The organism is Paenarthrobacter histidinolovorans, assembly GCF_014647595.1.
Taxonomy (GTDB): Bacteria; Actinomycetota; Actinomycetes; order Actinomycetales; family Micrococcaceae; genus Arthrobacter; species Arthrobacter histidinolovorans.
Window position 1 is genome coordinate 113535 of sequence record NZ_BMPM01000003.1, and the last position, 57671, is coordinate 171205.

Sequence of the window (57671 nt, forward strand, 5' to 3'; positions counted from 1 at the left end):
GGCCACGGCAACCACTGCAAGGAATGCCAGCAGCATGATCCAGACCACCTGCGGATCATTCCGCCGGGTCATTTTGAAGACTTCAGCGATCTGCTTCAGCTGACTCGGCTTCTTGGCCTTGGCTTCCTTGGGCTTGCGCTGGAACAGCCCACGCTTGGGTGCGTCGGCCGAGGGGGTCGAATTGCTGGAATCAGAGGAGTTCGCCATAGTGCCTTAATTCTACGTGATGTACGTCGAAGGACCGGACGCCGTTACGTGGGGCATCCGGTCCTTCAGAACTGCTTGCTGGTACTTCGTGCCGCTGGGGCCTAGCCGTGGGCGGCGAGGATGGTGGAGGCTTCCTGGCGGGTGGTGCCGGAGGACTCGATGTGGGCCAGGGCGGCGGGGATTTCCCAGCCTTTCTTCCGCATGGCGGTGGCCCACAAACGCCCGGCCCGGTACGAGGAACGCACCAACGGCCCGGACATGACACCGAGGAAACCGATCTCCTCGGCCTCGTGTTGGAGGTCCACGAATTCCTGCGGCTTGACCCAGCGGTCCACCGGCAGATGCCGTTCGGACGGGCGCAGGTACTGGGTGATCGTGATCAAGTCACACCCGGCAGCGTGCAGGTCCCGCAGGGCCTCGGAGATTTCCTCCCGGGTTTCGCCCATACCCAGGATCAGGTTGGACTTGGTCACCATGCCCAAGTCCCGGCCCTGGGTGATGACATCCAGGGAGCGTTCGTACCGGAACGCCGGACGGATGCGCTTGAAAATCCTGGGCACGGTCTCGACGTTGTGGGCGAAGACCTCGGGCTTGGAATCGCAGATCGCTGCGATGTGTTCGGGCTTGCCGGAGAAGTCCGGGATCAGCAGCTCCACCCCGGTGCCGGGGTTCAGTTCGTGGATTTTCCGGACCGTTTCGGCGTACAACCAGACACCCTCATCGGCCAGGTCATCACGGGCCACCCCGGTCACGGTGGCGTAGCGCAACTGCATCGCCTGGACCGAGCGGGCCACCTTGGTGGGTTCGAACATGTCCACCGGGGAGGGTTTGCCGGTATCGATCTGGCAGAAATCACAACGCCGGGTGCACTCGGACCCGCCGATCAGGAACGTTGCTTCCTTGTCTTCCCAGCACTCGAAAATGTTCGGGCAACCGGCCTCTTCACAGACCGTGTGCAGGCCCTCTTTCTTCACCAGGTTCTTAAGCTGGACAAACTCCGGGCCCATCTGGACCTTGGCCTTGATCCACTCAGGCTTACGTTCAACCGGGACCGCCGAGTTACGCTGCTCAACGCGCAGCAACTTACGGCCTTCAGGTGCCAAGGTCACTGGAGTGCTCCTTCGGGGGTGGAAACGAGTGCTTCTTCATGCTTGCGGAATTCTTCCACGAAGCGGTCGACGATATCGGCCGGATTGATGGTCCGCCCGGTTTCCTGCGTCATGGTGGTGACGCTGGCGTCAGTAATTCCACAGGCGATGATTTGGTCGTAAGGTGCCAGGTCATTGCTGCAGTTGATGGCTACGCCGTGCATGGTGACGCCTTCCAGGACCCGGATGCCGATTGCGGCAATCTTCCGGTCCGGACCCTTGTCATCGGCAAGGATCCATACGCCGGCACGGCCCTTGACGGTGACCGCCTTGATTCCGTAGTCGACCATGACGGCGATCATGATGGCCTCAAGGCGCTCGACATAGTCGCGGATGCCGGCACGGTTTCTAAGTTTGAGGATGGGATAAGCGATCAACTGGCCAGGACCGTGCCACGTCAGTTTGCCGCCCCGGTCCACCGGAACAACGGGAGTTCCATCGAAGGGCCGCTCGTGATCTTCCGTGAGCTTGCCGGCAGTGTAAACGGCGGCGTGCTCCAGAAGCAGGACGGTGCTGTTCTGCTCACCCGCAACAACTTTGTTGTGGATCTCGCGCTGCAGGTCCCAGCCCTGTACGTAGTCAACGAAATCCGGGGCAAGACCCAGTTGTGAAAACTCAAGAGTCATGCGTTCAAGCTTAGACCCAGCAGGAGATTGCCCATGGTTTTGTGGTGAAGCTCTCAGTCGCATCACGTGTTGTCATCGTGGATGCAACAACGGCAAAAGTGCCTTGCCTGTGGATAACTTCTGCAGAGAATCGCAAGGTCCGGTAGACCTGATCCATGGAAACTCTGGAATCCGCCAACGCCGTGGCACCCTTGCTTCCGGGCTACGAAATTTCCCGGCATCTGGGTCATGGCAGCAACTCCGACGTGTGGCTGGTCAACCGACTCAGGGACCGGGCCCAGCTGGCGGTCAAATGTCCGCGTGGAGAAGCGCAGGCAGAGATCCTTGGGGACGCAGCCCGCGAAGTCACGCTGCTTTCGCACCTCAAGCACCACCATCTCATCCGCGTCCACGAGGTCCTCAAAAGCAGAGATGGTTCCGGCGGGACGCTCGGGATCGTGATGGATTACGCCGCGGGAGGGTCGCTGGCGAACTTGGTGTCCGGGAGGCAGCGGTTGGGCGTCGGCGAAACAGTGACGGTGCTGACGCCTATCGCCCAGGCCTTGGACTATTTGCACAACAACGGCATCGTGCACGGCGACGTTTCGCCGGGAAACGTCCTGTTCACAGCTGTGGGGATGCCGCTCCTGGCGGATCTGGGTCTTGCAGAGCGGGTGGGGGACCGGCAGCAGAACCTTGATGCCGGAACCACCGGATTCAGGGACCCCTTCAGCCCCGCATCACCACAGGGGGACTCCGGGCACAAGCTGCGACCACAACGGGATGTGTACTCTTTGGCCGCCGTCGGCTGGTACTGCCTGACCGGCGTCGTACCTGAGCCGCCAGAGGTGAGGCCCCCTTTGTCGTTGCTGGTTCCCGGCGTGCCGAAGTCCATGGCTGCAGCCCTGGAGTCCGGATTGGATCCGGACCCGCAGATGCGGCCGACGGCAAAGGAGTTCGGCACGGCAATTTTCAGGAGTGCTGCACCTGAAACCCTTGACCTGTCCGGAGCGGTCCATCATTCCGTGATTCCTGAGCTGCTCACGCGGCGCGAGGTGCACGGTGGCCCGGCCCGCCGGGCAACCCGTGGCCACCCTTGGTTGCGCCGGCTCCTACCCTTGCCGCGGGTCGGGGGCCAACCAGGAACCGGGCAATCCAGGACCTCCAGGAGCGCACTGGCAGTCCGCTTGGCTTTGATCGGGCTGGGTGGCGGACTGATCGGCGTCGTGGCGTGGACCGTGTGGCCAGTGAGCGGGCTCGAGCCAAGCGGCCCGCCGGCGGAGCCGACGGTCAGCGGCCCCGCAGTCCCCGGTCCAACCATGGAACCCGTGAAAGCGGATGATCTCCCGGAGGGGCTCGCAGCAACGCTCACAGCGGAAGATCCCGCAATCGCAGCAGCTGCCCTCTCAGCCGTCCGTGACTTTGCCCTGCGGGAAGGACGGCTCGAACTGCTGGACCTGGTCAATGCCCAAGGCTCACCGGCGGCGGAGGCGGATCGGGGGCTTCGAGAACAGCTGCGGCAGTCCGGCACGATGTTCGCGGGTTTCACCACGGAGTTGTCGGGAGTGGCTGTTGGACCTTCCCTGGCGGCGGACCGCATCCAGGTGGATGTCACGGCCACCACCTCCGCCTATGAAGAACGGGCTGCATCCGGCGCCGTGGTCAGGACGCAATCCGCCGGCACATCCCAGGCCCTGCGCTTGACCTTGATCCGCGGCAACGGACGCTGGTGGCTTTCGGAGATCAACGGACCGGGCAACTGAGCTGGTCACGGCCGGCCGCCGGGGACCGGGGGTGCTTAGTGGTCCGCGTCCGTACGCAGCCACTCCATGGCCTCGGCCAGTGACGGGTGCTGCCAGTGGAAACCTGCTTCGGCCAGGCGACGGGGCTCCATGCGCTGGTTGGCGAGCACGAGTTCATCCGCCAGTTTCCCCAGAACAAGCCGCAGGGCAGGGCGGGGCACCCGGAGAAACGCCGGCCGGTGGTAAGCCTTTGCCAGGGCCTTGACGATCGTGTTGACGTCCGCACTTTCCGGGGCGCAAACATTGACCGGGCCCTCGAGCCCGGACTTGACGAGGAAAGCGATGGCAGCAGCCTCGTCCTTGAGGGTGATCCATGGCCAGTACTGGCGGCCGTTCCCAAAAGGACCACCGAGTCCAAGCTTCAACAAGGGGAGGAGAGGCCCCAGGGCTCCTCCCGAAGCGCTCAACACAACACCGGTCCGGGGCGTCACCACCCGGACGCCCGCCGGTGCCGTTCTGGCTGCGCCCTCCCACTCGACGCACAGAGGGCCAAGCACACCGCCGCCGGCTGGCGAATCCTCCAGGAGAACGCCGGCACTGTCCGCCCCGTAATAACCGGAAGCGGACTGGCTGATGAAGGAAGCGGGCGGCTTTTCCAGACGGCCCATAGCGGCGGTCAGTGTGCGGGTGGTTTGCAGCCGGGAGTCCCGGAGGACGTCAATCCGTTTTTTCGTCCAGGGCCGGTCCCCGATACCCGCGCCGGAGAGGTTGACCACGGCGTCCACGCCATCAAGGACTGCTTCGTCCAGCTCGCCCCTGGCGGGGTCCCACGTGAATTCACCGGGTGCAGAGGCCGGTCGCCGCACAAGCCGGATGACCTCATCGCCTTGGCTGGCCAAATGCGCGGCCACGGCCGTTCCAATCATTCCTGAAGCTCCGGACATCACGATTCGCATGACTCATCTCACCATAAGGCCAACGTCTGGCGGAAACGCCTGTCGCTGCCGCCGAGGGCAGGGGCCTCTTGACTATGATCGAACAATGACCTCCTCCAGCTACCTCCGTTTCCCGCATGTGCACGGCGATCTGGTCACTTTTGTGGCCGAAGACGACGTCTGGGTCGCCCCGCTCCAAGGGGGCCGCGCCTGGCGGGTCTCCTCCCAGCAGCTTCCGGCAAGGAACCCGAGGTTCACACCGGATGGAAAGCAGCTGGTGTGGACAGTCGTGGTGGGAACGTCCCCGGAAGTGGTGACGGCAAACGTCGACGGTGGCGGCTACCGGCAGCTGAGCTACTTCGGTCACAGCACCACCAAGGTCAAGGGCTTCACTCCCGCCGGCCATGTACTGGTTACCAGTGCCTACCAGCAGGCGGAAAGCCGCCACACGCACGCCTACTGCCTCCCGCTCGACGGTGGCGCCGCCGTCGAACTTCCCTTTGGTCCGGTAGAGGCTGTTGCTTTCGGGCCGGAGATCGGCGACGAGAAGCCGGTGGTGCTGGCGAGCGTTCTTTCCCGCGAACCCGCATGGTGGAAACGGTACCGCGGCGGCACCGCCGGCAAGCTGTGGATCGACGCCGACGGCAATGGTGAGTTCGAGCGGCTGATTCCGGAGATCGATGGCAACGTCACAGACCCCTTGTGGGTCCAGGGCAGGATCGCTTTCCTGTCGGACCATGAAGGTTACGGCAATCTCTATTCAGTTCTCCCGGACGGCTCCGGCTTGCTGCGGCACACGGACCACGAGGACTTCTATGTCCGGCACGCCAGCACGGATGGCCAGAGGGTGATCTTCGAGTCAGCCGGTGAACTGTGGATCCTTCCCTCGCTCGACGCCGGGGCGCAGCCGGGCAAGCTGCAGATATCGCTCGGCTCAGCTTCACCGGCACGCCGTCCCGCGCCCCTGAAGACTTCCGCACACTTGGGTGATGTCTTCCCGAATACCGCAGGCACCGCCAGCGCCGTGGAAGCGCACGGTACCGTCCACTGGCTTCGACACAAGGACGGTCCCTCACGCGTTGTGGAGGCCACCGCGGGTGTCCGCGCGCGCCTGCCCCGTCCCCTCACCGATGGCAGGATCGCCTACGTGGCGGACCACGGGGGAGTGGAAGCGCTGTACATCAAGCGTATTGCGGCACGTCTTACAGCGTCGGCGGAAGTACCCGTCGCAGCTGAGGCGCCTGTGCCGGTGAAGGAAGACGATTCCTTGCCGAAACCCGTTTCCGCCTCAAACGTCCTGGGCCAACCGAAGGTGGCCGGACAGGCGGCCGCCCCGGCAACAGCGCCCGTCACCAACGTCGACGCACCTTCCAACGCCGGGCCTTCGCCCGACACGGCCGCCGGCGCTTCTGCCCGCGAAGCTGCCCCTTCGCCGGAGGACGCGGCCCAGCTCCGTATCGATTTCCCGCAGCCCACGCGGACCAGCGCTTTGGAGGCAAGCCCGGATGGCCGCTGGATCGCGATCGGGACGTCTTTCGGCGATGTTTTCGTCGCCGACACTTCCACCGGGAACCTGGACAAGCTCGTCAGCGTAGGCGAAGGCAGCATCGAGCAGCTCGCCTGGTCCAGTGACTCACAATGGCTCGCCTGGTCCGAACCGGTCACGTCATTCGGCTCACGCAGCAAGTTGCGGATTGCCCGCCCAGGTGAGGCCGACCCTGGCATCATTGACGTCACGGATGGCCGTTTCTGCGACGAGTGGCCCCGGTTCACCCCGGACGGCAAGTTCCTCGCGTTCCTGTCCAACCGGAGTTTCGACCCCGTCTACGATGGTCACTCCTTCGATCTCTCCTTCCCGAGCCCCATCAAGCCGTACATGGTGGCGCTCGCAGCCGACACCCCGTCGCCCTTCGGGCCCTCTGTTGACACACTTGAGGATGCGCCGCTGGATGCCGGGAAGCCCGACGACGGCGACGTCCCCGCGGTGCGCGTGGATGCGGACGGGCTGGCCCACAGGGTCATCACCGTTCCGGTTCCCCAGGGCAACTACTCCCACCTCGCAGTTGGCGACGGCGCATTGTTGTGGCTGGACACTGAACTTTCGGGGGTTACCGGCGAGGGCAAAGGCACTCTCCAGGACAAGAAGACGCCTCCCTCCCTGGTGCGTTACGACCTCGCCAAGCGCAAGTCCACCACCATCGTGCCTGCGGTGGACAGCTACCGGCTGTCCGGTGACCTGCGCCGGGTGGTCTACATCCTGGACAAGAGCGTCACCTCCGTGCCCGCCGACAGCAAGGTGGAGGAGGATTCTGCGGACCACGTGAAAGTGGAACTCAACAGGATCCGCGTGATCCTCGACCCGGTGGCGGCCTGGGGTCAGGCGTTCGAGGAGGCCTGGCGATTGCAGCGCGACTTCTTCTGGACCGCGGACATGGCGGGCCAGGACTGGAACTCCGTTTACAAGCGATACCGTCCGATCGTCGACCGCCTTGGCTCGCATGATGACCTTGTTGACCTCCTGTGGGAACTCCACGGCGAGCTGGGAACGTCGCACGCCTACGTGCGTCCGGCAGCCGTCGCCGAACCGGGGCGGAACGGCCAGGGACGACTCGGAGCCGAGCTGCAGCTCAGCGCCAACGGCTGGGAAATTACCCGGATCCTGGCAGGGGAATCCTCTGATCCGCTGGCTACCTCGCCCTTGACGCGACCCGGTGTGGACGCGAAGGTGGGCGATATGCTCCTGGCCGTTGACGGCGTCGAGTTGTCAGCAGCCCTGACTCCGGCCATGCAGCTGGTGGGGGCAGCAGGACGGACAGTGGAGCTGACGCTTCTGAACGGTGAAGGACACGGCGCGTCCGCTGGAGAGCAGCGACGTGTGGCTGTGGTTCCCATCCGCGACGAGGAACGGCTCCGCTACCAGGACTGGGTGCGGGCGAACCGCAGGACGGTCCGTGAGGCTTCCAACGGCAAGTTCGGCTACCTCCACGTCCCCGACATGATGGCCAATGGTTGGGCGCAGCTCCACCGTGACCTCGATACCGAAACGGCACTTGATGGCTTGATTGTGGACGTGCGCCGCAACCGCGGTGGCCACACCTCGCAGTTGGTTGCCGAGCTGATCGGCCGTAAGGTGACCGGCTGGAGCATGCCGCGAGGCGAGAAGCCCCGGACCTACCCGGATCATGCACCGCGGGGACCGGTCATCATCCTGACCGACGAATTTGCCGGTTCAGATGGCGACATCATCACGCAGGTCTCAAAGCTCAGGGGCATCGGGCCTGTCATCGGGACGCGGACCTGGGGCGGAGTGGTGGGAATCGACAACCGTTTCTCGCTGGCCGACGGTACCGGCGTCACGCAGCCCCGGTATGCCACCTGGTTCAGCGGCGGAATCGGCTGGGATGTTGAGAACCGGGGCGTTGAGCCCGACATCGAAGTCCTCTTCCCGCCGCACGCTTACGCAGCCGGCACGGATCCCCAGCTCGAGTACGGCATCGGTGCGCTCAAGGAAATGATCCAGGAGCTGCCTACCGACCGGCCTCCGCTGCGCGAGGGGTACCGGAAGCTGCGGCCAGCGCCGTTGCCGTCACGTTCCCAGGTCCAAAAGTAGGGACCCCCAGGAAGCGCGAAGAGCCCCGTCACACCATGAGGTGTGACGGGGCTCTTCGCATCCGAGGCGGGCTTCGGGGGTCTCATCAGAGGCCGTGCCCGCCTGCTGGGGCTACTCGGAGAGTGTTGCATCCAAGGTGATCTCGATGCTGGCCAGCGCGCCGGAAACAGGGCAGCCGGTCTTAGCGTCCTCGGAGATCCGGCGGAAGTCCTCTTGGGAAAGACCGGGAACCTTGGCGGTCATGGTCAGGTGGCTGCCCGTGATGCCGGTGCCCGGAACGAAGGTGACGTCAGCCTTGGTGTTGACTTCCTCGGCAGTGAACCCTTCACCGGCAAGGGCGTGGCTGAACGCCATGGAGAAGCATGCGGAGTGTGCTGCAGCGATCAGTTCTTCAGGGCTGGTCTTGCCGCCGGCCTGCTCCGTGCGGGCTTTCCAGGTGACATCGAACGTACCCAGGCCGGAGCTGTCCAGCGTGGTGTTTCCAGCGCCCTCGATGAGGTTGCCGTTCCATACCGTGTGTGCGGTGCGTGTTGCTGCCATGTCCACTCCTTGGGGTCGTTGTGTTCCGGCACCCGGCCTTCGCCACGTGCCACCGCCTTCAATCCTAGGGATTCGGCCCAATGACTGCACGGCCATTCCGCTGTCGGTGGATTGTGACCCCCTAAACTGGCGCCATGGATACAAAAGAAACGCCTGCTCCAGGGCGCCGCAGCAGCCCAAGAATCGCGTCCATCATGGTCAATGCAGTTGACCCCGTCCGGCTGTCGGCCTTTTGGTCGGAACTGCTGGACATGCCGGTTGTGGCTGAACAGGAAGGTTTCATCTGGCTGGGTCCATCACAGCCCGGGCTTCCGCAACTGGCGTTCCAACAAGTCTCTGCACCCACTGAGGGGGTACGGCGCCTGCATCTGGACCTGCACGACGCCGATGCCGCGGCTTTGCGGCGAAAGGCTGAGTCCCTGGGTGCTGCTTTCGTTCAGGGCCACGACATTGCCGACTTCCATTGGGACGTTATGCGGGATCCAGAAGGCAACGAGTTTTGCATAGCCCAGGAGTAACGATGACTTAAACGGGCAGGGCCGGCCCGCCGTGCTGTGTGCATGGTGTGCCGGCCCCGTCATCAGTCAGGCCTGTGCGCTGCTGCCCCCTGGGCAGTGGCGCTGCGGTTTAGTGCCAGAGGGTTGCGATGGCGATGTTCACCAAAGCGAGCCCGCCGACGCCATGGGCAAGTCCGGTGGAGACGGCCTCGCCGTTCTTGACCTTGCGCGAACCGATCACCGCGAGGACGGCTACGGCAACGCCGATGGCAAACTTAACGCCGAGTTTGAAGTAGTTGGGATCGGCATCCGGGAGCAGAGGCAGCACGCCCATCATGGCGATGCCCGTGAGGAGCTGGAGGAACGCTCCGTCGCGCTGGCGCGGGTGGACGGTTGGTTCCCTGAGGGTGGCGATCCAGTAGCCCACGATCATGGCTGCGCCGACGATGTGCAAGAACACCAGAATGTTGAAGAGAATACTCATGGCCCTAGCTTATCCAGTCGGTTCTACGTCCTGTAGCAAAGCCACGCGCTGGCGTTAATGCTGAAGGGGCAGGTCTCCGGGTTTCCCGGCGACCTGCCCCTTCTGAATCTGCAGCTTCCTACAGGCGGTTCGCGTTACAGACCGAGGTCTGCTTCGAACGCGCCCTCTTCAAGGCGTGCCTTGAGTGTCTGCAGGAACCGGCCGGCGTCGGCGCCGTCCACCAGGCGGTGGTCGTACGTCAGCGACAGGTACATCATGGAGCGGATGGCGATGGAGTCGTCACCGTTTTCGTCAGCAACCACAACAGCGCGCTTGACAATGGCGCCGGTGCCGAGGATGCCGACCTGCGGCTGGTTGATGATCGGGGTGTCGAACAGGGCGCCGACGGAACCGATGTTGGTGATGCTGAACGTGCCGCCGGACAGCTCGTCCGGGCCGATCTTGCCGTCGCGGGTGCGGCCTGCGACGTCGGCGATCTTACCGGCAAGGCCGGCGAGGTTCAGGTTGCCGGCGTCGGAGATGACGGGAACCAGGAGGCCCTTGTCGGTGTCGACGGCGATCGCCAGGTGTTCGGCGTTGTGGTAGGTGATTTCCTGCTTTGATTCGTCGTACGCAGCGTTCAGCTTGGGGTGCTGCTTCAGGGCCTCGGCCACAGCCTTGGCGATGAACGGCAGGAAGGTCAGCTTGACACCGTTCTGGGCCTGGAACGAGTTCTTGGCCTTGAGGCGGAGCTTGGCGATCTTGGTCATGTCGACCTCGTGCACCTGCGTCAGCTGGGTTGAGACCTCAAGGGACTCGCGCATGCGGCGGGCGATGACCTGACGGATGCGGGGGGCCTTTTCCGTGGTGCCGCGCAGCGACGACGCAACGACAGGTGCAGCGGCCTTGGCTGCCGGGGCAGCGGCAGGAGCCGATGCCGCAGGAGCGGCGGCAGCCTGCTTGGCTTCAGCGGCGGCAAGAACATCCTGCTTGCGGATACGTCCACCAACGCCGGTGCCGGAGACCGATGCAATGTCTACGCCGTGCTGGTTGGCAAGCTTGCGCACCAGCGGCGTGACGTAGCCGGACTCGGAGGAACCGGCTGATTCAGCCGGAGCTGCGGCAGGAGCAGCAGGTGCTGCAGCCGGAGCGGGGGCTGCAGCCGGAGCGGCGGGTGCGGCGGGAGCGGCTGCAGGAGCAGCGGGAGCGGCTGCGGGAGCCGGTGCTGCTGCGGGGGCAGGCGCTGCCGGGGCTTCTGCCGGAGCGGCCGGAGCCGGAGCTGCGGAGGGTGCAGCTGCACCCGAGCCGATGATTGCCAGGACCGCACCGACTTCAGCTGTCTCGTCCTCGTTGACGCGGATCTCCTGGAGGGTACCGGCAACAGGGGAAGGGATCTCCGTGTCGACCTTGTCGGTGGAGACCTCAAGCAGGGGTTCGTCGACCTCAACGGTGTCGCCGACGGCCTTGAGCCAACGGGTGACTGTGCCCTCGGTGACGCTCTCACCCAAGGCGGGAAGTGTGACTTCGTGGCCTTCGCCGGACGAAGCGGCGGGTGCCTCTGCAGCCGGAGCTTCTTCCGCGGCGGGAGCCTCTGCGGCGGCCGGTGCGGCCTCCTCTGCGGGAGCGGCAGGTGCCTCCTGGGCCGGGGCGGCAGGTGCAGCCTCTGCAGCTGAGCCGGAGCCATCGCCGATGCGGACCAGAGGTGCGCCAACTTCAGCCGTCTCGTCTTCAGCGACGAGGATTTCTTCGATGACGCCTGAGATGGGAGAAGGGATTTCGGTGTCTACTTTGTCGGTTGAAACCTCGAGCAGCGGCTCGTCGATCTCCACCCGGTCACCAACCTGCTTGAGCCAGCGGGTGACGGTTCCTTCGGTGACACTCTCACCGAGGGCGGGCAAGTTAACGGATTCAGACATGTCGTCCCCGTTCTCCTTATTGATCTTTGTGCGGATGAATTCTGCTGGTCCGGGCCGGGTGCATCCGGCAGATTCCGCTGCATGCACCCGACCCGTTTGTCTTGGGTAAAGACTTAGCCGTGGAGCGGCTTGCCCGCGAGGGCGAGGTGGGCTTCGCCCAAAGCTTCGTTCTGGGTCGGGTGGGCGTGCACCAGCTGGGCCACGTCCTCCGGGTAGGCTTCCCAGTTCACGATCAGCTGGGCTTCACCGATCTGCTCACCCATACGTGAACCAATCATGTGGATACCAACTACGGGGCCATCCTTCTGGCGGACAAGCTTGACGATGCCGCCAGTGCCGAGGATGGAGCTCTTGCCGTTGCCGGCAAGGTTGTATTCCTGGGTCTGCACCTGGTCGTCGCCGAACTTCTCCTTGGCGGCCTTTTCGGTGTAACCGACTGTGGCGATTTCAGGTTCGCAGTACGTGACTTTGGGGATGTTGATGTCCTCGACGATGGCCGGGTTCAGGCCGGCGATCTCCTCGGCGACGAAAATGCCCTGCTGGTAGCCACGGTGTGCGAGCTGGACGCCCGGGACGATGTCGCCTACGGCGTAGATGTTGCCGACGCCGGTGTGGAGGCGCTCGTTGGTGATGACGAAGCCACGGTCGATGGTGATGCCGGCTTCTTCGTAGCCAAGGTTGGCGGTGACGGGACCGCGACCCACTGCAACGAGCAGAAGGTCCGCTTCGAAGGTCTGGCCATCAACCAAGGTGACCTTGACGCCGTCGTCGTTCTGCTCGACACCCTGGAAGAAGATGCCCGTGGTGAACTTGATGCCGCGCTTCTTGAAGGCACGCTCGAGGTTCTTCACGATCGAGGCGTCCTCGTTGGGGACCAAGGAGGGGAGGCCTTCGATGATGGTTACGTCCACGCCGAAGGACTTCCACACGGAAGCGAATTCGACCCCGATGACGCCGCCGCCAAGGACGATGGCGCTCTTGGGGATGTAGTCCATGGTGAGGGCCTGGTCCGAGGTGATGACCTTGCCGCCGATTTCAAGACCGGGGAGCGACCGCGAGTAGGAACCGGTGGCCAGGACAATGTTCTTGCCCGTGTAAGACGTGCCGTTTACTACAACAGTGTTGTTGCCTTGGAGCTTGCCTTCACCTTCGATGACGGTGATGCCCTTGGACTTGATGAGTCCCTGGAGGCCTTTGAACTTACCGGCGATGATGCCGTCCTTGTAGGCGTTCACGGCCGACATGTCGATGCTGTCGAGCGTGACGTTCACGCCGTACTTGGCGGAATCGCGTGCATGGTCGGCCAGTTCGGCCGAGTGCAGGAGTGCCTTGGTGGGGATACAGCCGTTGTGCAGGCAGGTTCCGCCGAGCTTTGCCTTTTCCACAAGGCCAACGGTGAACCCAAGCTGCACGGCCCGCAGGGCAGTGGCGTAGCCGCCGCTGCCGCCACCGAGTACCAGGATGTCGAATTCTTGCGCAGTTGCCTGATCGGCCACTAAAACGCTCCCTCGCGTGAATGATGACACGGGACTGCGTGCCATCTGGTCTTTGGAACTTGTTCTGCCGTGATTATGCCAGCACCTAAGTTCTCTTGCATTTGTGACTATCGAGTTCACCTTAGCGAACCACCTACCTATGCTCCACCCTCTGTGGGTGTTTGTGGAGCGCTTGTGTCGAGACTCACGTTCACTTGTGACACAGCGCTACACGCCGCATAATTCCGGGGTTGTGTGGCCTTGTCGGGGGTGTAGCCCGGGCCACGCAACCCCGGAGGGTGCAGGGAGTGTGCCGCTAGGCGGTGACCGCCAAAAGGTCCTCGGCGTAAGCAACCAGGGTGCGGACAGTGCATCCGGTTCCCTGCTTGGGTGTGTAGCCGTAGGGGCTGCCATTGTTGAAGGAGGGGCCGGCAATGTCCACGTGGGCCCACGGGATCTGCTCGCCGGAGTCATCCTTGCCTACGAATTCGCGCAGGAATACCGCGGCGGTCATCATGCCGCCGTTGCGCTCACCAATGTTGGCGATGTCTGCCACCTGGGAGTCCAGGCTTGGGCGGAGTTCTTCAGGCAGCGGCATGGGCCATACCAGTTCGCCTGCGCGGTCGGCGGCGGACTTGAGTGCAGCCGTGACGGAATCCGAACCCATCACACCAGCGGTGCGCAAGCCCAAGGCGATCAGCTGCGCGCCCGTCAGCGTAGCGACGTCAATGATCACGTCAGGCTTCTCCAGGCTGGCGGCGACGAGGCCGTCAGCCATCACCAGGCGGCCCTCGGCATCGGTGTTCAGGACTTCCACGGTCTTGCCGCCGTGGATGGTGAAGACATCGGCCGGCCGCGCTGCGGCGCCGGACGGCATGTTCTCGGCGATGCAGAGCCAGGCGGTTGCCTTAATCGGCAGACCGAGCGAAGCCAGCGCCAGGACAGTATTAAGGACGACGGCGGCGCCCGCCATGTCACTCTTCATGTCGCCCATGCCGAGGGCAGGTTTGATGGAAATGCCGCCGGTGTCGAAGGTGATGCCCTTGCCGACAAGGGCAACCTTCCTGCTGGCCTTTGCGGGGGCGTATTCGACCTTGACCAGGCGCGGCTGACGGGTGGAACCCTTGCCGACACCGAGAATGCCGCCGAAGCCCTCCTTCTCCAGGCGCTTCTCGTCCCAGACGGTCACCTTGACCGGAAGTCCTTTGGCGAGTTCCTTGGCGGACTCGGCAAACGACTCAGGGTAGAGGTGGCTGGGAGGCTGGTTGACGAGCGTGCGGGTGGCGTTGACGGCCCTTGCAAGAACAATGGCCCGATCGAGTGCGGGCTGGGCGGCCTTGGCGTCCACGTCGGAGAAGATCAGCGCCTTTGCCACCGGGGTCTTCAAGCCGTCGGTGGTGGAGCGGTGTTCAGTGTAGGAGTAGGCGCCCAGGGCGGCACCTTCGGCGACCGCTGCCACATCCGCGAGTGCCGGCGTCGGGAAGGCCAGCGTCACCGACGGCAGTCCGGCAAGCTGGCGAACAGCGGATCCTGCGGCCCGGCGCAATGCCTCTTCGCTGAGGTTGCCGCCGTTGGCCAGTTTGCCCACGCCTGCAAGGACCAGAATTCCGGCGCCCGTTTCGGGCAGTCCGGGAAGGCGGTGCACCTGGTCGGCGGCGCCGCTGATCCCCAGGAGCTTCAGCGAGCCTGCGACAGACTCCGCAGACTTGGCACTGAGGGGATTGGGAAGCAGCACCGGCCCGTCCGTGCCTTGCGCAACTCCGATCACGAGTGCGTCGCTGGGGGACTTTTTCAGGTCCTTGGCGATGATGCCCAGGATGATGTCAGTAGTCTTGACCACGAGGATGTGTCCTCACTTCTCTCTGCATTGCATGGCGGGGCCGCATGTTAGGCGGCCTGCCCCGATACGCGCCCGACGTCGACTTGCGACGGCGGCCTTGGTCTTCAGGCCCGGCGTCGCTGGAGGACGCCGGCCCGTTTCGATCGTAGTCTCTCGGTGACCGCTGACAGCAATTAAATGAGAGCTGCCGCACATCCGGGGCAGGAATGCCAGCTCCTCGTGCAGCGTTGTAACCATACAGACCATCCCGAACTACAGAACCGAACTTGCCCCGTGAAAGGAATACGCCGTGTTTGAACGGATATCCGGCACCCTCCTGGACCCCGAAGCGCTCTACGCGAGCAACATCGAGACCTTCCACAGCCCCGAACTGCGGGGGCTGAACATGGTCATGGGGTTCACGGGATTCGCCGATGCCGGTCATGTCGTCCGGCAAATCAATGCGGAACTGTTGGACGAGCTCGATGCCGAGGTCGTGGCCATGTTCGATGCCGACCAGCTCATCGACTACCGTTCGCGCCGACCCCACATCAGCTTCGTGGAGGACCACCTCCAGGACTATCAGGCACCCAAGCTTGGCTTGTACAAGCTGACGGACGGGCTTGGACAACCGTTCCTGCTTCTGGCCGGCTTCGAACCGGACCTGCAATGGGAACGGTTCGCCCGCGCCGTGGTGGGGATCGTGGAGAAACTGGACGTCAACCTGGTCACGTGGATCCACTCCATCCCCATGCCTGTGCCGCACACCCGGCCAGTGGGTGTAACGGTGCACGGCAACCGGCCAGAACTCATCGAAGGAATCTCCAGTTGGAAGCCAACCGTGGACGTGCCGGCAGCCATAGGCCACATCCTCGAGCTTCGGCTCACTGAGGCCGAACGCAGCGTTGCCGGCTATGTCATCCACGTGCCGCACTACTTGTCCGAGGCCGAGTACCCTCCCGCGGCCGTAGCGGGCTTGGAATACCTCGGGGCGGCAACGTCCCTGATGCTCCCCACCGACCGTCTGCGCGAAGCGGGACGGGAAGTCGGCCGGCAGATCGCTGAGCAGATTGAGGCTTCCGAAGAGGTGCAGGCTGTTGTCGCCAACCTGGAGACCCGTTACGACGAGAAATCCGAGGGAATAGTCCGGCGCTCGTTGCTTGCCGACGAGAACGACGAACTGCCCAACGCCGAGGACATCGGAGCGGCTGTGGAAGCGTACCTGGCCCGTAAAGACACGCCTCAATAAATCAGCTTTATCCGCTGACCGGCATAATTGAGGTGTGACTTCTCCCCGCGCCTGGCTTATTTGGACCATAGGCATCTTTGCCTACCTCGTGGCTGTAGCGCAGCGCACTTCATTCGGCGTGGCAGGTTTGGAAGCAACCGAACGGTTCCACGCCAGCGCCTCGGCCATTTCCTTCTTCACCGTCCTGCAGTTGTTGGTCTATGCGGGGCTGCAGATTCCGGTGGGCGTCCTTGTGGACCGGTTCGGGTCCCGGGTCATGGTGGCCGGCGGTGCTGTCCTGATGGCAGCCGGACAACTCCAGCTGGCCTTCGCTGAGAGCATCCCCGGCGGCGTCCTGGGCCGCGTTCTGGTAGGAGCGGGCGATGCCATGACGTTCATCTCAGTTATCCGGCTGGTTCCCTTATGGTTCGCGCCGGCCCGGGTTCCCCTGGTGACGCAACTGACTGGCATGTGCGGGCAGCTCGGTCAGCTGTTCAGCGTGGTTCCGTTCGCCTTGTTGCTGCATTCTGCGGGGTGGACGCCTGCGTTCCTGACACTGGCGGCGATGTCCGTGCTCGCTGTTGTGCTGGTCCTGTCCTTGTTGCGGGACGCCCCTCCAGGCCACCCCTCCAAGGGTTCGGCGCAAGGTCTGCGGGCCACGGGCGTTTCCCTGTCCAGCGCCTGGAAACAGCCCGGGACCCGGCTGGGTCTCTGGAGCCACTTCACCGTGCAGTTCAGCGGCAACCTCTTTGCGATGACCTGGGGCTACCCGTTCCTGCTCTCAGCCCAGGGACTGGACGCCGGAACCGTGTCCGCACTGATGGCATTGTTCGTAGCCACGGCCATTGTTGCCGGGCCGGGACTGGGCCGGTTTGTCTCCAGGCACCCCATGCGCAGATCGGCGATGGTCCTTTTGATCACCACCGCCACGGCCATGGCCTGGGCGGCCGTGCTCCTTCTTCCCGAGCGTGCTCCGCTCTGGCTCCTGGTCCTCTTGGTCGTGGTGCTTGCCATCGGTGGCCCCGGCTCCATGATCGGCTTTGACTTCGCCCGGACGTTCAATCCATCGCACCGGATCGGCACGGCAACGGGAATCGTCAACGTTGGCGGTTTCATCGCTGCCCTCATCGCGATCTACCTTATTGGCCTGGTGCTCGACCTCCTGAACGCCAGCGGCTTCTCCGGTGGTGATCTGTACGGCCTCGCGCCGTTCCGGATTGCCCTCAGCGTCCAGTTCCTGCTGCTCGCGGTCGGAACCCTGCTGATACTGGTGACCCGACGGAAAGTCCGGCGCCAGATGGCCGCCCAGGGCATCCACGTTCCACCGTTGGCAACCGCACTTGCAAGGCAGCGGCGCGAGCGCCTGGAGCGCCGGCGTGAAGCACGCTCCAGAGTGACCGGGGAGTAGGCGGGGGAGTAGAAGGCGCGGCGGAGGCCGCCTCAGTACTCCGGAGTCCTTTCCTTCGTCGTCTTTTCCACATAGCCGGGTTTGGGCATGTTCCTTGTCTCTGTTGATGCGCAGGCTTGAGGCATGACCACCAACAAAACTCTTAGCATCCATCAACCCGAAGACATCCTTGGCTACATACCCCACATGCTGGGCTATTGGCCCGAGGAAAGCCTCGTGGCCATCACCATGCAGGGAAAACTCCTGGGCGCAACGCTGCGGGTGGACCTGCCGGCTGTGTCTTCCAAGGCCGCCATTGACCGCTTCGCTGAGCATGTCCGCCACTATCTGATTGCCGATGAGGCTGCCAACGGTGTTGTCCTCGCGGTGTACACGGATGATGGTTGGAACGACGGCTCGGTGGTTAGCCGGACGACGCCCCTGTTGGATTCCCTGCGGGCCAGTCTTGACTGTGTCGATCTCGCAGTGCGTGACGCCTGGTTGGTGGGTGCCGACTATTGGCGGGGAGCCTATTGCGTTGATGAGGGCTGTTGCCCGCTTCCGGGGTTCCCGGTGGAAAGGATCAAAGAAAGCCGGCTCAGTGCGGAACTGGTGTACCAGGGCAGTGCCATTGGGCCGTCCCCGCGAAAAGGCTTTGAAGGGTTGGGATTCGCCCGATCAAGCCCGCACGAATCCCAGGTATCCGAAGCAGAGGTGCAATTCGGGCAAAGCATGCTTGGCAGGTGGCGCAGTGAGGCCTGCTTCGATGCTGTCCTGACGGTGTGGCGGCACGTCATGGCCAGGGCCCTGCGGAATGATCCCTTGGACCCAGTGGCAGATGCGACGCTCATTGGTTTGCTGAGGACCACGTTGAAAGTGCCTGCGTGGCGGGACGCGGTGGTGGTAATGGCCGCGGCCGGTACCGATGCTGCAAAGTCCGGTGCCGAAGGTTTCGAACTCTTCGACGAGGATGGGCTGGACACCCCACCCTTCGACCTTCGGGAACTCGGTGTACCTGACGTCCGGATTGCAAGTAAAAACACCTCGGGGGCAGCCCACACCGCAGGATCCGGTGAGACCGCCGACGTCTACACCTACGGCGATGTCCTTTTGGGCATGCGTCCGGAGGTACCGTGCTGGAGCGACCTCGACATGCTGCAGCAGGCCCTCGCCCGCCTGACTGTTGAGGGCGAGCAGGGAGAAGTGGCAGCCGCTGCGCTGACACTCCAAGGGTGGATTTTCTGGTGCAGGGGGAACGGTTCCCTGGCCCACGCCTGCCTGCGCAGCGCTGAGGATGCACAACCGGGCTACCGGTTGGCGGAGCTGCTCATGGGGATCCTGGGGGAGGGTGTTCTCTGCGGGTGGGCGCGCCGCCCAAGCACCGCCTGTTCAATGCCAAGGAATAGCTCCGCCTAGTTCCTTGGCATTGAACAGGCGTACGTTTCACAAAACCGTGAGACAATGGATGCCGAGACCCGGTTGGGTCCGCGTTTGAATGCCTGGATGGTCCCGGAAACGGGAACAATCCAGTGTCGCCGGTAGTTGTCATTAGAGACTCTGCAGGTGGTGATCGCATTTGAAATTGATCGCGGACTTGACAGGGTCATAGTGGTGTTGCCCGTATGGTGATTCCACAGACCGCCGCTAGAAAGGTTTTCTGTGACCCCGTCTTCCGTCGAGAAGGAACCCGCCGCCCAGGCCGAATTGTCCGCTGAGGAAAAGAAGGCGGCAACATCGGCAAAGCGCGCCGCGACACGTGCTGCCAACAAGGCTTCAGAGGGCGACTCTGAAAAGCCTGCCCCGAAGAAGCGTGGACCCAAGCCCGGCGCGAAGGCCGCTGCTGAAGCAGCGAACAGCTCCTCCGCCGCCGATGCCGACGAACCCAGCGCCGAGGACGAAGACTTTGACCCCGCAGCAGCGGAGGAAGTCGAAGTCGGAGACGACGACACCGAGGACGGCGCGACTGCCGCCAAGGACAAGGCTGCCCCATCCGGCTCAGGCTTCGTCTACTCGGATGCCGATGATGACGACGCACCTGTACAGCAGGTCATGTCAGCTGGTGCAACCGCAGACCCCGTCAAGGACTACCTGAAGCAAATCGGCAAGGTCGCCTTGCTGAACGCCGAGCAGGAAGTCGATCTGGCCCTCCGTATTGAGGCCGGCCTCTTCGCAGAGGAAAAGATCAACGCGGACGACGGATCCATGGATCCCAAGCTCAAGCGCGAGCTTGAGTTCGTCATCCACGATGGCAAGCGTGCAAAGAACCACCTGCTCGAGGCCAACCTTCGCCTCGTTGTATCGCTCGCCAAGCGTTACACCGGACGAGGCATGCTGTTCCTGGACCTGATCCAGGAAGGCAACCTGGGCCTTATCCGCGCAGTGGAGAAGTTCGACTACACCAAGGGCTTCAAGTTCTCCACCTACGCCACGTGGTGGATCCGCCAGGCAATTACCCGTGCCATGGCCGACCAGGCCCGTACCATCCGTATTCCGGTACACATGGTGGAAGTCATCAACAAGCTGGCCCGTGTCCAGCGCCAGATGCTTCAGGACCTGGGCCGCGAGCCCACGCCCGAGGAGCTGGCACTGGAACTGGACATGACACCCGAAAAGGTCGTCGAGGTCCAGAAGTACGGTCGCGAGCCCATTTCCCTCCACACCCCCCTGGGTGAGGACGGCGACTCCGAGTTCGGTGACCTGATCGAGGACTCCGAGGCAGTGGTTCCGGCTGACGCCGTGAGCTTCACGCTCCTCCAGGAGCAGTTGCATTCAGTCCTGGACACCTTGTCCGAGCGTGAGGCAGGCGTGGTAGCCATGCGCTTCGGCCTCACTGATGGCCAGCCGAAGACTTTAGACGAAATCGGCAAGGTCTACGGAGTGACGCGTGAGCGCATCCGCCAGATCGAATCCAAGACCATGTCCAAGCTGCGGCACCCGTCCCGCTCGCAGGTTCTGCGGGACTACCTGGACTAAACAGTTCCCAGCACGTGTGTCAGCACCAGAGCGGCCCAGTCGGTTATCCGGCCGGGCCGCTTTTTTGGTGACCACCGAGGACGTTTTCCAGTCCGGGTCACAAAACCACCAGTGCCCGGGTGAAGTAGTGGGCACACAGCAAAAAGGACCCCTCCCGGTGGGGAGGGGTCCTTTGGCTAGATGTGGTTCCGGATTCGTGCCGGTTGCCTTACCCAGTCGACGTGTACGTTAGTCGACAGGTACGGGTGCCTTCTCATTGAGGCGCTCGGTCTCATCATGCCAGTCGGAAGTCATGGGCCGGAGCGTGGCTTCAACTGCACGTGCGTGGTGGCCGCAGAAGAGCAGCTCACCACCGGAGGACTCGAGTACAACGCGGACATACGCCTGGGCTCCGCAACGATCGCACCGGTCAGCGGCGTTCAGTGTGCGGTCTGCAACTGCTGTTGTCATGTCGGCCTCCTTAGTAGTTCTGTACATCCATATAACCAGCATTCGATCCAGATCCATGGCAAGGATGGGTCACTTTCGCTGTCCGCGTATCACATGTGCATAACGCAACCATGCCGATCATCGGACGCCGGGAGTGGCAACCCATGCCTGAAGGCCGCGGCGGCTAGCCTAGTATGGGCAGTGTTTGCCTTGAGTTACCAGCGAAGTACGGCTGGGAAGCACCCTGAGTTATACCCCCGAAGGAGCACACCCCCACGTGGCACCGAGTTCTGAATACAATGCCCGGCATCTGTCTGTCCTGGAGGGCCTGGAAGCGGTCCGCAAGCGCCCGGGCATGTACATCGGCTCCACCGACTCCCGCGGTCTCATGCACTGCCTGTGGGAGATCATCGACAACGCCGTGGACGAAGCCCTTGCTGGCTTCGGACACGACATCAAGGTGATCCTGCACGCGGACAACTCAGTGGAGATCCACGATGACGGCCGGGGCATTCCTGTGGACGTCGAGCCCAAGACGGGCCTGTCCGGCGTCGAAGTCGTCTTCACCAAGCTGCACGCCGGCGGCAAATTCGGTGGTGGCTCCTACACTGCGTCCGGTGGCCTGCATGGCGTGGGTGCTTCCGTGGTCAATGCGCTGTCCAGCCGCCTCGATGTCCAGGTGGACCGTGGCAGCAAGACCTATCAGATGTCCTTCCGCCGGGGCGAGCCTGGCCGGTTCATCGATGCCGGGTCAAAGACGGGACCCGATTCCCCGTTCGAACCATTCGTTGAGAATTCAGTACTGGATGTCGTGGGCAAGGCGAAGCGCGGTGTCACTGGAACCCGTGTGCGCTACTGGGCGGACCGCCAGATTTTCACCCCCGACGCGAAGTTCTCGTACGACGATCTGGTGGCCCGCGCCCGCCAGACGTCATTCCTCGTCCCGGGTTTGCGCATCACGGTCCGCGACGAACGAAAGCTTGCGGGCACCCCGGGGGAGCACGGCGTTCACGAGGAAGTGTTCCACCACGACGGCGGCATCAGTGAGTTCGTTGAATTCCTGGCAGCCGACTCCGGTGTTACCGACGTCTGGCGGCTTCACGGTTCCGGGAAATTCAAGGAAACCGTTCCTGTACTGGATGAGAACGGGCACAGCAAGATCGCCGAAGTGGAACGTGACTGCGAAGTCGATATCGCGCTGCGTTGGGGGATCGGTTACGAAACCACCATGCGCAGTTATGTCAACATCATCGCAACGCCCAAGGGCGGCACGCACCAGGCGGGCTTTGAAGCTGCGCTCCTGAAGACCTTCCGCAAGGCCGTGGAAACGAATGCCCGCAAGCTCAAAGCGGGCAACGACAAGATCGAGAAGGACGACATCCTTGCCGGATTGACGGCCGTCCTGACCGTTCGTCTGGCTGAGCCGCAGTTTGAAGGGCAGACCAAGGAGATTCTTGGCACTTCGGCTGTTCGGGCAATTGTTGCCAAGGTGGTTGAAAAGGAAATCACCGCACGCCTGAACTCGGCCAACCGCAACGACAAAGCCCAGTCGGCCCTCCTGCTGGAGAAGATGGTCAGCGAGATGAAGTCGCGCATCTCGGCCCGCGTCCACAAGGAGACCCAGCGCCGCAAGAACGCGCTGGAGACTTCGTCGATGCCCACCAAACTTGCTGATTGCCGCACCGATGATGTGGCGCGGTCGGAATTATTCATTGTGGAAGGTGATTCAGCGCTCGGAACCGCGAAGCTTGCGCGGTCCTCGGATTTCCAGGCGCTCCTGCCTATTCGTGGCAAGATCCTGAACGTCCAGAAGGCATCGGTGGGGGACATGCTGTCCAACGCTGAGTGCGCTGCCCTGATCCAGGTGGTGGGCGCCGGTTCCGGCCGGAGCTTCGACCTTGACGCGGCGCGTTATGGCAAAGTCATCCTCATGACGGATGCCGACGTTGACGGTGCCCACATCCGCACGCTCCTGCTGACCCTCTTTTTCCGGTACATGCGGCCCATGGTGGAGGCCGGCCGGGTGTTCGCCGCAGTCCCGCCGTTGCACCGCGTGGAAGTCATCAATCCGGGCCAGAAGGCCAACGAGATGATCTACACCTACTCCGAAGCCGAGCTCCACGTACTCCTTGCAAAGCTGGTCAAGGAAGGCAAACGGTATAAAGAGCCGATCCAGCGTTACAAGGGCCTGGGTGAAATGGACGCCCAGCAATTGGCAGAGACCACCATGGACCCGCGGCACAGGACCCTGCGGAAAGTCGGTATCGACAGTGCCCAGCGGGCGGAAGAAGTCTTCGACCTGCTGATGGGCTCCGATGTGGCACCACGCAAGGAATTCATCATCGCCGGAGCAGCCACCTTGGATCGGGAGCGCATCGACGCTTAGCTCCGCCAGGGCTCAGCGCGGCTCCCGGGCTGACGTCGCATGGCTGGCGACAGCTGCGGGCGCGGCGAACGCTGCCGCTCCCACCACCACTGCAAGCGCACCCAGTCCCCAAGGCAGCCCTGCGGCAACGGCAATACCACCCACCTGCAAGGGACCGCCGGCGTCGCCGAGTTCCCGGCCGAGCTCGGCCGAGCCCATGGTCCGGCCGAGCCTGTCATTGGGTGTGGAATCGGCAAGATGGGCGAATGCGAGCGGTGTGGCTACGCCAATCCCCGTTCCAATGAGGACCGCCGCAGCGTAGATCCAGAGTGCCCCGGGCAAAGCGGCTGCGATCAGGATCCCCACGGCGATGGACGCCAACCCGGCGACCATCCCCGGCCTGTCAGCGAGTACGCCGCGATCCCGCAGGACACCAATGCGTGGCTGGATTGCCGAAGACGCAAGGGCCAGGACTGTAACGACGGCGACACTCCCGGTAGTGCCGAGCCCTTCCCGGGCCGCCAGAGCCGGAAGGAAACCTACTGCCGCCCCGAGCGCCCCCGTGGCGGCAGCAAGCACCAGCGTGGGACCCAGGAACGATTTCTCCGTGCTCTGCCGCCACACGTCCACTACGGTGTACCGGGTCCTGGGCAGTGGATCCAAGCGCGGCATCGAGACGAGGACCCATGCGGCCACCACAAGGGCCACGCCGGACAGTACGGAGAACAGGAGCCCAAAGCCACCTGCCAGGATGGCAACGGCGCCCAGCAGCGGCCCCAGTGCGTAGCCGAGCCCCTTCCAGGAGCCGTAACGTCCGAAATAGCGGCCGGAGTTGTTGCCAGCGAGTCGCGCGACACTTGCAGAGGAAGCAGGTGAAAAGGCCGATGCTGCCATGCCTTGACCGAGCCTGGCCGCGGCGAGCATGGCGGGTTGTTCAGCCCAAAGACCTGCCAAGGAGGCGGCGGCAAAGGCCAGAAGCCCACCCACGATGACAGGTTTGGGCCCGATGCGGTCGCTCAGTGCGCCGACGACAGGTTTGAGGAAAACTTCGGCAATGTCGTACAAGGCGAGCAAGATACCCAGCCCGAGAAGGCTCAGGCCGATGTCCTGGCTTTCGGCGCCAAGCCCGGCAGCAACAGCGTGCGCCCCGAAGGCAGTAGTGAAGCCTGCCGCATAAAGGGGCCACCGTTGGTAGGGGGATGCGGGTGCGGGGCCGTTTTCTGCGGGCGGATTCACGCCCCAAATCTAACAAGGCCCGGAGGCTACCCAGGGCCGTGTGAAGCTGGCCGCGCGGGAAGGGCGGGCAGACCCCGAGGCGCTAGCCGAGCAGACCGGGCACGATCAACAATGCTGTAGGAACGGCCAGCAGCATCGCCGACGCAGCAAGGACCAGCACCCTTAGTCCCTTGGTGAGTGGCGGCTGCGGCGAGAGCAGGCGGCTGACGCGTGACGCCGTCGTACGCGGTGAATCGGCACCTCCGGTGGCGCTGACGCCGCTGCCTTCGACGACGGCGCCGCCACCCTTCAGTGCTGCGGCACTGACGGCAGGCTGCGAGCTGCCGCTGGCAACGATGGCGATTGCCTTGATGAGTGTGCCTTTGCTTTCGGTCCGAAGGGCGACATCGTCGGCCAGCATCTCGATCAGGGAGTTCACGGCGGTCTGGGCAAGGCGGGTTGTCGGAAACCATGGGAGGGCCTGGCGCCAGGCGGCGAAGGCCCACAGCAGGAGATCGTGGCGCTGGGAAAGATGGGCGTTCTCGTGGATAAGGACAGCCCGCAGCTCTGCGGGATCGAGGGCCGCCATGAGGCCATCGGACAGGACCGTGACCGAACGGGCGCCCCCGGGCAGGCAGTAGGCGACAGGGGACTCATGATTGATCACCACAGTCCCGGGACCGTCGTCTGACGGCGACGCCAGCAGAGCGAGAAGCTCACGGTGGCGGCGACGCTGGCGCTCAATTTTGTAATACGTCAGCAGAAGGGTGAAAACGAGGTGCGCGGTCAGGAGTGCGGCGGCGGAGAGGGCAAACAGGTGCCAGAAACCCAAGGCTGTGGTGGGCTCATTGTTGAACACCATTCCGGCCAGGCTCCTGAGGCCCGCAATAAGGTTGTCGCCTATGGGTTCCAGCCCGTAGACCAGCATGGCGCCGATCATCGACAACCCACCGGCAAGGGCTATGGCCTGCCACAGCACCATGGCCGTGAACGGCGACCGCGCCGGCCATTGCGCACGCGAGAGCAGGACGGGGACCGGCCACGCCAGAATCAATGCCAGGACCGCAAGCAGGTATGAGGTCCAGAACATAGTGGCTAATTGTAGCCGAGCAGTTTGCGCAGGGTAGCGGCTTCACTTTCGGAGACGGAGCCAATGAAGCGGGCAAGGACAGCTTCGCGGTCCGGGGCGGAGCCCAGAACTTCGTGCATCAGTTCGGCAGTGTGGTCAGCGCGGCTGGAAACTGCCTGGTAGCGGTGCGGGCGCGTTCCCCGTTCGCGTTCCACCAGGCCCTTCTTTTCCAAGCGTGACAGCACGGTCAGGACAGTAGTTACTGCCAGATCTTTGCCTTGATGGCCTGCGGTGCCGTCGCCGGCCTCCGAGTCCTGCGCCAGGAGATCGCGCAGTGTATTGGCGGTTGCAGCTTCCTGGCCTGCCCAGAGCAGATCCATCACTGCCCGTTCCAGTTCCCCAAGACTTGCCATCGTTACTTCCCTACCTTCCGCTTCCCACAGCAGGGTTACTGCCGCCGGGAGCGATGATCCAACATTCCACAATAAATCTACCGCTTTTCCGGCGCTGATTCTACGTGAGGTAGAACTGTCGGCGCGCCGCATCCGGCGGCGACCTCTTGCGCGTGGCCGATGCCACTTGAAGAATGGGTTTCGTTGCCCGGCACTTGTTCTACACTGTGTAGAAGAGAAGTTTTCTACGTTACGTAGAACTAACGTCATCGTACTTCGGTCCACCGCACAAAGGACAGCCATGGACGCCTTGGAAATCGCACGCTGGCAATTCGGTATCACTACCGTCTACCACTTCATGATGGTGCCCCTCACCATTGGCCTCGGTTTGGTCGTGGCCATCATCCAGACCCTGTGGTACCGCACGGGCAAGCCCGAGTACCTGCGCATGACCAAGTTCTGGGGCAAGCTCTTCCTGATCAACTTCATCATGGGCGTAGCCACCGGTATCGTCCAGGAATTCCAGTTCGGTATGGCCTGGAGCGAGTACAGCCGCTTCGTCGGTGATGTGTTCGGCGCGCCCCTGGCCCTCGAAGCGCTGCTGGCGTTCTTCGTTGAGTCCACTTTCCTGGGGCTTTGGATCTTTGGCTGGAAGCAACTGAAGCGGGGCGTCCACCTGGCCTGCCTGTGGATCGCGGTCATCGGCTCGGTTTTCTCGGCCTACTTCATCATTGTGGCCAACTCCTGGATGCAGCACCCCGTGGGGGTTGAAATGGTGGACGGACGCCCCGTCATGACCGACGCCTGGGCCGTCTTCACCAACAACACCGCCCTCGTAGCGGTACCCCACACCCTGTTTGGTGCACTGGCGGTTGCCGGGGCCTTCCTCTTGGGCATCGCCTGGTACCACTTGTGGCGCCGCCGGCACGACGGAATCGACACCGTGGGCAAGGATGGCCGGATCATTCCCGGTGCCGCGCCGCACATTCCCGGGCGGGACAAAGCCGACTACACGGTCTGGATGAAATCACTGCGGATCGGCGCGGTCGTGGCAATGATCTCCTTCGCCGGAACCGCCATCACCGGCGACCTCCAAGGCAAGCTCATGTTCGAACAGCAGCCCATGAAGATGGCTGCAGCGGAAGCGGCCTGCCACGATGGAACCGGGTTCTCGGTACTGAGCGTGGGAAACCTCGGCGCTAAGAACTGTGACGACATCGTTGCCGTCATCGAAGTGCCCGGTATCCTCTCCTTCCTGGCCAAGGGCGACTTCACCACCGAGGTCAAGGGCGTCAACAGCCTGCTGGGCGAGTACAAGGAAAAGTACGGCACCCATCTGCCGGACAACCCGCTTTACGGTGACCGCGCCGGACAGGAAATCCAGTACGTTCCCGTCATGGAAGTGACCTACTGGGGCTTCCGGATGATGATCGGATTCGGTGGCATCGCAGCCCTGGCCGCGCTGTTGGCCCTCTGGGTAACGCGTAAGGGCGCAGTCCCGCAATCCAAGTGGCTCATGCGGCTTGCCGTATTCGGTATCCTGGCCCCCTTCGGCGCCAACGCCGCGGGCTGGATCTTCACTGAGATGGGACGCCAGCCGTTCGTCGTCGCCCCCAACCCGGACATGAACGGCATCGACCAGGTCTTCATGTTTACCGCAGCGGCAGTATCTCCCGGCGTCAGCGCAGGCGAGATCATGACCTCGCTGGTCGTCCTGACAGCCATCTACGCGGTGCTGCTGGTGGTGGAAGTGAAGCTGCTGGTCAAATACGTCCGTGGTGGCGTCGCCTCCGCAATGCCGGAACTGGCACACGGCGGGGACTCCACGGAGGGGCATGACAAAGACAATGACACCCCGGACAAGTCCGGCGACGACGTCCTGGCATTCGCGTACTAGGAGCAGGGGAAACTGACAATGGAACTGTTGCCAACCATCTGGTTCGTAGCCATCGCCGTCCTGTGGACCGGCTACCTCTTCCTTGAGGGCTTTGACCTCGGCGTGGGCATGCTCATGAAGCTGTTCGCACGAAACAACACCGACCGGCGGGTCCTGCTGAACACCATCGGCCCGGTCTGGGACGGAAACGAAGTCTGGTTGCTGACCGCGGCCGGCGCTACCTTCGCCGCTTTCCCCCTCTGGTACGCGTCGCTGTTCTCGGCCCTCTATCTCCCGCTCCTGGCAGTACTGGTTGCCCTCATTTTCCGGGCTGTTGCCTTTGAATACCGGGGCAAGGTCGATTCCGAACGCTGGCGTAACCGCTGGGACTGGGCGATCGCCGTCGGGTCCTTCGTTGCCGCCTTCGGCATCGGTGCGGCGCTTGCGCTGACCACCACGGGCCTGCCCCTGAACGCCAACGGGGACCGTGAAGGTGGCCCGATGTCCTGGTTCAGCGGCTACGCGCTCCTGGGCGGTTTCGGCGTGGTGGCCTTCGCCCTGGTGCACGCGCTGGCGTTCCTGGCCCTCAAGACCGACGGCGAGGTGCGGCACCGTGCCCGCCGCTGGTTTGTGCGGTTGGTCCCGGCCGCGGTCCTGCCGATGTTCGGCTGGATGGTGGCAGTCCAGTTCCTCAGCGGCAAGCCGTGGACGTGGGCCCTGGTAGCTGCCGCCGTGGTCGCGGTGGTCCTGGCCTGGGCGCTGGCCCGCGCAGGATCCGAGGGGCGGGCCTTTGGGGCCTTGGGCGCCTTCATTGTCTGCGCCACCGCCTCAATCTTCGGAGCGGCATTCCCGGTGGTCATTCCCTCCACCATTGATCCCGCGTTCAACCTCACCATCTCCACCGCTTCGTCCTCGGACTACACACTGGGCCTGATGAGCATCGTGGCAGCTGTGGGCCTGCCGTTGGTGATCGCCTACCAGGCCTGGACGTATTGGGTCTTCCGGCGTCGCGTCAGCGCGGCACACATTCCTGAAGCACACGGCTTCCTGCCCGCCATCGCGGCCAAGGTACTCGTTTCCAAGGACGGCGCCCCTACCAACCCCGTGCAACCGGGAAAATAGCCTCACCATGAAACCCGTGTTTCCCTCCGGACAGGCCACCCGCTCGGCGCTGTACATCCTGGGGCTGATGTCCGCCCTCAAGGCGCTGTCCCTCGTCCTCATGGCGCAGGCTGTGGCCGGAATGCTCGCCGGTCTGGCGACGGGCTCCGGTGACTGGAACGCCGGCCTGCTGTGGGGGGCCGTTGGCGCCGTGCTGCGGTCGCTGACGGTGTGGGGACAGGGAATTGCGGCCCGGCACGCCGCCCTGGGCGTCAAGGAGGAGCTTAGGGCCCGGCTGCTCCGGCGTTCCCTGGACGACGCCGGTTCGGCCCCTGGTGAGGGAATGAACGACGGCGGCCTGGCGATACTGGCCACGCGCGGGCTGGATGCGCTGGACGACTACTACACCCAGTACCTGCCTGCCCTGGTCAATTGCGCCACTGTGCCGTTGTTGATCGGCGCACGGATCCTCTTCGCCGACTGGGTGAGCGCCGTCGTCATCGTCCTGACGGTGCCGCTGGTGCCGCTGTTCATGGTGCTGATCGGCCGGCACACCGAAGACCGCGTCCGTGAGGCGCAAACCACCCTGCGGAAACTCTCCGGCCACATCCTGGAACTCGCCAAGGGCTTGCCTGTACTGGTGGGACTCGGCCGCGCCAGCGAGCAGCGCGCCGCACTGGAAGACATCTCCGAGCAGTACCGCAGCAGGACCATGGGTACTTTGCGCACCGCTTTCCTCTCCGCGCTCGCCCTCGAACTCATCGCCACGATCTCCGTAGCCGTGGTTGCAGTGTTCATCGGTGTACGTCTCGTCGCAGGGGACATGGCCCTGGAAGCAGGCCTCCTGGCATTGATCCTCGCCCCGGACTGCTACCTGCCCCTGCGGGAGCTTGGCACCGCCCACCACGCCAGCGACGACGGCCGGGCAGCCCTCGAAACAACAAATGCCGTACTCGAAGCCCCCCGGCACCAGCGGGTTGTGGACAAAAACCCCGGCAGAGGGCCTGCCGACGTCGAGGTGACCAACTTGTCGGTGACGTATCGCGGCAGGACCGTGGCCGCCGTCGGGCCCCTGGACTTCACCGCACCGCAGGGGAGCATCACAGCCCTCGACGGCCACAGCGGCGCCGGGAAAAGTACCGTCCTGGGCGTCCTGGCCGGACTCATCGGGAACGGACCCGGAGCCCGAGTGGCAGGTACCGTAACCGGGGTGGCTCCCGGAGCCCTGGCCTGGGTTCCCCAGCATCCGGTCATGGCTGCAGAGAGCGTGCAGAAGGAGATTGAGCTCTACCTTGATGGCTTCGAGGGCAACACCGCCGAAGCGGTAACCCGGGTCCTCCGCACGGCATCCGCTGAGCACTTGGCAGCGAAGCACCCCTCTGAGCTGAGCCCCGGCGAACTACGGCGGGTAGCGCTGGCCCGTGGACTGGCCCGCGTCGAAGCAGGCGCAACACTCCTGCTGCTCGATGAGCCCACCGCTCACCTGGACGACGCCTCGGCCGCAGCGGTGCGCCGTGCCATCGAAGCACTTCGCGGTACTACCACCGTTATCCTCGTGGCCCACGATGCCGCCACCCGCGCGCTCGCTGACCACCTCGTGCCCATCGGGCCTGTACCCATCGGGCCTGTACCTATCGGGCATTCGGGAACAACTGCTGCGGCAGCCACGCAACCCGTTGCCTCGATCCCCACGCAGTCCCCACGGGAACCGTCCGCGGCGAGTGGCAGCACCGGGGAAGCCAACGGGAAGGCGCGGTCGCGTGCCGGCAGCCTTCGTCTCCTGGCAAACATCCTCAAGCCCGTCCGCTGGAAGTTCGCCGCCGCCGGCGTCGTGGCAGTGCTGGCCGCACTGTTCGCCGTCGCTCTGTCCGGCCTGTCGGGGTGGCTCATCATCAGGGCCAGCCAGCAACCACCCATCCTCTACCTGCTGGGCGCAATAGTCGGCGTCAGGTTCTTCGGCATCGGACGGGCCGTGCTGCGGTACTGCGAACGTCTCCTGACGCACGACGCCGTGTTCGCGGCCATGACACGGCTTCGCGGAGCGCTCTGGTCAACCCTGAGCCGGCGCGCGTTGTCCCTGCGGCGCCTGCTGCAAGGCGGCAACGTCCTGGGATCGATCGTGGACGACGTCGATACACTCCGCGACCTCCTGCCCAGGGTGGTCCTCCCTCCGGTCACAGCAGCAGGAGTTGGCGGCGCCGCCATCCTCGCCACCGCCCTTGTCCTGCCGGCCGCCTTGCCCGCCGTGGTGATCGCCTCCGTGGTGGGACTGGCAGTTGCCCCTGTCCTTGCCGTGCTGGCTGACCGCAACGCTGCGCGGGCCGAACAACAGATGCGTTCGGTGGTGCTTCGGGGAGTGGCTGCGGCACTGGATGCCCGGGCCGAACTGAGTGCCAACAACGTCAGCGAACCTGTGATCGGATCGCTCGAGAGCAAGGACCGGGCCGCCACCGTCTCGGCGAAGCGCTCCGCATGGGCCGAGGGACTGGGCCAGGCCGTGATCGTCCTGGCGTGTTCTGCGACGGCGCTCTGGGCAGGCGCTCTCAGCGCCCCGTCCGTGCTCGACGGTACGGCGGCCCCGGAACTGGTGGCTGTCATTGTCCTGATGCTTCTTGCCCTTGTGGAACCATTCGCGGGCATCGTCTCTGCGACGCGCCAGGCACCGGCGCTCGCGGCCGTCCTGGGGAAGGTGGCCTCCTCCGGCGCCTTGGACGCAGCGGACGGGCCGGGGGACCAGGAAAACCACGACGGCGGTCCGCTGCCTTTGCCTGACCGGTCCGGGCACGAGGGACTCGAGTTGTGCGGGGCGGCCGCAGCGTGGCCAGGGGGTCCCACAGTCATCTCAGGACTCAACGCCGTGGCCGCACCGGGCCGCTGGTTGGCCGTCACGGGACCTTCCGGGGCCGGCAAGTCCACGCTGCTCTCGGTCCTTCTGGGCTTCCTTCCCCTCACGGAGGGAACGGCGAGGCTGACCGGTACAGCGGCGTGGTGCCCGCAGGAAGCGCACCTCTTCGATTCCACAGTGCGGGGCAACCTCCTGCTTGGCCGGCCAGCCGGGCAAAAGCCCGGCGAAGCTGAGATGTACAAGGCGCTGGCCGCCGTCGGGCTTGATGCGGTGGTGGCCGCCCTGCCAGGTGGCCTGGACGCCAGGATCGGACCGGGCGGTTCCTTCCTGAGCGGTGGCGAACGGCAGCGTCTTGCCATGGCCAGGACACTGCTGACGGGCGCCTCCGTCCTGCTGCTGGATGAACCAACTGCACACCTGGACGCGGGCTCTGCGCGCGAAATGATGGCCGTGCTTCGCAAGGGGCTGAAGGATGTCACCGTGGTCCTGGTGACCCACAACCCTCATGACATAGACCCCTCGGATGAGCGGCTTGAGCTGTCTGCCGCAGGAACGCCGGTGCACAGGCCGGGCGCGGCGGAACTGGTGGGACGGCCTACTGCTCAGTAACCTGAGGGCATGCCTTTCAACGACGCGAGCCATGCCATGCCCGACCCGGAGCTGACCGGCCTCCAGTGGCGCCCGGCCACCATGGCGGACCTGGACGGCTGGGCCGGACTCATCGCCCGAACCGCCGCCGTCGAGCATCCTGTCTGGTTTGAGAAGCGCGCAGACCTCGTCCACGTCCTGGAATCGAGCAAGAATCCACCGCAAATGAACACGCTGCTGGGCTTTGACACCAAAGGCGTGCCGCGTGCCTACGGCCGCATCACCAAGAATCCCGGGGGCGACAAAGCAACCGGGATGGCGTGCGTTGACCCGCAATGGCAGCAACGTGGCATCGGCTCGGCCGTCCTTCTCTGGCAGGAAGAACAGACGCGCAGACGCTTTGACGAGGACACGGCGGCCGGCCAAACGGCCACGCCGCCCCGGCTCCGTGTCCAAACCGAGGAGCAGCACGAGCACCAGGCGAAACTCCTGATGGGGCACGGTTATGGTGCCGTGCGCTGGTTCAACGAAATGCACAGACCGTTGACGGGCCAACTCCCGGATGCACCGCTGCCCACCGGACTGGAACTCCGGACCCTGGATTCCTCCCTTTTCGAGCCGGTGCGCCTGGCCCACAACGACGCTTTCCGGGACCACTGGGGGAGTGAACCACGCGACGAGGAATCGTGGCGCTTCACCATTGAGGAACCCACTGGACGGCATGATCTCAGCGCTGTAGTGATCGATGGTTCCACGGGTGCCGTGGCCGGGTACCAGCTGACCAGCCACGATCCACAGTCCGCGGCGGAGCGCGGCTTCAAAGAAGGTTACACGGAGCTCCTTGGCGTTCGACGCGCCTACCGGGGCCGGGGCATAGCCCAGGCCTTGCTCGCCGATGCCATGCGCCGCTACGCCCTGGCAGGGATGGACGTGGCGTCCCTGGATGTCGACTCGGCAAATCCCACAGGAGCGCTGCAACTCTACGTTGGCATGGGGTACGCCCCGGTGAGCCGCAGCATGACCTGGGAGAAGATGCTGTAGTTGCTATCCATCCACGGCTGGCTACCCATCCACGTCGCTACCCATCCACGGCTGGCTACCCATCCACGTCGTGGAGGTGATGGACAACATCGTGCAGGAAGTACTGGGAGAACGTCAGCACCGTAAAGGTTGAACCGTTGCTGCGGGTCCCGGTGCGCTGCCAGTCGTCTTCCGCCACGCGTGCAAAGGACTCGGCGATCACTGTGCCTTCCGCCTCCACTTCATCAGCCACGGCACGCGGATCAGCGGAATCGTATTCACCATCAATCGCGGCCTGGTCCTGGTCCCAGTTGGCAAAACGGGCGTCGTCCTCGGAAAGCATCAGGTTCAGGCGCTGGTCGAAGAGGCTGAAGACATCGCGGACGTGGCACGCATACTCCAGGGGGGACCAGGTATGGTCGTTCGGTCGCACGGCTGCATCTTCCCGCCGCAGGACTGCCCGCCAACGGGGAAGCATGTTCAGGACGGTGCCCGGCACCGTTGAAGGAGTCACCGTGGAGGGGTCGAAACCACACTCCGGGCAGGGCTCGGAGAGTACCCAGGTCCAGTCTTTTTCATCAGGGATGATCGGCATGCGGCCAGTCTAAGCCGATCCACCCCACAGCCCTTTACAAGCCCTGAAATATGGTGTCGTTTTCCGATTACTTAGCAACCCACCCAAGAGTAAAGTTCGTTCCGGGGGGAGAGCCGGAAAAGAGAAAAACATGCTCAAGGATCAGCAGGTTGGTGCCGTCCTACCGGCACAGGACATCGCCCGGGCACGCGCGTACTACAGCGAGAAACTCGGACTCGAACCCGAAAATCCGGACGCCGATGACAACCTGCAATACAGGTGCGGCGATGGAACGGGGTTCTTCGTTTACCAGACGCCCAATGCCGGGTCGGCGAAGAACACCCAGATGGGTTGGATGGTCAGCGACGTCAGGGCAGCTGTGGAGGAACTCCGCGGCAAGGGAGTCACGTTTGAAGACTACGACTTCCCTGGCCTGAAAACCGAGGACGGCGTCGCCACGATGCCTGACGGCAGCGCAGCGGCATGGTTCCTGGACAGTGAGGGAAACATTCTGAGCCTCAACCAAACCGGCTAGCCCGGATGGCGGCTTCATGGCCGCTGCAGAGAAAAGGCCGGGGATTTGAACCCCCGGCCTTTCCTGCATGTCCGGGCTGCCTGGCTGGGCCTATCCGGCGGATTCCGCCCACGCCAGGCTGGGTCCGATGGCCTCCACAGGCTGGGACAGCGGCACACCGGAGCCATCACGCCGTCCGTGCTCGTGGGGAAGGGCGCGCGCTACCCCGGCCGCGGACGAGGCCTTGGCCGGTCCGTGCCCGGCCCACGCCAGCAGCAAAGTGTCTTCGCCCTTGAGGAAACGGTGGACGCGGACGCCACCGGTGGCGCGACCCTTGGCTGGATACTCCTCGAAAGCCGTCACCTTCGCGGTACCGGGGGCCGTTCCCGGCAGCGCTCCGGTGGTGCCCGCGATGGTCACCACGACGGCGGCCGGATCGTTGGTGCGCACGGCACCGAAGTGGATCACTTCGTCGCCGGCGGCAAGCTTGATGCCGGCCATGCCGCCGGCCGTACGTCCCTGCGGACGGACGTTGGAGGCACTGAACCGCAGCAACTGGGCTTGCCTGGTCACGAAGACGAGATCGACGTCGTCCTCCTGGGCAGGCTCCACGGCAAGAACCGCGTCCTTGTCCTTGAGGGCGATGATCTCCCAATCCTCGCGGTTCAGCGGGTAGTCCGGCTGGACGCGCTTCACCACACCCTGCCGCGTTCCGATGGCCAGGACCGCGTCCAAGGGGACGAATGCGATGAGGCTTTCTCCCTTGAGCAACGTGATGAAGTCCTTGGCAGGCACGCCTCCCGCCAGGTTGGGAAGTCCTGAAACAGGCGGCAGCACCGGCATGTCCATGACCTGCAGGCGCAGCATCCGCCCCTGTGACGTCACGGCGCCGATTTCTCCCCGGGCAGTGGTCTTGACCACGGAGCGGAAGACATCGTGCTTGACGCGCGGCCCTGCCTCAGCCAACGGCTCCTGGTTGGAGGTCCTGGCAATCTGCCCGGAGGTGCTGAGCAAGGCCCAGCAGGGGTCGTCCGGGATCTCCAGGGGCAAGGCGGCCGCCTTGCCCTTGGGGCCCGGCGCGGCGGCGAGCGCGGCGGCAACCGTGGGGGAGACGGCTTCGGATTCGAGCAGCACAGTTCGCCTTGGTGTGCCGTATTTTTCGGCGACGACGCCCAGTTCTCCCGACACGAGGTCGCGGAGTAATTCGTCGGAGGCCAGGATGGCTTCGAGCGCCTCGATTTCGCGGCGCAGCTCGTCCTGTTCCTTTTCCAGTTCAAGCCGTGAATACTTGGTCAGTTGCCGCAACCGGAGCTCCAGGATGTAGTTCGCCTGGATCTCGGTGAGGTCGTAGATGGACATGAGCCGTTCGCGGGCGGCCGAAGCTTCATCCGAGGAACGGATGATCTGGATGACCTCGTCGATGTCAACAATCGCGATCAGCAGGCCCTCCACCAAGTGGAGGCGGTCCTTCTTCTTGCCCAGGCGGAACGCAGTCCGCCGGCGTACCACGTTGAGGCGGTGGGCCACGTATACCTGGAGCAGTTGCAGCAGGCCCAGCGTTTGCGGTTGCCCATCCACCAGCGTGACGTTGTTGATCCCGAAGGAATCTTCCATGGGCGAGTAGCGGTACAACTGCTGCAGAACGGCGTTGGGGTTGAAGCCGTTTTTGAGTTCGATGACAAGACGCAGTCCGTGGTTGCGGTCCGTGAGGTCCACGACGTCGCTGATGCCTGTCAGCTTTTTGGCATTGACGGCGTCCTTGATTTTCTCGATGACTTTTTCGGGGCCCACCATGTAGGGGAGCTCCGTGACCACCAGGCCGGTGCGGCGGGCGGACAGTTGCTCTACTTCCACCTTGGCGCGTGTCTTGAAGGATCCACGGCCCGTGGCGTAGGCATCCCGGATTCCGTCGAGCCCCACGATGCGGCCACCGGTGGGAAGGTCCGGGCCGGGGATGAAGCGCATGATCTCATCCAGGGTGGCGTCGGGGTTGGCGATCAGGTGGCGGGCGGCCGCGATGACTTCCACGAGGTTGTGCGGAGCCATGTTGGTTGCCATGCCGACGGCGATGCCGGTGGTGCCGTTGACCAGCAGGTTGGGGAAGGCTGCGGGGAGGACTTCGGGCTGCGTGAGCTGGTTGTCGTAGTTCGGGACGAAGTCCACCACGTCTTCGTCGAGGTGGTCGGTCATGGTCAGCGCAGCAGCTGCCAGGCGTGCCTCGGTATAACGCGGAGCCGCCGGGCCGTCGTCGAGCGAGCCGAAGTTGCCGTGGCCGTCGATCAGCGGCAGGCGGAGGGAAAAGTCCTGCGCCATACGGACCATGGCGTCGTAGATGGCGGCGTCGCCGTGCGGGTGGAGCTTTCCCATGACCTCGCCCACAACACGGGCGCTCTTGACGTGACCGCGGTCCGGGCGCAGGCCCATGTCGGACATCATGTACAGAATGCGCCGTTGGACAGGCTTCAGTCCGTCGCGTGCGTCCGGGAGGGCGCGCGAATAGATCACCGAGTAGGCGTACTCCAGGAAGGAGCCTTCCATCTCGGAAGTGACGTCAATATCGACGATGTTCTCAGTGAAATCGCCGAGCGGTTCGGCTTTGCGTGCGGAAGATTGGCTGCGGGCCATGGGGTCGGTGGATCCTTGAAAGTTGTACTGCGGATGTTTTAGCTAGGCTAAGCCTATGGTGGATCAGCCCGGCGTCGGCATTTATCCGGAATATTGGGAGGCCGATGTCGTGCTGCGCGACGGCGGAACGGCCCACCTCCGCCCGATCCGGCCCGAGGACGCCGAGGCTTTGCAGGCTTTCCATGCAGGCCAGTCGCAGGCGTCCATCTACATGCGCTTCTTTTCGTTCAAGCCCAAACTGTCGGGCAAGGAAGTGCGGCGTTTCACCGAGGTGGACCACATCAACCGCGTGGCGTTCGTTATTACCATTGGTGGCGAGATCATGGGGATAGGTCGCTACGACCGGCTCGATGATCCCCGCGAAGCCGAAGTGGCGTTCAACATTTCCGATGCCCACCAGGGGCGTGGCATCGGTTCGATCCTCCTGGAGCACCTGGCCGTGGCCGCCCGGGAGAACGGCATCCGGCGCTTTACCGCAGAGGTCCTGCCGGACAACCGCAAGATGTTGATGGTCTTTGCCGATGCCGGGTACGACCTCAAGCGCCACTTTGACGACGGCGTGGTGAGCGTCGAGTTCAACATCGATCCCACGGAGAAGTCGCGGGCAGTCATGGAGTCCCGGGAGCACCGCGCCGAGGCGCGCAGCGTACGCGACTTGTTGTCGCCGTCGTCGGTGGCTGTCATCGGTGCCAGCCGAAAATGGGGGACTGTCGGCTATCAACTGCTCGAGCACATCATTGAGGGCGGCTTCAAGGGCCCTGTGTACGCAGTCAATCCGGAGGCGTTCGAACTTGCCGGCATGATCTCTTTCTCGAAATTGTCCGAAATTCCGGGGCCTGTCCAGCTGGCCATCGTCGCTGTTCCCTATGAAGAAGTGCCCAAGGTGGTGGACGAATGCGCTGCCGCCGGAGTCAAGGGGATCGTCGTGGCCACGGCGGGATTTGCCGACGACGGCGAGCGGGGCCTGGCACGCCAGCATGAGCTGGTGCGGCGGGCACGGGCCAACGGCATGCGCGTGATCGGGCCGGAATCGCTCGGGATCCTGAACACCAACCCGGCAGTTTCCCTCAATGCGTCCATGGCCCCCACCATGCCGCCACGGGGAAGCCTTGGCCTGTTCAGCCAGTCGGCCGCCGTGGGGGTGGCGGTGTACGCGGCCGCCAGCCGCCGTCGACTGGGTTTGTCATCCTTCCTGTCGGCCGGCAACCGCGCGGATGTTTCCGGCAATGACGTCATGCAGTATTGGGAGGACGACGCCGATACGTCCGCCGTGGGCCTCTACCTGGAGTCCATTGGCAATCCCCGCAAGTTTTCGCGGCTGGCGCGCCGCTTGTCGCGGAACAAGCCGGTGATTGTTGCCAAGTCCGACGTCACCGGCCTGAGCCTGCCGCCGGGGCACGAAGTCCGCACCACGCAGGCGCCGGCCACGGCCTTGGATGCCATGATGCGGCAGGCGGGCGTCATCCGCGTTGACACCATTGAACAACTGATGGACATCGCCCAGATTGCCTCCTCCCAAGCGCTGCCGCAGGGTCCGGGGTTGGCCGTGTACTCGAACTCGGTTGCGCTGGCGAAAGTGGTGGCGGACAGTGCGGTACCCCTGGGCCTGGACGTGAACCGCCTGGTGACGGATGTGGACCTCGACGCCGGAATGTCCCTTGCGCTGCCGGCGCTCAGGGCCAGCCTGCTGGAGAGCCTCGCGGACCCCTCTGTCCATGCTGTGGTGGCTGCCCTGCTCCCTGCCCGCGGCCTGACCGTGGAGGCCCTGGCCAGCGTCCTGGCTGAGTGTGCAGCGGAGGCGGGAAAGCCCATAATCGCCGCTTTCACGGGAATCCTGGACCCTTCAGTCCATGTCGAAGGAATGGTAGGAGCTGTCGGCAAGCCGCCGCTGCCCTGTTACTCCAACGCCGGTGCAGCCGTAGCCGCGTTGGCGGCGATTGTCCGCTACGCCCAGTGGAGGGACCGCGACCAGGGGCTCTTCGTGGAACCTGAGGGCTGCGATCTCGACGGAACCAGGGATACACTCGCGGCCATGCTGGCCGGTGTCACGGGTGAAAAGATCAGAAAGCTCGACGCCGGTGCAGCTGCTGCCTTGCTGGCCGGCTACGGTATCGAGGTGCTGCCCAGCTTTGGTTTCGGTACGGACGAGGAAGCCATCAGTGCTGCAGACAAGGCAGGCTGGCCTGTTGTACTGAAGACTACCGACCCGGCGCTTCGGCACCGGCTTGACCTGGGCGGCGTGCGGCTGGATATCCAGGACGCCGAATCCCTGCGCCAGAACATCGCCCAAATGCGCCGTGCCCTGGAGCCATACGGATCTCCCTCGCTGGAAGTGCAGGCCATGGCCCCGGTGGGGCAAGCGTGCACTTTCCGTGCCATGGAGGACCCGCTCCTGGGGCCAGTGGTGTCGTTCGGTCTGGCCGGTGACGCGGTGAACCTCCTGGATGACTGGGCCCACCGGGTTCCGCCACTCGCAGCGGCGGACCTCCACGACGTCATTCGTTCGCCGCGTGCCTCCAGGAAACTCTTCGGTTACCAGGGACTCCCGGCCGTCGACATAGCCTCCCTTGAAGACATTGCAGCCAGGCTCGCCAAACTCAAGGACGACCACCCTGGAATTGCGTTGGTCGAGTTCAACCCCGTACTTGCAGGGCCGGCAGGTGCCACAATCCTGGGGGCCGAGGTGTGGATCGGCAACGCGGCCCAGCGCACTGACAGCGCCCGCCGTGCGATGCGAAGTTAGCCACAGGGGCGCGGCGCGCGGTTAGGAAGTCACCATGCGATCTGTGAAAATGGGGGAATGAGCACCCAGTCTCCGACGCCTCAATCCCGCCCGTCCTCAACGGGGAACCACACAGGACACCACCACAGTTCCCAAGGACAAAGTCTGGAGCAGGCCCTGCAGCAGGCCGGTTTCTACCCGCGGTTGGTGGCCGACGTCGTTGATGATGCCCTCGACGGCCGGGAATGCCTGTCCCACTTGGTTCACCTCGAGACCCACTTCGACCGTGCGGAGGTCCGCCGGCACATCACCGTGCTGGTACTGACGGAAGACATGCTGGTGATCACTCATGTGGACGACCAGCAATTGGACGAGGCCGGCGAGCAGATCGTTGCCCAGATTTCCACGGAATCGGTACCTGTTGCCCAGATCCGTTCGGTGGTCCTCAGCTACATGTACTCCCAGCCGCAGAACTACAAGCCATCCGATCCCGTGCGGGAGCTGACGGTATCCATCGCATGGTCCGGCGGACAACGGCTGGACATGGGCCCGGCAAGCTGCGGGGATCCCCAGTGCGAGGCTGACCACGGCTACAGCGGAACCATCGCCCAGGAGGACATCGTGCTGCGCATCAGTGCAGAAGCTGATGGACTGCAGGCCGTTCAGGACGCCAAGCTCTTCGCCAGGGCTCTGCGCGCAGTCAACACGGGAAATCCCGCTCCGATCCAGCACTCCAGCATGCCGGCCCCCAGGCCGCGTTCGGGCGTCTTCAGCAGCCGCCTGAGCCGTGGACACCAGCGTTGAGGGACACCGCACAGACCCCCGCGCCGTCAGGCTCCACGGCAGCTGAGCTTCCATCTCCTCCGCTGTTCGGGACCAAATCGATCGCTGAGGTGTTGACGAGTTCCGCGGCGGCCCTTGGGGTCCCCGGTTTCAGCAACCAGCTCCAGCTGCCGGCCAGCCAGCGTGTCTGTGTCGTGCTGGCCGATGGCCTTGGCAGGAGCCTGCTCAAGCAGAAGGCGTCCCACACGCCGTTTCTGCGTTCGGTGATGGCCGCAGGCCAGAGAAACGTCCCGCAGTGGATAGATTCCGCGTTTCCGAGTACCACGGCCGCTTCACTCGCCAGCCTTGGCACCGGACTGTCAGCCGGGCAGCACGGAATGGTGGGCTACGACGTCCTGGACCCTGCGCAGGACAAGGTTGTCAACCTCCTTGGGAACTGGGACCCCCAGGTGGATCCGGCAGTCTGGCAACCCCACGCCACGGTCTTTGAACGCGTGGCCGCCGAGCTGGATGTTGTCACGGTCAGCCTGCCCCAGTTTGGGAATTCGCCCATGACGCAGGCTGCGCTCCGGGGGAGCCGGTTCGTTGGAGGGACCAGCCTGCACGCGCGGACTGCTGCTGCGGCTGAGGCCATGTCCGGCGGGGGCCGGTCCTTGATGTACTTCTACGTCAACGAACTCGACAAAGCCGGTCACCGTTACGGCTGCCAGTCTGATCGCTGGGAGCACCAGCTCGAAGAGCTTGATTCCACAGTCAAGCGGCTTTCCGCGACACTGCCTGCGGGTACCACCATTCTGTTGACAGGTGACCACGGCATGCTCGACGTCCCCGCATCCCAGAGGATCGACTATGCCGCAGATGCCTCCTTGGTGGCCGGTGTCCGGCACACAGCGGGAGAGCCGCGCATGGTGCACCTCTACCTGGAACCGGACGCTACAGACGCTCACCGCGACTCGCTGATTGACGCTTGGCGCCGGCGCTTCGGCGAACGGATCTGGGCCTTCACCCGTGACCAGGCAGTAGCAGCCGGGTTGTTCGGCGACGTTCTTCCCGGGGTAGCCCCGCGTATTGGTGACATCATGATTGCGGCCAGGGACACCCTGGCCCTGTACGACACCCGCCGTGCCCGGCCCGCGTCGCTGGAAGTGGTGGGCCAGCACGGCTCATTGACCCGCGCCGAACGTGAAGTGCCGCTTCTCTGCTTCCCGGCGGCCGGCAGGCAGGGCAAACGTGGCTGAGCTGGTCTTTTTCTCCGGCACCATGGACTGCGGAAAATCGACGTTGGCCCTCCAGATGGACCACAACCACCGTGCCCGGGGCCGCGGCGGAGTCCGGTTCAGTTGCAACGACCGGGCAGGTGATTCCACGATTTCCAGCAGGCTGGGGCTCCAGACCGATGCTGTAGAGGTGGGGGACGAAACGGACTTCTGGGACGAAGTCGTGATCCGCCGCACCAGCGGACTCCGCGTGGATTACCTCATCTGCGACGAAGCCCAGTTCTACTCACCGGTCCAGGTTGAACAGCTGGCCCGGCTGGTGGACGAGATGGACGTTGACGTTTTTGCCTTTGGAATCACCTCGGACTTCCGCACCAGGCTCTTCCCTGGCTCCCAGCGTCTTATCGAGTTGGCCGACAAGGTTCAGGTCCTGCAGGTCGAGGCACTGTGCTGGTGCGGCCGCAGGGCGACCCAGAACGCGCGCACCCTCAACGGCATCATGGTGGTGGAGGGCGAACAGGTCATGGTGGGGGATGTCGCTCCCGCTGCCGGAGACGCCGACTCCGCAGACCGGGCCGATGCCGGCGTCGTGGGTTACGAAACTCTATGCCGGCGTCACTACATGCGAAGGGTAACTGCCCACGGCGCCAACCTCATGGCCGGCGGCGCCCAGCCGTTGCCCTTCGATATTGATGCGTGCCTGTGGCCCGGAGCCGGGCAACCCGGCACCCAGCGTTAGTCTCCGCGCGCTCCGAAAACGATCTCATCCCAGCTGGGGATGCTGGACCTCTTGGGGCGTGCTGGTTGGCGCTCCGCCGGGGCTTCGGCGGGCTGCTGGCCGCCGGGTTCGCCGGCGTCATCTGCCGCTGTGTCGTCCGTGGACGGGTCCTGTGCGCCTCCGGCAGAAGGAGCCGGAGTTTCGCTGCCCGGGCCGCCACCCAGGAGCTCGTCGAGCCCCGCCGGCTTACGGCCCGTCAGGGACGTGACAGGACGGACCGGGCTTGCCACCACCGTGATTTCGCGGGTATCGGTGCTGACGCCGTTGTGAAGCTTCAGGGAGTCGTCATCGTCATCTGCTTCGACGTGCCTGGGCGCAAGGCTCAGCCGGGAAAGCATGGAGGGCCGTCCGTCCTTGCGTGCAGGTTCCTCGGCGGCGGGAACGGTGGGCACGCTGTGGGAAAGGCCGTCCTCTTCGGGGACATCCGTGTCGTCGTCGCCGGGGCGGGGATGGGCCGCAGGGACGTTGCTCAGCAAGACGGCCAACGCGTCGTCGCCGTCTTCGTCCACGCCCAGTCGCTGGCCACGGCGGGAGCGGAGCATTTCCAGGAGGCTGTCCGATTCCTTCGCCGAGGCACGGGCGGCCGTTTCGGCATCCGTTTCAAAATCGAAGGGGCGGTCCGAGACTGCCGCGAGCCGTCGGGCAGGCACCGGGCCATCCAGCGGCTCAAGTTCGCTGAGTTGCTGGGCCCAACGGTTTGCGTTCTGCAGTGACTTGCGTTGCGGACTGAACGTCCACATGGCAGGAGGTTCTTCGCCAATGCTTGCATGCGAGCCGGGAGCGGTCTCGAACCTGGCAACCACTGTCCAGGAACCATCAGGGCGGCGCCAGGAGTCCCATTCGAGCGTCGATGAGTCGATACCGTGGGCGGACAGCCTGTGGTCCACCATTTCACCGAGGGTGGCGGGGGCATCCCCGAAAGCCGAACGGTAGGCATCGTGGCCTGGAGCGGGGGACGCGACCTCGATGGCACGGGCTTGCCGGGCAACGTACTCGCGTTCGGCCAGGACGGGACCTTCGTAGCGCTGGACGTTGGCAAGCGGGAGCCCTGACAACTCAGAGACTTCAGCTGCTGTTGCCCCGCTGCGGATCCTTGCCTGGATGTCCCTGGGGGACATGGCAATCGGCGTGTTGGAGGCGCGGGCAGCCACTTGGGCCGGGGTGCGGCTCGCTGCCGCCCTCAGTGCTTCGTCGATCGGCAGCTGGAACATCGCACCGCCCGGGCCGCTTAAGAGCAGGTGCCCGCCGTCGTCGTGGACGCCTACCAGCCGTAGATCCTGCATAACACCCTCCACCACATGGCATAACTGACATTCGAAACTCTGCCATCAGCGGGGAGCTTTTCCTACTAGGAGCGAGGGCGTGCCGTGATATTCCGCAGAAACCGGCCCGATTCGAACTCATGCTGTGCTGAACCGGGGGCTATGGACTTTTGTTGAACGCCGGAGGACAATCTGGCCGATATCGGGCACAAATCCGGTGCGTCCGGCGTTGCACCCATACACCGGCGGCAGACAGTAAGTCGTCCCGGATCCCACCCAGAGCAGGTATGGAGGACGAAGAAAGACCATGGCCACGGATTACGATGCTCCTCGAAAGACCGAGGAAGACGTCAGCGAGGATTCCCTTGAGGAACTCAAGACGCGCCAATCGGGGAAACAGTCCTCAGCGGTGGACGTCGATGAGACCGATCTTGCCGATGGGTTCGAACTCCCGGGAGCCGACCTGTCCGGAGAAGAGCTCCTGATTCAGGTCATGCCGGCGCAAGCTGACGAGTTCACGTGTTTCAACTGTTTCCTGGTCAAGCACAGGTCCCAGATCGCTGCCGAACGGGGCGGTCACCTGTACTGCACGGAATGTGAAAGCTAGGCGGACGCATGGTCCCGCAGGCAGGGCTTAGGCGCGGGGTGTGCTGAGGGCGGCGACGAGCTCGTCGGGCCGGCGGGAGGAGGCGAGCCAGTAAGGGGTGCGGTCGGCCGGGTCGGTGATCTCGATCTTGACCACGGGATCGATCCAGCCCCGGAAGCACATGTAGGCCAACCCGTTCAGGCGTGGTCCGCGCTCGGCGGTTGCTTCTGCCTTCTTGAACGCCTCGACCGAACCCACGAACGCGCGGTCGATGCTGGCACGCCCCACGCGCACAGTGTCTGCGGTGACCGTGATGGTGGGAGTGGAAACGACCAGCATGGTGGTCATGATGGCCAGCAGGGCGAGGGCTGCGACAACCCCGGCAGTGGGGCTGATGGGTCCGAACATCAGCAGGCCGGCGCTTGACAGGCCCACAACGACAATCCAGATCCACAGCGACGGCCACAGCTTCTCCGTGTACAGGACCCCGGAAGTGGACGGGGTGTTCCGGGCAGGCACGGGGGAAGACTGGTCAGGCGTAGGCATGTACCCAGCTTATCCGTCAACGGACACCCCCGCGCGCAGGCCTTGCGGGGCCGCGACCGGGGCAGTCAGTGCCAATAACAGTAGAATGAACCACTGTGAGTAACGAGACCGCAGTATTCCGTACAGACGCCACCGGCCCGGAGGCGGAGACCACCGCAGCGTACGGCGCCCCGACCCTTGATGTTCAGCTGAAAATGCTCGACGCCGGCCTGGAGGCCCCGTCCTACGCCCACCCCGGCGATGCCGGAGCCGATCTCCGGGCCCGCGAGGACGTACAGCTTGCCCCAGGGGAACGGAAGCTCGTTCCGACGGGAGTCTCCATCGCCTTGCCGGACGGCTTCGTTGCCCTCATTCATCCGCGGTCGGGGCTCGCCACCAAGCACGGACTTACTGTGGTGAACGCTCCGGGAACCGTCGACGCCGGATACCGCGGCGAGATTGCCGTGACACTGCTCAACACCGACCAAAACAGCCCCATCAGCCTCAAACGCGGCGATAGAATTGCGCAGATGGTGATCCAGCGCGTGGAGTATGCGCGGTTCGTTCCCGTTGACCAGCTGTCCGAATCCGTCCGCGGCACAGGCGGCTTCGGTTCAACAGGCGGATTCAACGCACCGAAGGCCTGAGCCGGCCACTCATGCGGCGCGTGCCGCCGACTACCCTCTGACGCTGTTGCGCGGTTAACGTGGATTAACGTGGTTGCGGTTTACTTGGGGACAGACCACTACTAAGGAGAAAACCCAATGCTTTTTGGGCGCGGCAAGAAGTCCAAGGCCGAGCGGTCCGACACCGCCGGCACCGTCGAGGAATCCGGTGCCGAGGCGCAGGATCCCCAAACCAGTGAATCACCGGCACGCGGTGACTTCCGCCTGGGCAAAGGCCCCCTGGACGTGGACGAAATCGAGAGCCGTGAGGGATACGTTGACCTTGGTGCCCTGCTGATCGCGCCTGCCGAGGGTCTCCAGCTCCGTCTGGAGGTCGAAGAGGCAACACAACGCGTGGTGGCGGTGACGCTGGATCTGGCCGGCTCCAGCCTGCAGCTGCAGGCCTTTGCTGCGCCACGTTCAGAAGGGCTGTGGGACGAAATCCGGGAACAGATCACCCAGTCCGTCTCAAGCCAGGGCGGCGAAACGGAGGAAATCCAAGGGGAGTTCGGTACCGAGCTCGTCGCCAAGCTGCCCGCCGAAGCTGCTGACGGAAGCAAGGGATTCCGCGCAGCCCGCTTCATGGGCGTGGACGGGCCCCGCTGGTTCCTGCGGGGTGTCCTCGGTGGACAGGCTGCCCTGGAACGTGACGCGGCAGACGGTCTGGAGGAGCTTTTCCGTCGCGTAGTAGTGGTCCGTGGCGACAATCCCATGCCGCCGCGTGAATTGCTGCAGCTGCGCTTGCCCAAGGATGCTGCCGTTCCCGGTCCGGCAGCCGCTCCCCAGGGAACGGTGCCGCCAACGGATCCAAGCCTTCAACAGCCCGAGCGGGGTCCGGAGATTACCCAGATTGGCTGACTCGCCGGGCCACGGTGGAGTGGCGTCCCAGCTTCCCGCGGAACGGGGGATCCGAGATCTTCCCGAGCGGGGAAGGGCGGTATGCACGGGGATCATCGAGTCGGTGACGCACCAGCCGCCCAGCGAACAGCCATTCTTCTCCGCCATGGTGGTGGACGCCCTCAGGCCCGGAATCCAGCCCTCCGCGACAAGCGGAGGAGCCAGGAAACCCTATGATCGCTTGCGCGTTATCTGGCTCGGCCGGACACGTGTACCGGGAATCGAAGCCGGCGTGGAACTTCGCCTCAACGGCATGGTGACGCAGCTGGATGGTTTCCCGGCAATGTTCAATCCGCGCTACGAAATACTTTCCCGTCAGGAGCACCTATGACCGTCGCCAAAGGATCAGATCCCAAGGACACCGGACCGTCTTCGCCCCAGCGCGGCGAGGACCAGCGCGGCGAGGACCGGCGCGGCGAGGGGCCCGGCCTGGAGGCACCGGCGTCCGCCACGGATGGGCCGCGCATGTCCGACATCGCCGCCGGATACGCCGAAAAAGCAGGCCTTCACCGCAACAGTGCCGGCCACGTGGACATGTTGAAGTCTGCCGGCGGTGTGCAGGGCATTGCGGAGAGTATCCTTCCCGGGCTTGTCTTCCTGGTGACTTTCACCATCACCCGGGACCTGACGCCGTCGCTTGTTGCCGCCTTGGCGACGGCAGCAGTCTTCACCGTCGTCCGCTTGATCCAGCGGCGCCCCCTGACGCAGGCGTTGGCCGGCGTGGTCGGCGTCGGTATTTCCGCCTGGTTGGCGAACACAACCGGCAAGGCTGAGGACTTCTACGTGCTTGGCTTCTTCACCAACCTCGCCTACATCGCCGGCATGGTGCTTTCCATTGTGCTCAAGTGGCCCGTGGCCGGACTGCTCTTCGGGTTTGTGCGCAACGAGGGACTGGATTGGCGGAAGGATCCGGAACGGCTCCGGGCCTACAAACTCGGCACCTGGATAGTAGTGGCCGTGCTCGCCCTGCGCCTGGTAGTGCAGGTTCCCCTGTACTTCATGGGCGAGGACGGATTGACAGCACTTGCCACCACCCGCCTGCTGATGGGCGCCCCGCTCTACATCCTGGGCCTGTGGGTGGCCTGGCTGGTCACCAAGCCCGGAGATCAGCCGTCAAAGCCGTCGTCGTCAGCTGCCTGATCCGTTTCCGCGGCGTGTCCACCTGAGTCTTCGCCTGCGCCTGAATTCTTCGACAACAAGGCCCGCAGTCCATCTTCCGCTGCGATGGTGGTGACGAAGAAGAGTTCGTCACCACCATCGAGGACGTCGTCCCGCGTGGGTGTGATGGGGGCCTGGTCACGCAGGATGGCCACAAGCGTCGAATCTTCGGGCCATTCAATCGCACCCACGGTGCTTCCGATCACATGGGAGTCGTGCGGAACAGTGAATTCCACGATGGATGCCACGCCGGTTTGCAGGGTCAGCAGGCGTACGATGTCGCCAATTTCCACGGCTTCCTCAACGAGGGCCGTCATGAGCTGGGGAGTGTTCACCGCCACGTCCACACCCCAGGAGTCGTTGAACATCCAGTCGTTCTTCGGGTTGTTGACGCGTCCTACGGTGCGTCCGACGCCGAACTCGGTCTTGGCAAGGAGCGATACCACCAGGTTGACCTTGTCGTCGCCTGTGGCGGAAACCACGACGTCGGCGTCGTCGAGTTTGGCGTCCTGCAGGGTGCTCAGCTCACAGGCGTCGCCCACCAGCCAGCGGGCACCGCGAAGTCCGCTGCGACCAATGACCTCGGGCTTGAGATCGATGAGCAGGATCTGGTGATGGTGGGCCAGGAGCTCGCGTGCAATGGACGAGCCGACGCTGCCTGCGCCAACAATGACAACTTTCACTAAGACTCCTTGGCGGGTGCTTTGGCGAGGATCCGGCTGATCTCGGATGTTCGGTCCAGGCTCAGCATGGCGTGGACCGTGTCGCCTTCCTGGTAGGCGGTGGTGGCTTGCGGAAGCAAGCCCTCGCCGAAGCGGGTAAGGAAGGCGATGCGGATACCGGCGGCCTCTTCGATGGAGCTGAGCCTGTGGCCGATCCAATCCTGGTGCAGGTCCACTTCAGCCAGGACCAAACGGCCTGATGGTTCACGGTAATCGCCGGCCAGGTGTTGTTCGGGCAGGATGCGGCGAAGGACCTGGTCGGCACTCCAGCGCACCGCAGCAACGGTGGGGATGCCCAAGCGCTGGTAGATCTCGGCGCGTCCCGGATCGTAGATCCTGGCCACCACATGGGCAACATGGAACGTCTCGCGGGCCACGCGGGTGGCCAGGATGTTCGAGTTGTCGCCACTGGAGACGGCAGCGAAAGCGTAGGCCTCCTCGACGCCGGCCTGCTTGAGGGTGTCGCGGTCAAAGCCCACTCCGGTGACCTTGCGCCCGGTAAAGGACTTCCGCAACCGGCGGAAGGCCCGCTCGTCCTGATCGATGATGGCCACGGAATGGCCCGCATCCTCCAATGTGTGTGCCAGAGTTGCGCCAACACGCCCGCAACCCATGATCACGAAGTGAGCCACCATGTCTCCTAATGTGTGTTGTCCGTGCCGCTCGGTATGACTTTACCGTCGCCGGCGGGCTACGCACGCCTTGGTCGTCATGACATCGCAGGGTATTCAGAGTAGCTTTGCGGAGTGCTGACAATTTTGAATGCCGCGAAGCGGGTGCTGGTGGGCCGGCCTGTCCGGAACGACCGCCTGTCCCACACGTTGTTGCCCAAACGCATCGCATTGCCGATCTTCGCCTCGGACGCCCTGTCCTCGGTGGCGTACGCCCCGGATGAAATCCTGCTCACGCTGGCCCTTGCCGGGGTCAGCGCTGTGGCGTTCTCGCCCTTGGTTGGCCTCGCCGTCATGGTGGTGTTGCTCACAGTGGTGGCCTCCTACCGCCAAAACGTCCACGCCTACCCATCAGGTGGCGGCGACTACGAGATTGCGAACGTCAATCTCGGCAAGTATGCGGGCCTCACGGTTGCGTCGGCATTGCTGGTTGACTACGTGCTCACTGTTGCGGTGTCCATGTCGTCAGCTGCGACGTACCTGACTACCGCCATCCCCTCGCTCCACGGACAGCAGGCGTTGATCGCCACCATAGGCGTCACAATCCTTGCGCTGGTCAACCTGCGGGGAATCAAGGAAGCCGGCACCGTCTTCGCCATTCCCACCTACATCTTCATGGCATCGATCCTGGGCATGACCGCCGTTGGCCTCTTCCAAGCGGCGACCGGACAGCTGGGGGAGGCCCCGTCAGCGAACTTCACCATCGTTCCCGCCCCCGGATTCGATGAGGGTCTGGTGGGACTCGCCGGTGCTTTCCTGCTGCTTCGGGCGTTCTCCTCGGGGGCCGCGGCCCTCACCGGCGTCGAGGCCATCAGCAACGGTGTCCCGAACTTCAAGAAACCCAAGAGCAAGAATGCCGCGACGACGCTGCTGCTCCTGGGCGTCATTGCCGCGTCCATGCTGGCGGGAATCCTGTACCTGGCCAACGCCACCAAAGTCCACATTGTGCTGGACCCGGCCAAGGAGTTCCTGGTCGATGGCAAGCCACTTCCAGAGGACTACATCCAGACCCCTGCCATCAGCCAGATCGCCGATACGATCTTTGGCTCGGGCTCCATTCTCTTCTACATCGTGGTTGCGGCCACGGGCATCATCCTGGTGTTTGCCTCCAACACCGCCTTCAACGGATTTCCCGTTCTGGGCTCCATCCTTGCGCAGGACGGCTACCTTCCCCGCCAGTTGCGCACCAGGGGCGACAGGTTGGCGTTCAGCAACGGTGTCCTGGCCCTGGCCGCCGGAGCGTTGGTCCTGATCCTCGCGTTCAACGCCGATGTGACCAAGCTGATCCAGCTCTACATCGTGGGCGTCTTCATCTCCTTCACCGCAAGCCAGCTGGGCATGATCCGCCACTGGGGCCGCGAGCTGAAGCTGGCGAAGGACAAAGTTGTCCGCAGGCGCATCATCAAATCCCGCACCATCAACATGATGGGTTTCGGGATGACGGCGCTGGTGCTGGTGATCGTCCTCATCACAAAGTTCGAACAGGGTGCCTGGATCGCCCTGCTCGCGATGTTTATCCTGTTCCTCATCATGTGGAGCATCCGGGCACACTACGACAACGTGGCCAAGGAACTCGCAGTGGACGAGGACTCGTCTCCCCGCGCACTGCCCACCCGGGTCCATGCTGTTCTTCTCGTCTCGCACGTGCGTAAACCGGTCCTGAGGGCGTTGGCCTATGCCCGTGCATCAAGGCCTTCACGTTTGGACGCCGTGACCGTGGACATCAACTCCGAAGAGACAGAGCACACCGTCAGGGACTGGGAAAAGCTGGAAATTCCCGTTCCCCTGACTGTTTTGGCCAGCCCTTACCGTGAAACCGTGACGCCCATCATGGACTACATCAAGACCATGCGCCGGGACTCACCCCGCGACCTCATCGTCGTGTACATCCCGGAGTACGTGGTGGGCAAGTGGTGGGAACAGCTGGTCCACAACCAGACAGCACTCAGAATCAAGACGAGGCTCCACTTTGAACCTGGAGTCATGGTTGCCAGCGTTCCGTGGCAGCTGAAGTCGTCCGAAGAAGCAAAGGCACTGCAGGATACCCAATGACCTCCCACAGCAATCCGCCCCGCACAGGGCACAACGACACCAGCGGAACCCAGGCAGTGGAAGGTGATGAACTCGTCGTCAGCGTCGGTCCGATCGCCCACGGCGGGCATTTCGTCGCACGGCACGAGGGCCGCGTTATCTTCGTACGGCATGCCATCCCCGGTGAGAAGGTCCGCGTCCGATTGACCGACTCCGGCGAGTCGTCCCGCTTCTGGCGTGCCGACGTCGTGGAGGTCCTGGAAGCCTCGCCCGACCGCGTTCCGCACTTTTGGAGGGCCGCGGATTCCCTGGCGTCCTGGAACCGTGGCGCCCCGCCCGTCGGCGGCGCGGAACTGGGGCACATTTCACTCAAGCGGCAGCGCAGCCTGAAATCGGAGGTCCTGGCCGAGCAGCTGAAACGGCTCGCCGGCCTGGATCTTGCCATCGAAGTTGAGGCAGTCGGCGGGAACCACGACGACGGACTCGGCTGGCGTACGCGCGCCAGCTTCGCGGTGACCTCCAAAGGCCGTTTGGGCATGCATGCACACCGGTCGGACGTGGTGCTTCCGGTCAAGGAGATGCCTTTGGCACTGCAGGGGATCAACGACCTCAGGCTGTGGGATGTTGACCTTTCCGGCATCGCCCGCGTAGAGGTCGCCGTGCCCGCCAACGGTTCCAGGCCGTTGATTCTCCTGGCTCCGGAGGAAGGTACCAGTCCCAAACGGCTGCACAGCATCGTGTCCCAACTGCCAGGGGATGTTTCCGTGGCAGGTTTCGACCCCGGCAAAGGCGAGGTTGAGCAACTGCGGGGGAGGACCTGGGTGCAGGAGAGCGCTGCGGGCCACGACTACCGGGTGACGGGAGAGGGTTTCTGGCAGATCCATAAAGACGCGCCGGACACCCTGGTTGGAGCTGTGAGCGACTATCTTTCGCGTGGCGGGTATCTGGAGCCCGGCGCGGCAGTCGCCGATCTCTATGCCGGTGCCGGGCTGTTTACGGCCCCCCTGGCGGACGCCGTGGGGATTACCGGCTCGGTCCTCTCTGTCGAAGGCTCCCCGGGCACCAGCCGCGACGCCCGGAAGAACCTCCACGGCGCGCCCCAGGTGGAAATAGTCCAGGGCCGGGTGGAGCGGGTCCTGCACCAGCAGTCCCGCAGCTTCGACTCCTTGGTGTTGGATCCCCCGAGGGCCGGCGCCGGCAAAACAGTGGTCAAGCAATTAATGGCCACCGGCCCCCGTGCAATCGCCTATGTGTCCTGCGATCCCGCTTCCTTTGCGCGTGATCTGGGTTACTTCCACCAGGGTGGGTGGCGGCTCGAGTCGTTGCGGGCTTTTGATCTTTACCCCAATACCCACCACCTTGAAACGGTCGGCCTGATCGTTCCTGCCGCCTAGCAGGGCCGGCCCCGGTCCGCGGGACACCGCGGGCGGGGCGGCTTTGGCCAATGGCTGCCCGTGGCGGAGGCAATGCCACTACGATGGGCGTAGTAGTCCCGCTCCGCAGGAATGAACACCCCCGGAGTGGGGTGACCAACAGAGATGCCGCCCGGCTAAGTAAGGTCCACCTAACTGGCTAGCGGCCAACCACGCGACAAAGATGAAACTGTTGCGAGAGGAGTCCTGCCATGAGCACTGTGGACAGCTTCGGTTCCAAAGGCGTACTGAATGTAGCCGGCACCGACTATGAAATTTTCCGGTTGAACTCCGTAGAGGGCGCAGACAGCCTTCCGTTCAGCCTTAAGGTATTGCTTGAAAACCTCCTGCGGACTGAGGATGGCGCCAATATAACGGCTGACCATGTCCGCGCCCTGGCCGGTTGGGATCCCAACGCGGAGCCCGACACGGAAATCCAGTTCACCCCGGCACGTGTCATCATGCAGGACTTCACTGGCGTTCCCTGCGTTGTTGACCTGGCCACCATGCGTGAAGCCGTCAAGGAACTTGGCGGCGACCCCAAGCGCGTCAACCCGTTGGCGCCTGCGGAAATGGTCATCGACCACTCCGTCCAGATCGACGCTTTCGGCAACGCCGGCGCGCTGGAACGCAACATGGAAATCGAATACCAGCGCAATGGTGAGCGCTACCAGTTCCTTCGCTGGGGCCAGACCGCGTTCGACGACTTCAAGGTCGTTCCCCCGGGAACCGGTATTGTCCACCAGGTCAACATCGAATACCTGGCACGCACCGTCATGACCCGCGAGGTCGACGGCGTTCTCCGCGCCTACCCCGACACCTGCGTGGGCACTGACTCCCACACCACCATGGTCAACGGCCTTGGCATCCTGGGTTGGGGCGTCGGCGGCATTGAAGCCGAGGCAGCAATGCTCGGCCAGCCCGTCTCCATGCTTATTCCGCGCGTCGTCGGCTTCAAGCTCAACGGCAGCATTCCGGCCGGCGCAACCGCTACGGACGTCGTCCTGACCATCACCGAAATGCTGCGCAAGCACGGTGTTGTGGGCAAGTTCGTCGAGTTCTACGGCGAAGGCGTTGCGGCTGTGCCGCTGGCAAACCGCGCCACCATCGGCAACATGAGCCCGGAATTCGGTTCCACGGCCGCCATGTTCCCGATCGACGACGTCACCTTGGACTACCTGCGCCTGACCGGCCGCTCCGAAGAGAACGTAGCCCTTGTGGAGGCGTACACCAAGGAGCAGGGTCTCTGGCACGATCCTTCCCGCGAACTGCGTTTCTCCGAGTTCCTCGAGCTGGACCTCTCCACGGTTGTCCCGTCCATCTCCGGCCCGAAGCGTCCCCAGGACCGCATCGAGCTCACGGACGCCAAGGAGCAGTTCCGCAAGGACATCCACAACTACGTCTCCATTGAAGACGGCAGCGTGGACGAAGCCTTGGACGAGTCCTTCCCCGCTTCCGATTCGCCGTCGTTCACGCACGCCGACTCGCACACCACGGAGACGGCACGCGTTGCGTCCGCCGCCAACGGTGCGAACGGCCGTCCGTCGTCGCCGGTTCACGTGAAGACGGCCGACGGACGCGAGTTCGAACTGGACCACGGCGCAGTGTCGATCGCCTCGATCACGTCCTGCACCAACACGTCCAACCCCTCCGTCATGCTGGCTGCCGCCCTCCTGGCACGCAACGCCGTTGACAAGGGCCTCACCTCCAAGCCGTGGGTCAAGACGTCTGTCGCCCCCGGCTCCAAGGTGGTCACGGACTACTACGAAAAGTCCGGCCTGACCCCGTACCTCGAGAAGCTCGGCTTCTACATCGTGGGCTACGGTTGCGCCACGTGCATCGGCAACTCCGGCCCGCTTGAGCCGGAAATCTCCGAAGCCATCCAGGCCAACGACCTCTCCGTCACGGCAGTCCTCTCGGGCAACCGCAACTTCGAAGGCCGCATCAACCCGGACGTCAAGATGAACTACCTGGCTTCGCCGCCGCTGGTCATCGCTTACGCACTGGCCGGTTCCATGGACTTCGACTTCGACACCGATGCCCTGGGCACCGACTCCGAAGGCAATGAAGTCTTCCTGAAGGACATCTGGCCGAACCCCACCGAGGTGCAGGAAGTCATCGACTCCTCCATCGACGAGGCCATGTTCGCCAAGGGTTACGAAGGCGTCTTCGACGGCGACGACCGCTGGAAGGCGCTCGACACGCCTGCTGGCGACACCTTCGCCTGGGCCGAGGACTCCACCTACGTGCGGAAGCCCCCGTACTTCGAGGGCATGAAGGCGCAGCCGGATCCCGTCAACGACATCTCGGGTGCCCGCGTACTCCTGAAGCTTGGCGATTCCGTCACCACGGACCACATCTCCCCGGCCGGCTCCTTCAAGTCGGACACCCCCGCGGGCCAGTACCTCCTGGCCAACGGCGTGGAGCGCAAGGACTTCAACTCCTACGGTTCACGCCGTGGCAACCACGAAGTCATGATCCGCGGTACCTTCGCCAACATCCGCATCAAGAACCAGCTCCTGGACGGCGTCGAAGGTGGCTTCACCCGCGACTTCAGCCAGGAAGGTGCACCGCAGGCGTACGTCTACGACGCCGCCCAGAACTACCAGGCTGCGGGAACGCCGCTGGTTGTCCTGGCAGGCAAGGAATACGGTTCCGGTTCGTCCCGTGACTGGGCAGCCAAGGGCACCGCGCTCCTGGGCGTCAAGGCAGTCATCGCCGAGAGCTACGAGCGTATCCACCGCTCCAACCTGATCGGCATGGGCGTCCTTCCGCTCCAGTTCCCGGCCGGCGAGTCCGCCGCAACGCTGGGCCTGACCGGTACGGAAACCTTTGCAGTTGAAGGCGTCACCGAGCTGAACAACGGCACCACGCCCAAGACGCTCAAGGTCACGGCAACGGCTGAGGACGGCACGTCCAAGTCCTTCGATGCTGTGCTGCGTATCGATACACCGGGCGAAGCGGACTACTACCGCAACGGTGGCATCCTGCAGTACGTTCTGCGTCAGATCTCCGCGTAGGTCACGCGGCTGGTTTCAGCCGATGACAGTGCCATGCAGCCCCGGCTGGTCGTTTGACCGGCCGGGGCTGCTGGCGTCCGGGAGATTACCCGCCCCGCCGAAGCCGCGGCCGGGGAAACGCGCGGCACCGGGCACGCGCTAAAGTTAACGAGCACGTCATTCACCCTAAGGAGGGCCGTTGGGACTTTTGGAAACCGTCAAGGATCCACAGGACCTGGCCAAACTGTCCGGCAAAGAGCTGGAAGAATTGGCTGGCGAAATCAGGACGTTCCTGATCACCAACGTCGCCGCGACAGGCGGCCATCTGGGTCCGAACCTGGGTGTGGTTGAACTCACCCTTGCAGTCCACCGGATGTTCGATTCCCCGCGCGACAGCATCGTCTTCGACACCGGCCACCAGTCCTACGTCCATAAACTCCTGACGGGCCGTCAGGACTTCAGTACACTCCGGCAACAGGGTGGTCTCTCCGGTTACCCGGATCGTGCCGAGTCCGAACACGACATCGTGGAAAGCTCCCACGCTTCCTCGTCGTTGTCCTGGGCAGACGGGATCTCCCGCGCCCGGCAGTTGACCGGCGAGGGCGACCGGTTCGTCGTCGCGGTTGTTGGCGATGGCGCGCTGACAGGCGGCATGACGTGGGAGGCCATCAACAATATTGCCGCTGACAAGCGGCGCCGCGTGGTGATCGTGGTTAACGACAACGGGCGTTCCTATGCCCCCACCGTCGGCGGTTTCGCCGACTATCTTGCCTCGCTGCGTCCCACCATCGACTCGCTCCGCACCGCCCCGGCGTACGAGCGCATGCTCGACTGGTGGAAGAAGAAGCTGCAGAACGGCGGCCCCGCCGGCCAGTTCACGTACAAGAGCCTGCACGCCATGAAGAAGGGCATCAAGGACTGGTGGGCCCCGCAGGGTATGTTCGAGGATCTGGGGATGAAGTACATCGGCCCCGTGGACGGACATAACCTCCAGGCCATGGAACATGCGCTCAACACCGCCAAAGCCTACGGCGGGCCGGTGATTGTCCATGCCATGACCGAGAAGGGCCACGGGTATGCGCCCGCCCTCGCCAACGAAGCAGACCAGTTCCATGCCGTGGGTATCATCGACCCCGAAACAGGGGAGTCCACTGAAATTCCCGGCGCCAGGTCCTGGACGTCAGTGTTCGCCGAGGAGATCGCGGACATTGCTGACGAGCGCGAGGACATCGTCGGCATCACCGGCGCCATGCTGATCCCGGTGGGGCTGCATAAGTTCGCAGAGCGCCACCCGGAACGCGTCATCGACGTCGGCATTGCCGAGCAGCATGCCCTGACCTCCGCGGCGGGAATGGCTTTCGGCGGCCTGCACCCTGTGGTTGCCGTCTACGCCACCTTCCTGAACCGGGCCTTCGACCAACTCCTCATGGACGTTGCCTTGCACAAGGCCGGCGTCACCATCGTCCTGGACCGCGCCGGTGTGACCGGGCCGGATGGCCCCAGCCACCACGGCATGTGGGACATGGCCATGGTCCAGATCGTGCCCGGCCTGCATCTGGCGGCCCCTCGCGATGCCACCCGGCTCCGCGAGGAGCTGCGGGAAGCTGTGGGCATCAACGACGCTCCCACCGTTGTGCGCTTCTCCAAGGGCAGTGTAGGTTCCGAAATTGAAGCCATCGAACGCCTCCACGACGGCGTGGATATTCTTGCGCGCAGGCCTGTGGGGTCCGTTGAGAACGACGTCCTGATTGTCAGCGTTGGTGCCATGTCCGAGTTGGCCTTGGACGTGGCCGACCGTTTGGGAGCCCAAGGCATCAGTTCAACAGTGGTGGACCCGCGGTGGGTTTTGCCCGTCCGGAAATCCATCATCGCCCTGGCAGCACGGCACCGCCTGGTGATCTGCATCGAGGACGGCGTACGCGCCGGAGGCGTTGGTTCCCGTATCCGTCAGGAGATGCGTGCAGCCGGCGTGGATACTGCCCTGAACGAGGTCGGTTTGCCGGTGGAGTTCCTGGTGCACGGCTCCCGTGGCCAGGTGCTGGAGCGCGTTGGACTGACCGCGCAAAAGATAACGCACGACGTCGT

Annotated in this window: 45 protein-coding genes (2 of these 45 cut by a window edge); 26 read left to right on the top strand and 19 right to left on the bottom strand. The window is 64.0% G+C overall.

All coding sequences use genetic code 11. From position 1 onward, the window contains the following. The 3 genes from IEY62_RS08585 to lipB form a co-directional block, all read right to left on the bottom strand. Positions 1 to 207 carry the 5' portion of a DUF4191 domain-containing protein gene (locus tag IEY62_RS08585; RefSeq protein WP_189016060.1) on the bottom strand. The gene continues 555 nt to the left of window position 1, outside the view, so the window shows 207 of its 762 coding nt (coding positions 1-207); it begins with the start codon at positions 205 to 207; its stop codon lies beyond the left edge, outside the window. 101 nt (positions 208 to 308) lie between these two features. After that, a complete protein-coding gene (gene lipA, locus IEY62_RS08590; protein WP_011774451.1) occupies positions 309 to 1316 on the bottom strand; it encodes a lipoyl synthase in 1008 nt (335 codons plus the stop codon). After that, positions 1313 to 1981 carry a lipoyl(octanoyl) transferase LipB gene (lipB, locus tag IEY62_RS08595; protein WP_189016063.1) on the bottom strand — a complete coding sequence of 223 codons (669 nt, stop codon included), beginning with the start codon at positions 1979 to 1981 and terminating at the stop codon, positions 1313 to 1315. Before lipB ends, lipA begins: the two co-directional genes overlap by 4 nt. A 155-nt stretch (positions 1982 to 2136) precedes the next feature. Between lipB and IEY62_RS08600 the strand changes: the two genes are divergently transcribed. Next, positions 2137 to 3723: a serine/threonine protein kinase gene (locus tag IEY62_RS08600; RefSeq protein WP_189016066.1), complete on the top strand. Its 1587-nt coding sequence runs from the start codon at positions 2137 to 2139 to the stop codon at positions 3721 to 3723. 35 nt (positions 3724 to 3758) lie between these two features. Here the strand turns inward: IEY62_RS08600 and IEY62_RS08605 are convergent, their stop codons facing one another. After that, complete coding sequence (locus IEY62_RS08605; RefSeq protein WP_189016069.1) at positions 3759 to 4658, bottom strand: TIGR01777 family oxidoreductase; 900 nt, start codon at positions 4656 to 4658, stop codon at positions 3759 to 3761. A gap of 85 nt (positions 4659 to 4743) precedes the next feature. Here IEY62_RS08605 and IEY62_RS08610 point away from each other — a divergent pair, with 85 nt between their 5' ends. Continuing rightward, the gene (locus tag IEY62_RS08610) at positions 4744 to 8247 is read left to right on the top strand and encodes a S41 family peptidase (protein WP_189016072.1); all 3504 of its coding nucleotides are present in this window, start codon (positions 4744 to 4746) and stop codon (positions 8245 to 8247) included. Positions 8248 to 8358: 111 nt separating this feature from the next. On the opposite strand, the gene IEY62_RS08615 is transcribed toward IEY62_RS08610, so the two are convergent. Then, a complete protein-coding gene (locus IEY62_RS08615) occupies positions 8359 to 8787 on the bottom strand; it encodes an OsmC family protein (protein WP_189016075.1) in 429 nt (142 codons plus the stop codon). Between the two features lie 134 nt (positions 8788 to 8921). Here IEY62_RS08615 and IEY62_RS08620 point away from each other — a divergent pair, with 134 nt between their 5' ends. Beyond that, the gene (locus IEY62_RS08620; protein WP_189016078.1) at positions 8922 to 9305 is read left to right on the top strand and encodes a VOC family protein; all 384 of its coding nucleotides are present in this window, start codon (positions 8922 to 8924) and stop codon (positions 9303 to 9305) included. Positions 9306 to 9414: 109 nt separating this feature from the next. Here the strand turns inward: IEY62_RS08620 and IEY62_RS08625 are convergent, their stop codons facing one another. From IEY62_RS08625 to IEY62_RS08640, 4 genes are all read right to left on the bottom strand, one after another. After that, positions 9415 to 9768 carry a hypothetical protein gene (locus IEY62_RS08625; protein ID WP_189016081.1) on the bottom strand — a complete coding sequence of 118 codons (354 nt, stop codon included), beginning with the start codon at positions 9766 to 9768 and terminating at the stop codon, positions 9415 to 9417. Positions 9769 to 9902: 134 nt separating this feature from the next. Continuing rightward, a complete protein-coding gene (gene sucB, locus IEY62_RS08630) occupies positions 9903 to 11663 on the bottom strand; it encodes a 2-oxoglutarate dehydrogenase, E2 component, dihydrolipoamide succinyltransferase (RefSeq protein WP_189016084.1) in 1761 nt (586 codons plus the stop codon). Between the two features lie 113 nt (positions 11664 to 11776). Further along, entirely contained in the window at positions 11777 to 13159 is a 1383-nt protein-coding gene (gene lpdA, locus IEY62_RS08635) for a dihydrolipoyl dehydrogenase (protein ID WP_189016088.1), read from the bottom strand. Between the two features lie 295 nt (positions 13160 to 13454). Continuing rightward, positions 13455 to 14978, bottom strand: a complete 1524-nt coding sequence (locus tag IEY62_RS08640; protein ID WP_189016092.1) for a leucyl aminopeptidase — start codon at positions 14976 to 14978, stop codon at positions 13455 to 13457. A 289-nt stretch (positions 14979 to 15267) separates the two neighbouring features. Between IEY62_RS08640 and IEY62_RS08645 the strand changes: the two genes are divergently transcribed. From IEY62_RS08645 to IEY62_RS08660, 4 genes are all read left to right on the top strand, one after another. Beyond that, on the top strand, positions 15268 to 16206 hold the full coding sequence (locus IEY62_RS08645; RefSeq protein WP_189016094.1) for a proteasome assembly chaperone family protein: 939 nt from the start codon (positions 15268 to 15270) through the stop codon (positions 16204 to 16206). A 34-nt stretch (positions 16207 to 16240) separates the two neighbouring features. Beyond that, on the top strand, positions 16241 to 17593 hold the full coding sequence (locus tag IEY62_RS08650) for an MFS transporter (RefSeq protein ID WP_189016097.1): 1353 nt from the start codon (positions 16241 to 16243) through the stop codon (positions 17591 to 17593). A gap of 123 nt (positions 17594 to 17716) precedes the next feature. After that, on the top strand, positions 17717 to 18988 hold the full coding sequence (locus tag IEY62_RS08655) for a DUF4192 domain-containing protein (protein ID WP_189016100.1): 1272 nt from the start codon (positions 17717 to 17719) through the stop codon (positions 18986 to 18988). Positions 18989 to 19231: 243 nt separating this feature from the next. Continuing rightward, positions 19232 to 20545: an RNA polymerase sigma factor gene (locus IEY62_RS08660; protein ID WP_189016103.1), complete on the top strand. Its 1314-nt coding sequence runs from the start codon at positions 19232 to 19234 to the stop codon at positions 20543 to 20545. A gap of 228 nt (positions 20546 to 20773) precedes the next feature. On the opposite strand, the gene IEY62_RS08665 is transcribed toward IEY62_RS08660, so the two are convergent. Further along, a complete protein-coding gene (locus tag IEY62_RS08665; RefSeq protein ID WP_018778705.1) occupies positions 20774 to 20995 on the bottom strand; it encodes a DUF7455 domain-containing protein in 222 nt (73 codons plus the stop codon). A 256-nt stretch (positions 20996 to 21251) separates the two neighbouring features. Between IEY62_RS08665 and IEY62_RS08670 the strand changes: the two genes are divergently transcribed. Further along, complete coding sequence (locus tag IEY62_RS08670; RefSeq protein WP_189016106.1) at positions 21252 to 23360, top strand: DNA gyrase/topoisomerase IV subunit B; 2109 nt, start codon at positions 21252 to 21254, stop codon at positions 23358 to 23360. Between the two features lie 12 nt (positions 23361 to 23372). On the opposite strand, the gene IEY62_RS08675 is transcribed toward IEY62_RS08670, so the two are convergent. The 3 genes from IEY62_RS08675 to IEY62_RS08685 form a co-directional block, all read right to left on the bottom strand. Then, complete coding sequence (locus IEY62_RS08675; RefSeq protein ID WP_189016109.1) at positions 23373 to 24575, bottom strand: MFS transporter; 1203 nt, start codon at positions 24573 to 24575, stop codon at positions 23373 to 23375. Between the two features lie 82 nt (positions 24576 to 24657). Then, positions 24658 to 25644: a M56 family metallopeptidase gene (locus tag IEY62_RS08680; protein WP_189016112.1), complete on the bottom strand. Its 987-nt coding sequence runs from the start codon at positions 25642 to 25644 to the stop codon at positions 24658 to 24660. A 5-nt stretch (positions 25645 to 25649) separates the two neighbouring features. Beyond that, positions 25650 to 26036 carry a BlaI/MecI/CopY family transcriptional regulator gene (locus IEY62_RS08685; RefSeq protein WP_189016115.1) on the bottom strand — a complete coding sequence of 129 codons (387 nt, stop codon included), beginning with the start codon at positions 26034 to 26036 and terminating at the stop codon, positions 25650 to 25652. 280 nt (positions 26037 to 26316) lie between these two features. Here IEY62_RS08685 and IEY62_RS08690 point away from each other — a divergent pair, with 280 nt between their 5' ends. Genes IEY62_RS08690 through IEY62_RS08705 form a run of 4 tightly spaced genes read left to right on the top strand, consistent with a single transcriptional unit; the run spans position 26317 to position 33466 of the window. Continuing rightward, the gene (locus tag IEY62_RS08690) at positions 26317 to 27912 is read left to right on the top strand and encodes a cytochrome ubiquinol oxidase subunit I (protein WP_189016119.1); all 1596 of its coding nucleotides are present in this window, start codon (positions 26317 to 26319) and stop codon (positions 27910 to 27912) included. 18 nt (positions 27913 to 27930) lie between these two features. Next, positions 27931 to 29013 carry a cytochrome d ubiquinol oxidase subunit II gene (cydB, locus tag IEY62_RS08695; protein ID WP_189016122.1) on the top strand — a complete coding sequence of 361 codons (1083 nt, stop codon included), beginning with the start codon at positions 27931 to 27933 and terminating at the stop codon, positions 29011 to 29013. A 7-nt stretch (positions 29014 to 29020) separates the two neighbouring features. Further along, positions 29021 to 32446 carry a thiol reductant ABC exporter subunit CydD gene (gene cydD / locus IEY62_RS08700; RefSeq protein ID WP_189016142.1) on the top strand — a complete coding sequence of 1142 codons (3426 nt, stop codon included), beginning with the start codon at positions 29021 to 29023 and terminating at the stop codon, positions 32444 to 32446. A 9-nt stretch (positions 32447 to 32455) separates the two neighbouring features. Continuing rightward, positions 32456 to 33466, top strand: a complete 1011-nt coding sequence (locus IEY62_RS08705) for a GNAT family N-acetyltransferase (RefSeq protein ID WP_189016144.1) — start codon at positions 32456 to 32458, stop codon at positions 33464 to 33466. 55 nt (positions 33467 to 33521) lie between these two features. On the opposite strand, the gene IEY62_RS08710 is transcribed toward IEY62_RS08705, so the two are convergent. After that, the gene (locus tag IEY62_RS08710; RefSeq protein WP_189016147.1) at positions 33522 to 34040 is read right to left on the bottom strand and encodes a DinB family protein; all 519 of its coding nucleotides are present in this window, start codon (positions 34038 to 34040) and stop codon (positions 33522 to 33524) included. A gap of 130 nt (positions 34041 to 34170) precedes the next feature. Between IEY62_RS08710 and IEY62_RS08715 the strand changes: the two genes are divergently transcribed. After that, positions 34171 to 34554 carry a VOC family protein gene (locus tag IEY62_RS08715; protein WP_189016150.1) on the top strand — a complete coding sequence of 128 codons (384 nt, stop codon included), beginning with the start codon at positions 34171 to 34173 and terminating at the stop codon, positions 34552 to 34554. Between the two features lie 90 nt (positions 34555 to 34644). Here IEY62_RS08715 and IEY62_RS08720 read toward each other — a convergent pair whose 3' ends face one another. Beyond that, complete coding sequence (locus tag IEY62_RS08720; protein WP_189016153.1) at positions 34645 to 37158, bottom strand: DNA gyrase/topoisomerase IV subunit A; 2514 nt, start codon at positions 37156 to 37158, stop codon at positions 34645 to 34647. A 55-nt stretch (positions 37159 to 37213) separates the two neighbouring features. Here IEY62_RS08720 and IEY62_RS08725 point away from each other — a divergent pair, with 55 nt between their 5' ends. Genes IEY62_RS08725 through IEY62_RS08740 form a run of 4 tightly spaced genes read left to right on the top strand, consistent with a single transcriptional unit; the run spans position 37214 to position 42619 of the window. After that, on the top strand, positions 37214 to 39901 hold the full coding sequence (locus IEY62_RS08725) for a bifunctional acetate--CoA ligase family protein/GNAT family N-acetyltransferase (protein ID WP_189016156.1): 2688 nt from the start codon (positions 37214 to 37216) through the stop codon (positions 39899 to 39901). 57 nt (positions 39902 to 39958) lie between these two features. Then, positions 39959 to 40684, top strand: a complete 726-nt coding sequence (locus IEY62_RS08730; protein ID WP_189016158.1) for a DUF5998 family protein — start codon at positions 39959 to 39961, stop codon at positions 40682 to 40684. Next, entirely contained in the window at positions 40681 to 41901 is a 1221-nt protein-coding gene (locus IEY62_RS08735; RefSeq protein ID WP_189016161.1) for an alkaline phosphatase family protein, read from the top strand. The genes IEY62_RS08730 and IEY62_RS08735 overlap by 4 nt, the downstream gene beginning before the upstream one ends. After that, on the top strand, positions 41894 to 42619 hold the full coding sequence (locus tag IEY62_RS08740) for a thymidine kinase (protein ID WP_189016164.1): 726 nt from the start codon (positions 41894 to 41896) through the stop codon (positions 42617 to 42619). Before IEY62_RS08735 ends, IEY62_RS08740 begins: the two co-directional genes overlap by 8 nt. Here IEY62_RS08740 and sepH read toward each other — a convergent pair. Continuing rightward, a complete protein-coding gene (sepH, locus tag IEY62_RS08745; RefSeq protein WP_189016167.1) occupies positions 42616 to 43941 on the bottom strand; it encodes a septation protein SepH in 1326 nt (441 codons plus the stop codon). The genes IEY62_RS08740 and sepH overlap by 4 nt on opposite strands. 286 nt (positions 43942 to 44227) lie before the next feature. Between sepH and IEY62_RS08750 the strand changes: the two genes are divergently transcribed. Next, on the top strand, positions 44228 to 44527 hold the full coding sequence (locus IEY62_RS08750; protein ID WP_189016169.1) for a DUF4193 domain-containing protein: 300 nt from the start codon (positions 44228 to 44230) through the stop codon (positions 44525 to 44527). 27 nt (positions 44528 to 44554) lie between these two features. Here the strand turns inward: IEY62_RS08750 and IEY62_RS08755 are convergent, their stop codons facing one another. After that, entirely contained in the window at positions 44555 to 45052 is a 498-nt protein-coding gene (locus IEY62_RS08755; protein ID WP_189016172.1) for a DUF3093 domain-containing protein, read from the bottom strand. Between the two features lie 95 nt (positions 45053 to 45147). Here IEY62_RS08755 and dut point away from each other — a divergent pair, with 95 nt between their 5' ends. From dut to IEY62_RS08775, 4 genes are all read left to right on the top strand, one after another. Beyond that, positions 45148 to 45678 (top strand): dUTP diphosphatase, encoded by a 531-nt coding sequence (gene dut / locus IEY62_RS08760; RefSeq protein WP_189016175.1) that lies wholly within the window; start codon positions 45148 to 45150, stop codon positions 45676 to 45678. A 117-nt stretch (positions 45679 to 45795) separates the two neighbouring features. Beyond that, positions 45796 to 46554 (top strand): DUF3710 domain-containing protein, encoded by a 759-nt coding sequence (locus IEY62_RS08765; protein WP_189016179.1) that lies wholly within the window; start codon positions 45796 to 45798, stop codon positions 46552 to 46554. Beyond that, positions 46547 to 46924 (top strand): hypothetical protein, encoded by a 378-nt coding sequence (locus tag IEY62_RS08770; protein ID WP_189016182.1) that lies wholly within the window; start codon positions 46547 to 46549, stop codon positions 46922 to 46924. Before IEY62_RS08765 ends, IEY62_RS08770 begins: the two co-directional genes overlap by 8 nt. Before the next feature lie 134 nt (positions 46925 to 47058). After that, the gene (locus IEY62_RS08775) at positions 47059 to 47733 is read left to right on the top strand and encodes a DUF3159 domain-containing protein (protein WP_407671496.1); all 675 of its coding nucleotides are present in this window, start codon (positions 47059 to 47061) and stop codon (positions 47731 to 47733) included. On the opposite strand, the gene IEY62_RS08780 is transcribed toward IEY62_RS08775, so the two are convergent. Together IEY62_RS08780 and IEY62_RS08785 are read right to left on the bottom strand one after the other, a co-directional pair. Then, complete coding sequence (locus IEY62_RS08780; protein WP_189016188.1) at positions 47700 to 48434, bottom strand: potassium channel family protein; 735 nt, start codon at positions 48432 to 48434, stop codon at positions 47700 to 47702. The two genes, IEY62_RS08775 and IEY62_RS08780, sit on opposite strands and share 34 nt — an antisense overlap. Then, entirely contained in the window at positions 48434 to 49105 is a 672-nt protein-coding gene (locus IEY62_RS08785; RefSeq protein WP_189017231.1) for a potassium channel family protein, read from the bottom strand. The genes IEY62_RS08780 and IEY62_RS08785 overlap by 1 nt, the downstream gene beginning before the upstream one ends. Positions 49106 to 49219: 114 nt before the next feature. On the opposite strand from IEY62_RS08785, the gene IEY62_RS08790 reads away from it, so the two are divergent. From IEY62_RS08790 to dxs, 4 genes are all read left to right on the top strand, one after another. Beyond that, positions 49220 to 51196, top strand: coding sequence for an APC family permease (locus tag IEY62_RS08790; protein ID WP_035733924.1), 1977 nt, complete (start codon positions 49220 to 49222; stop codon positions 51194 to 51196). Next, complete coding sequence (locus IEY62_RS08795; protein WP_189016191.1) at positions 51193 to 52569, top strand: class I SAM-dependent RNA methyltransferase; 1377 nt, start codon at positions 51193 to 51195, stop codon at positions 52567 to 52569. Before IEY62_RS08790 ends, IEY62_RS08795 begins: the two co-directional genes overlap by 4 nt. Before the next feature lie 230 nt (positions 52570 to 52799). After that, positions 52800 to 55607, top strand: coding sequence for an aconitate hydratase (locus IEY62_RS08800; protein WP_189016194.1), 2808 nt, complete (start codon positions 52800 to 52802; stop codon positions 55605 to 55607). A gap of 178 nt (positions 55608 to 55785) precedes the next feature. Continuing rightward, positions 55786 to 57671, top strand: the 5' portion of a protein-coding gene (dxs, locus tag IEY62_RS08805) for a 1-deoxy-D-xylulose-5-phosphate synthase (protein ID WP_189016197.1). It continues 88 nt past the right edge of the window; 1886 of the gene's 1974 nt are visible here — the first part of the coding sequence; its start codon is at positions 55786 to 55788; its stop codon lies beyond the right edge, outside the window.

Coding starts and splice junctions, on each gene's coding strand:
- lipB (WP_189016063.1), bottom strand. CDS start 1,981: ATGACTCTTGAGTTTTCACAACTGGGTCTTGCCCCGGATTTCGTTGAC.
- IEY62_RS08600 (WP_189016066.1), top strand. CDS start 2,137: ATGGAAACTCTGGAATCCGCCAACGCCGTGGCACCCTTGCTTCCGGGC.
- IEY62_RS08605 (WP_189016069.1), bottom strand. CDS start 4,658: ATGCGAATCGTGATGTCCGGAGCTTCAGGAATGATTGGAACGGCCGTG.
- IEY62_RS08610 (WP_189016072.1), top strand. CDS start 4,744: ATGACCTCCTCCAGCTACCTCCGTTTCCCGCATGTGCACGGCGATCTG.
- IEY62_RS08615 (WP_189016075.1), bottom strand. CDS start 8,787: ATGGCAGCAACACGCACCGCACACACGGTATGGAACGGCAACCTCATC.
- IEY62_RS08620 (WP_189016078.1), top strand. CDS start 8,922: ATGGATACAAAAGAAACGCCTGCTCCAGGGCGCCGCAGCAGCCCAAGA.
- IEY62_RS08625 (WP_189016081.1), bottom strand. CDS start 9,768: ATGAGTATTCTCTTCAACATTCTGGTGTTCTTGCACATCGTCGGCGCA.
- sucB (WP_189016084.1), bottom strand. CDS start 11,663: ATGTCTGAATCCGTTAACTTGCCCGCCCTCGGTGAGAGTGTCACCGAA.
- IEY62_RS08655 (WP_189016100.1), top strand. CDS start 17,717: ATGACCACCAACAAAACTCTTAGCATCCATCAACCCGAAGACATCCTT.
- IEY62_RS08665 (WP_018778705.1), bottom strand. CDS start 20,995: ATGACAACAGCAGTTGCAGACCGCACACTGAACGCCGCTGACCGGTGC.
- IEY62_RS08680 (WP_189016112.1), bottom strand. CDS start 25,644: ATGTTCTGGACCTCATACCTGCTTGCGGTCCTGGCATTGATTCTGGCG.
- IEY62_RS08685 (WP_189016115.1), bottom strand. CDS start 26,036: ATGGCAAGTCTTGGGGAACTGGAACGGGCAGTGATGGATCTGCTCTGG.
- IEY62_RS08690 (WP_189016119.1), top strand. CDS start 26,317: ATGGACGCCTTGGAAATCGCACGCTGGCAATTCGGTATCACTACCGTC.
- cydB (WP_189016122.1), top strand. CDS start 27,931: ATGGAACTGTTGCCAACCATCTGGTTCGTAGCCATCGCCGTCCTGTGG.
- cydD (WP_189016142.1), top strand. CDS start 29,021: ATGAAACCCGTGTTTCCCTCCGGACAGGCCACCCGCTCGGCGCTGTAC.
- IEY62_RS08705 (WP_189016144.1), top strand. CDS start 32,456: ATGCCTTTCAACGACGCGAGCCATGCCATGCCCGACCCGGAGCTGACC.
- IEY62_RS08710 (WP_189016147.1), bottom strand. CDS start 34,040: ATGCCGATCATCCCTGATGAAAAAGACTGGACCTGGGTACTCTCCGAG.
- IEY62_RS08715 (WP_189016150.1), top strand. CDS start 34,171: ATGCTCAAGGATCAGCAGGTTGGTGCCGTCCTACCGGCACAGGACATC.
- IEY62_RS08720 (WP_189016153.1), bottom strand. CDS start 37,158: ATGGCCCGCAGCCAATCTTCCGCACGCAAAGCCGAACCGCTCGGCGAT.
- IEY62_RS08725 (WP_189016156.1), top strand. CDS start 37,214: ATGGTGGATCAGCCCGGCGTCGGCATTTATCCGGAATATTGGGAGGCC.
- IEY62_RS08730 (WP_189016158.1), top strand. CDS start 39,959: ATGAGCACCCAGTCTCCGACGCCTCAATCCCGCCCGTCCTCAACGGGG.
- sepH (WP_189016167.1), bottom strand. CDS start 43,941: ATGCAGGATCTACGGCTGGTAGGCGTCCACGACGACGGCGGGCACCTG.
- IEY62_RS08750 (WP_189016169.1), top strand. CDS start 44,228: ATGGCCACGGATTACGATGCTCCTCGAAAGACCGAGGAAGACGTCAGC.
- IEY62_RS08755 (WP_189016172.1), bottom strand. CDS start 45,052: ATGCCTACGCCTGACCAGTCTTCCCCCGTGCCTGCCCGGAACACCCCG.
- IEY62_RS08765 (WP_189016179.1), top strand. CDS start 45,796: ATGCTTTTTGGGCGCGGCAAGAAGTCCAAGGCCGAGCGGTCCGACACC.
- IEY62_RS08775 (WP_407671496.1), top strand. CDS start 47,059: ATGTCCGACATCGCCGCCGGATACGCCGAAAAAGCAGGCCTTCACCGC.
- IEY62_RS08795 (WP_189016191.1), top strand. CDS start 51,193: ATGACCTCCCACAGCAATCCGCCCCGCACAGGGCACAACGACACCAGC.
- IEY62_RS08800 (WP_189016194.1), top strand. CDS start 52,800: ATGAGCACTGTGGACAGCTTCGGTTCCAAAGGCGTACTGAATGTAGCC.